Origin of the sequence: Halorussus salinus (genome assembly GCF_004765815.2) — an archaeon.
In the GTDB taxonomy this organism is placed as follows: domain Archaea; phylum Halobacteriota; class Halobacteria; order Halobacteriales; family Haladaptataceae; genus Halorussus; species Halorussus salinus.
Window position 1 is genome coordinate 593012 of sequence record NZ_ML974127.1, and the last position, 55169, is coordinate 648180.

Genomic DNA, 55169 nt, shown 5'->3' on the forward strand with positions numbered 1-55169 from the left:
CTCTAACACCTCGTTGACCGCCAGCACGTCCGCGGCGCTCCGGACGAAACTCGCAGCCACGAAGTCGGCCTGCTTCTCGGCGGCGAGTTCGAGGTCGCGGCGGTCCTTCTCGGTCACTACGTCGAGGTCCAAGTCCACGCCGGGCACGTTGACGCCCTTCCGACTGCTTAGGTCGCCGCCGCTCGCGACGCGCGCGACGACGACGCCCTCGCCGTCGTCGTCCTCGACTTCCTCCACGACGGTCTCGATGCGACCGTCGTCCAACAGCACCTTGTCGCCGGGTTCGACGTTCGTGATGGAGTAGCTCAGGCCGACCTCCTCGGGCGTGGCGGTGTCGCCCTTCACGAAGCGAACCGTCGAATCGGTTTCGAGGTGGACCGGTTCGTCGGTCTCGGCGGTTCGAATCTCGGGGCCTTGCAGGTCCACCATCACCGCGAGGGGGTCGGCGGTGGTCTCGTCCACGTGCCGGACGTGGTCCACGAGTTCGGCGCGGTCCTCGCGGGACCCGTGACTCGCGTTGAGTCGAGCGACGGTCATCCCCGCGTCGGCCAGTTCCCGGATTGTTCGCTGGGAGTCCGAGGCCGGACCCAGCGTACAGACGATTTTCGCGTTTCTCATGGGTCCGGGTAGGTCCGACCGCGCTAAAAACCCCCGGTGATTCGCCCGGATTCACTCGGCTCCGAGTTGTCCCTCTCGTCCCGGTGGCGTCGCGCAGTCGGCCGTCGTTTCGCGGGCCACAATCCCTTATTGTATCGCTCCCCAACGAGGAGATATGCCCGAGTACGCCTCCCTCGTGGACGTGCGGATGGACTTCCAGAACGCCCAAGAACTCACGTCGGTCTGGGGGAACATCCGGTCGGACCTCGAAGAACAGGACGCCGACCTCAAGCACACCTACGCCATCCTCGGGGAGTACGACTTCCTCGTCGTGATGGAGGCACCCGACCGCGACGCGGCGTATCAGGCCGGGGTCGCCTTGGAACGTCACGGTCTCGACGCCCAGACGATGGAGATAATTCCGACCGAGGAGCTAGCCAACGTCGTGGACGACCTCTGAGTCGGTTCTCGGACGTGCGTCGTAGCGTCGGAGGCAGAACGAACGCGGCGAACTCGAACAGGGGAAGGCCGAGATGGCGTGAGGAGATAACTTCACGCGATAGCTCCCATCTCGGGTCGCGGAGGGAACGGCTTCCCGCTACCGGTAGCTCTGTCTGGTGAGTACGACCGTAACCCACCGCAGTGGGTTCTTTATAGTTCGACGTAAAATACTTTTTGACTAACTAGTCCGGGAGTAATTTTTGCGGGGGAACGACGTTAGTTCCGGAGCGTCGTCACTTGACCTTCGTGCCCGGAACGCTGTCGCCGTGAGTCGTCAGCAGGTCGGCCTCCTCGCCCGCCGCCAGCACCATCCCGTTGCTCTCGACGCCGAACAGTTCGGCCTGTTCGAGGTTCGCCACGACGACCACCTTCGTCCCCGGCAGTTCGTCCAAGTCGTGGAGTTGCTTGATGCCCGCGACGATTTGGCGGGTCTCGACGCCGATGTCCACTTCGAGGCGCGCGAGGTCGTCGGCCCCCTCGATTGGCTCGGCGACTTCGATTTCGCCGACGCGAACGTCGAGGTCTTGGAACTCCTCGAAGCTGATGCGGTCCTCGGCGATGGGTTGGATGTCGGATTCGTCGGTCATGGATTCCTCGTCGGTTTCGTCGGCTTCGTCCTCGTCGTCCGTAGCCGCTTCGATTCGCTCTTCTAACTTCTCGTTCAGTTCCTCGACGCGCTCGTCCTCTATTTTCTCGAACAGCTCGTCGGGTTCGCCGAACTCGTCGGCCGGGGGTTCGAGGGCCGCGTCGAGGGCGGCGTCGTGGACCGACCCCTCCTCGCCGAGTTGGTTCCACAGCTCTTGGGCCTTGCCGGGCAGGATGGGAGCCGAGAGGACCGCGACGGCCTTGGCGACCTGCACGCAGTCGTAGATGACCTGCTCGGCGCGTTCGGGTTCTTCGCCCGTGAGGTTCCACGGCTCGTTGCGCTGGATGTACTCGTTGCCGAACCCGGCCAGCGACACCGCGGCCTCGCCCGCCTGCTTCAGCGAGTAGTCGTTGACCGCGGCCTCGAACTCCGCGATGGCCTCGTCGATTCGGTCGGCGACCTCCTCGGAGGTGGTCGCGTCCGGGGTGCCGTCGTAGTTCCGGGCCGCGAACAGCAGGCTCCGGTAGGCGAAGTTGCCGAGCGTCCCGACCAACTCGCCGTTGACGCGCTCTTGGAACTTCTCCCACGAGAAGTCCACGTCCTGCTGGAAGCCGCCCGTCGTGGTCAGGTAGTAGCGCACGAGGTCCGGGTCGAAGCCCTCGTCGAGGTAGTCGTCGGCCCAGACCGCGCGGTTGCGACTGGTCGAGAACGCCTGCCCGTCGAGGTTGACGAAGCCGCTGGCCATGACCGCGCGCGGTTCGTTGTAGCCCGCGCCGCGGAGCATCGACGGCCAGAAGACGGTGTGGTGCTGGATGATGTCCCGACCGATGACGTGGACGATTTCGCCCGTGTCGGCGTCTGCCCACGTCTCGTCGTCGGCCGCCGCGGGGTCGTCGGGCGCGGGTGCGCCGTCTTTCCAGACCGCTTCCCAGTCGTAGGTGTCGGCACCGACGCGCTCGGTGTACTGCTTGGTCGAGGAGACGTACTCGATGGGCGCGTCAACCCAGACGTAGAGGACGAGGTCTTCCTTGCCTTCACCCGGATAGTCGATGCCCCAATCCATGTCGCGGGTGATACAGAGGTCCTGTAGCTCGCCTTCTATCCACTCTTTGGGCTGATTGCGCGCGTTCGAGGTGCCTTCGAGGCGGTCGATGAAGCCCGCCAGATACTCCTGAAAGTCCGAGAGGCGCAGGAACTCGTGTTCGCGGGTGCGGTACTCGGCGGGGTTCCCGGTCAGCGTCGAGCGCGGGTCCTCGATTTCGCCGGGTTCGAGGTGGCGCTGACACCCCTCGTCGCACTCGTCGCCGCGGGCTTTGGCACCGCAGTACGGGCAGGTCCCCTCGACGTAGCGGTCGGGGAGGGGCTGGTCGGCCTCGGGGTCCCACGCGACCTGAATCTCCTTCTCGAAGACGTGGCCCTCGTCTATCCACGACCGGACGAACTCTTGGGTCAACTCGGTGTTCGTCTCGTCGTGGGTGTGGCCGTAGTTGTCGAACTCGACGTTGAACCGGGGGAACGTCTCCTCGTAGGTCTCGTGGTGACGGAGCGCGAACTCCTCGGGGGAGACGCCCTCCTTCTCGGCGTTGACCGCGACCGGGGTCCCGTGCATGTCCGACCCGGAGACGAACGCGGTCTCTTGGCCGAGTTTCTCCAGCGAGCGCGCGTAGGCGTCGCCGCTGACGTACGTCCGGAGGTGACCGATGTGCAGGTCGCCGTTGGCGTAGGGCAACCCGCAGGTCACCACCGCTGGCTCGTCTGTGGGGAAGTCGTCGTGGCTCATACTATCTTCTCCTCCGTGGCGGGTGTAAAACCCGCCGATTTCCGTGTTCGTGCATGACTGTGGTCGCGTGATTTCGCAGGAACGACTGGCTGGCGATTCGACCGAGGAGTCGGGTTTCGCCGCCAAAACCCGTCCGCGGGCCACGGTCCGGGCGACTCCTCCCGACGCTACGCATCGCTCCGCATGCGCATAGCGCGGGCGAGTGCCGAGGAGTACGAGGAGCTTCGACGGAGGCCCCGGACCGTGCGTGACACGATTCTGGATTTGGCGGCTCGATATTTAAGGGTTCGTCTGGGTTGCTACCTTCTCACACGCTGGATGCAGTCGGCGCGTGCTGGCGCGGCTTCATGCCGCGCCATCAGCACGCGAGGGATGAGGACCGCAGGCCGGAGTCCTCGTGAGCGAAGCGAACGAGGGCACGGAAGACGCGGGTTGTCTTCCGGCGGCCGAGGACCGCAGTCGGTTGGGGAGGGCGTGGCCCGCGGTTGCGGTGCTGTGCGGTGGCGGTTGACTCCTGTGCGTCGGCGAGAGTGCGGTTCGCGGTTACGGTGTCGTGCGGTTTGAGATGCTCAAGCTCGAAGCTAGCTTCTTGGGCCAACTCACGGACAACAAACTCCGAACGTTCCACCTGCCAACGCTCCACCGGGCGATTTCACACCCGACGCTATCTATCGCTGAAGAACTGAGAATTCAGAATCGCAGAACTACGAACCGACTACAGGAGTCCCGTCTTCTGGAGCTTCATGAGGTCCTCGGTGTCGAGGGTCTCGCCTTCCTTGAACTGCTGGTAGATCTCCTCGGCCTCTTCTTTGGCCTCTTCGCGCTCCTTCTCCTTCTCGGACTTGCGCTCTTCTTCTTCCTGCTTGTCGAGTTCGCGCAGGCGCTTCTGGACGCGCACGAAGTCCTCGTGGTGCTGGTCGGCCGACTCCTGAGCCTCGACGAAGCTCTCGTGCATCTCGTCGGCCTCGTCGCGGATTTCGTCGGCTTCGCGGTAGGCCTCGATCATCTGGTTGTGATGCTCTTGGGCCTTGTCCGCGAGTTCCGTGACCTTCTCGTGGTGACGGCTCGCTTCGGCGCGAACCTCCTCGGCCTCCTCGACGAGTCCTTCGAGGTCCTCGCTCTCCTCGAGCTTCTCCTTGCGGGCCGCCAGTTTCTCGCGCTTCTCTTCGATCTTCTCGATGAGTTCGCGCTCGTCCTCAGTCGAGAGGACCTCGGTCTGCTGCTTGAACTCGAGGTCTTCGATTTCGGATTCGAGCTCCTCGATGTCCTTGCCCTCGTCGAGTTCGAGGTCGGACTTCTTCTCCTCGACCTCGTCGAACAGCTCGTTGGCCTTGGCGTTGAGCTCGTTGCGCTGCTCTTTGTGTTCCTGAACCTGCTCGTTGAGCTCGTCGCGCTTCTCGCGGTGTTCCTGAGCCTCGTCGACCTTCTCGCGGGTCTCGGCGTTCAGGTCGTCACGCTTGGACGCGCGCTTGCTGGCCTTCTGGTTCAGCTCGTTTCGTCGGTCTCGGAGCTGGCCTGCGAGTTTGATTAGTTCGCCTTTCGACTTGTTCTGGAGTTCCTCTTCTGTTACACTTACCATGCTTAGTTAAACCTCGATTCCATGCCCGCCGTGGCGTTCGGCAGTCCAGAGCGACAGCAATCGCTGTATGCAACTGGCAATCGACCGGTGACAATAGTCCCATGTCATTTGTCGCACGATGCTTGCCGAACGCTCGTGGCGTTCTGGTATCAGCAAATATTCGCCGTGGCCATATAAATGTTCCGCCTAGTCGTGTAGTGGAAACGGTTCACACGCCCGCTAACGGCCGTGTAAGCCGTTCCCACACTTCTCAGGGGGATATAAAGAACCGCCGACGAAACGCCGGACGAACGGCCGAGGAGCCCCCGACCGAATCGCCCGCCGACGGTTCCTTGCGAGCGGTACGACCGACGGTGGACCGACCGACGACGCTCCGAGCGACAGCGCCTCGAAGCGAGCTACAGCGGATAGACGTTCCGGACGCCGCCGTCGGTCCCGCCGAACGACAGTTCGACGCGGTCGGCGTCTCCGGGGACGGTCAGCGTGCCCGCCTCCTCGTTGCCGAGGGCGTCGACCGCTACGTCGCTCCCGCCGGTCTGTCCGCCCGCGGTCCACGAGACGGTCCCGGAGACGGCTTCGGGCGTGTCGTTGACCACGACGAGCGTTCGGGTGTCGCCGGGCGCGGGGTAGGCGTCCAAGACGACCTGTACGGGTTCCAGCGACGAGGCCATCGCCTCGTAGCCAGCCTTCTCGGTCCCGTCGGCCGACAGCACGCCCATGCCCGCGCCGTCGTCGGTGTCTCGGAGCGCGTCGGCCGCGAGGAGACCGCTCCGCCGTCGCCGAAGCGTCTCGGTCACGCTCTTGAGGACGCGAGCCTGATAGGCTTGGGAGGCCTCGACCGGCGACTCGTCGTCGGACGCTCCGCCGGACGCGCCACCGGACCCGACGTACGACCCGTGTGCGTCGGCGTCGAACCCGGCCGCGTCGTGACCGTCGTCGGTGACGAGCGACCCCGCGCCGAACGCGCCGACCGCGCCGTCGCAGTCGTACTTGTCCAGTACCCAGTTGGTATCGCCGGGCGTACCGAACTGCCAGCCGGGGTACACGTGGGTCGCGTCGGCGTCGATCCCCGGTTCGCCGGAGACCGGGAAGACCGGCGTTCCGTCGGGGAACTTCTCGGCGATTTCGTGGTCCGCGGCGTCGTCGTAGCTCGCGCGCCACGCCCGCCAGCGGACTTTGTAGCGCGCGAGTCGCGAGGGGCCGACGCCAGCGAGGTGGTCGGTCGGGTCGGCCCGGACGCCGAACGCGGCCACGCAGGGGTGGCGCTCGACCGCCGAGGAGACCGCCCCGGCCAGCGCCGACGCCTCGTCGGGGTCGGCCGCGGCGGGTCCCACGAGCGGGAGGTCCTGCCAGACCAACACGCCCGCGTCGGCCGCGGCCTCGTAGAACTCCGCGGACGGGACGTGACCGTACGCGCGCACGAGGTTCGCGTTGGCGTTCGCGGCGCGCTCTACGTCCCACGTCGGGTCGCCCGTCGGGAGGAGAGAGAACCCGCGGGCCGGGACGCGCTGGCCGTTGACGACGAGACCGTCGTGGTCGTCTCCGTCGCTGACATCGCAGAGGCCGGTCTGGACGACACGCTCGGAGTTGCCGAGTTTCGCCCGGACCGCGTACTGATGCTGAGGACCGAACCCCGCGGGCCACCAGTAGGCCGGGTCGCGGAGTTCGAGGGTCTTCGTGACCGTGGTGCGCTCGGGACCGTCGGTCTCGACTTTCGCGCGCTCCATCACGCCGCCGCCCCGGAACCCCTGCGGGCGGACCGACAGCGAGATGCGGTCGTCCAGCGGTTCGCCCGCCTCGACCGCGATTTCGGCGTCCACGACCGCGCCCTCGTCGGTCCGCCGAGGAGTGAGCGAGAGGTCGTCAACGAACGTCTCGGGGTGGGTTTCGAGGTCCGCGCCCCACCAGATGCCGGGCACGGCGCGCTCGTCGGGCACGCGGTCGGTCGCGTAGACGCCGCCGAACTCGTCGGGAGCGCGACACTCCACGACCAGTTCGTTGTCGGCGTCGAGGTCCAGCTCGTATCTCGCAGGGCAAAAGTACGTCTCGTGTTCGCCAAGCAGGTCGCCGTTCAGCCAGATGCGGGCCTGCGCGAACAGACCGCGGAGTTCGAGGGTCGCGCGCTCGTCGCCGTCGCGGGGGTCGCCGAACTCGGTCCGGTAGGCCACGCAGTCGGCGTCGGCGAACCGCTCGGGGCGGCCCGGCACGTCCACGGGGTGCCACTCGTCGGGGGCGGGTGGCTCGTCGCCCGCGGACGGGGCGACTGCCGCGCCCGTCCAGTCGGTCAGGGACATACTCGGTGAACGAAACCCACACCAGATAGGTTTTGCGTCCCGCGGACGACCACTTTCACTTTCACCGCGGCCTTGGCACAATTTAAGTAGGATGGCGGGACGACCCTCCGTCATGCTCGAAGACCTACGGTGCGTCTGCGACGGTCGGAACTGCGAGCGAACCCTCGGCGAGAACGAGTTGATGCTCCGGATGACGACCGACGCGGGCGAGCGCCGCGCCTACGAGTGCGCCTGCGGCGCGGTCACGGTGACGGTGGTCCGGTAGCGGTTCGGCGGTCCGGTAACGCCGACGCCGGAGGTTCGGTAACGCCGACGCCGGTGGACCGGTAACGCCGAACCGGACCGCGGAGTCGCAGACTCTTTGTTCTCTCCTCGGCAAGCGACACGCATGGACGGAACCGAAGTCGCGGTCCGCTCGGTCGAGACGGTCGGCACCGACACCATCGCGCTCACGCTGGAGACGCCCCCGGAGTTCGACGCCCGTCCGGGCCAGTTCGTCCAGTTGGCCGCGACGATAGACGGCGAGGAGGTCACGCGCCACTACACGCTCTCGTCGCCCGACGTGGGCGAGACGTTCGAGACCACCGTGGAGGTGGACCCGGAAGGGTCGCTCAGTCCCTACCTCGCGGCCCTCGAACCCGGCGAGACGGTCCAAGTCGCGGGTCCCTTCGGCGACGCCTACTACGAGGACGAGGAGAGCGTCGTCGTCCTCGCGGGCGGGCCGGGCGTCGGTCCCGCGGTGGGTATCGGTGAGCGCGCACAGCAGGACGGCGCGACGGTGACGGTCGTCTACGAGGACGCCGACCCGGTCCACGACGAGCGCCTGACCGCGCTCGCCGACGCGGGCGCGGAAGTCGTCGTCACCGACGACGTGAGCGACGAGGAGGTACTGGAACTCCTCGCGGACGCGCGGGGCCAGACGTTCGTCTACGGCTTCGCCGACTTCTTGGACCGGGCGATGGCGGCCCTCGACGCGGCGAACGTCGATGCCGACGACGCCAAGACCGAGAACTTCGGTCCCGCGCCGGACGCGTAGCGACTCTCGGAGTCGAACCCGAAACCGTATCAACGCCCGACACATTCTCGCGAATCTATGCGGACCGAAATCAACGAGCGGACCGTCGAGCGACGGATGGACCGCCTGCTCGACGGGTACGGCGACGTGCCCGTCGAGGAGCGAACGTGGAACCGGTCGCCCGAGCGGTTCGAGCGCGAGGTCCAGCAGGCGAGAGACGGTTACGTCGGCGGGGCCTACGCGTGGGTCGTCCGGCGACCGGACGAGGCCGCCGACCTCACCGAGTCGATGCCGCCCGAGGCCGAGGACGACCGGAAGCGCGCGCTGATGATTCTCGGTCGAGGAGCCGACCGGTGGGGCCTCGCTGGCGGCGGACTAGAGGGCGACGAGACCCACGAGGAGGCCGTCCGCCGGGAAGTCCGCGAGGAGACCGGCGTCGAGTGCGAACCGACCGACTGCTTTCTGGTCCGGCACGTCACGGTCGTCTCGGAGGCCGAGGACGACCGTCGGATTCACTTCCTCTACGCCTTCTTCGACGCGACCTACGAGGGCGGGTCGATAACGGTCCAACCGGGCGAACTCGACGGCGCAGGCTGGTTCGCCGAACCGCCGGAGCGTCTGCTTCCCGCCAACGAGCGCCGGGCCGAGTCGTGGTCGCCGGAGACGACGACCCCGCCGCCCGAGTAACGATTCAGTGTTCTACGAACTCTATCAACACGCCGCCGGTCGATTTCGGATGGAGGAACGCGACATCGTGGCCCCACGCGCCGGGCCGGGGTTCGTCGTCTATCAGTTCGACGCCGTGGTCGCGGGCGGTGTCGAGCGCCGCCTCGATGTCGTCGGTTTCGAGGGCGACGTGGTGGATGCCCGGCCCGTTGCTGTCGAGGTATCGTGAGACGGTCCCGTCTTCGAGCGGTTCGAGCAACTCGAAGTAGCTGTCGCCGAATTCGAGGAAGACGACTCGGAGTCCGTCGAACTCCTCTTCGTGGGCGACCGGCGCGTCGAACAGGTCGGCGTACAGGTCCGCGAGGTCGGTGGCCTCCTCGGTCGCGATTCCAACGTGGTCGATGTACATGTGAGGAAATACCGCTCCGTCAGGGTTTAGTGTTACTCAAAAAGTATCGTCGTTCCGCGGCGCGTAGGACCGCCACCGCGGTATTTTAAACCCAACACTCCGCGAGTACGCTCCTGACTCAGAGGCGCCTGCAGTGGGGGCACCAGGTGTTGTCGAAGAGACTGATGTTAATCATGATTTTACCTCCACACGCCCATTCACAACATTCACTATTAAATCTAACTATAGAATGATTATTTTATTTATAAAAACATGTGAGTATTGTACTTATTATGTTTCGTATAGGTAGACCCGTTAGCTTCTTTATTCAAAAGCCCGGATTCACAACGACGTGCAAGCAGTCTTCTTCGACCTCGACGGCACGCTGGTCGCGCTCCCCGACGATTTCGGCGCGCTCTTCGAGGAGGCCCTGTCTTCCCACGGCGTCCGCGCCGACGCCGAGCGCCACGAGTACTTCACCGAGGCGTTCTTCGACCACTTGGGCGACTGCCGCGCCGACCCCTACCGCGCGGCGATGGCCGACCTCCGCGAGGAGTTCGCCCTCGGCCCGCCCGCCGAGCAGTTGGCCGAGAGCTACGCCGAGCGCGAGGCGGCCGCGACCGAACTCCGGCCGGGTGCCCGCGACGCTCTCGACGCGCTCGCGGGCGGCGAGCGTCCCGTCGCGCTCGGCGTGCTGACGAACGGCGGCGGGCGCGGACAGCGCCGGAAACTCGCGGTCCACGGACTCGCAGACTACTTCGAGGCAGTCGTCGTCTCGGCCGAGGTCGGCGCGGGCAAGCCCGACCCCGAAATCTTCGCGGCCGCGCGGGACGCGATTCCGGCCGACGAGTACGCCTTCGTCGCCGACGACCTCGACCGAGACGTGCGCCCCGCCCAACGCGCCGGGTTCACCGGCGTCTACGTCGGCGAGCGCGACGGAGACGGGAACGCGGACGGAGGGACTGCGAGCGCGGACGACCCGGTGCGCCCCGACCACCGCGTCGGGTCGCTCCGCGAGGTGCCCGCGCTGTTCGAGTAAGAGTCGGGGTCTCCTCGGCGGTTAGTTTCCGCCGCCGGTGCTGTTGCCGCCACCGGTACTGTTTCCGCCGTTACCGCCACCGTTGCCACTGCCACCGCTACCACCGTTGCCGCCGCCACCGCTACCACCGTTGCCGCCATCGCCCGTCTGGTGAATCTGCATCAGTTGGACCGAGAGGTTCGCGGCTCCCGGACCGGGAATCTCGGGGACGAAGCCGCCGAACTTCGCGCTGTTGACCGGCCACGTCAGCTTGTCGTAGCCGATGACCATGTACGGGAAGTCGAGGTAGATGCGCTCTATCGCCTTCCGCGCGATTCGGTTACGCTTCTCGGACTCCATGGTCGAGCGAGCGCGCGAGATGAGGTCGTCGGCCCCGGCGTCGCCGAGTCCGTAGCCCATCGCGTTGTTGAGTTGGGTCGTGGTGTTCTGCTGGTCGTACCCCTCCTTCTCGGAGTGGTCGTCGGCGTTGTCGCTGTGGAAAATGTTGTAGAGGGTCCCCGTCGCGAACGGCGAGAGGTCGCTCCACGCCATCGGGTAGATGTCGAAGTCCTCTTGGGCGTACACCCGGCCGAGCATCGTGTTGAACGTCATGACCTTCGTGACCGCCGGGATGCCGAGCTTCTGCATCATGTCCACCCACCGGGCCGCCATCTTGGACATCTTCGGCGTGTCCTTGGCGGGGTAGATGAGTACCTGCAGCGGGCCGCCCTTGATTTCGGGAATCGTCTTGCCGTTGACCCGAATCTCCTCTTGGACGCCCTGCTTCTGTCGGAGGACCTGCGACCGGACCGGCCCGAAGCTGTAGTCGTGTTTCCCCTTCGATTGGCCACCTGTGACGCCCGTCAGCGTGCCGGGGTACTGCTTGCCGACGTAGTTGCCCGAGTCACCGTCGATGACTCGCCCCTCGGTGAGGAACGACTTGATGGCGTCGTAGTCGGGCACGCCCGGTTCCTTCTGGCGGAACTCGAAGGCGTTGGTCGCGGGCGATTCGAGGAGTTCCGCGTTCTCGACCGCCTGCTCGGGCCTGACCGCCGAGAAGCCCGGCGGCATCACGAAGTCGCCCATGTACTCGTAGCCCTCCTGCAGGCGTTCGGTCCAGTAGTAGTCGTCGAACACCATCGAGGTCGCTTGCCGGAACGTCGCGTCGTCCAACGGCTGGCGACGCATGTTGTACGCGAAGTAGTTGTACCCGGTGTCGTAGCCGGGCACCAGCTTCTGGCCCTGATTGCTCTTGACCTTCGAAATCTTCGAGACGTTGATGGAACTGTAGACGCTGTCGATGCCTCCCCGAAGGAACGCCTGTTGGAGCGCCGAGTCGCTCCCGAATATCTTGAATCGAACCGCGTCGAGGAACGGTCCGCCGGACATGAGTTTGTCCACCTCGTCACGCCACCCGAGGTCGCCCAGCGGGTAGTCGTCGCGGAACTCGACCTCTATCGCGGTCGCTTCGGCGTACTTCGTGACCGTGCCCGGCCCAGTCCCGACCGGCCCGCCGTTCTGCGTCGGGGTGTACTGCTGATAGTTGTTCACGTCCGACCAGACGTGTTTCGGTAGGATGGGCACCGCGAGCTGACTGCTCGCGTAGGTCCCGATGGGCTTCTTGAGCTTCATGTGTACGTCCCAGTCGCCCTTCGAGGCCTTCTGGACCGATTTGATGGGCTGGATGGTCGCGGCGTAGCGCCCCGGCTCCTGCTCTTTCAGGTAGTTGTAGGTGAAAATCACGTCCTCGACGGTCAACTCCTCGCCGTCGGTCCACGTCACCCCCTCGCGAACGTCGAAGTACACGTCGGGCTGTGGGTTCGCCTTGCCGTCCGGGACTTCGACCGTCCAATCGGTGTAGAGGTTCGGCCGAACGCCGAACTCCACCGGGTCCACCACGGTCCCGGCGTCGTACACCATGTCCAGAATCGCCCACGAGTACGCCGACGACGTGGAGAGCGGATTCAGTCCCTTGGGCTGTTGGCCCATCCCCATCGTGAAGATGCCGCCGCTCTGTACGTCTTGGGCGGTCGCGTCGGTCGCTTGGACTACCGTCGCGGTCTCCTCGGTCGCTCCGTCCGCGGCGTCCGCCGCGCCGGGGAACGAGAGCGCCACCGCCCCTGCTCCGCTTGCTTGAAGAAACTTGCGCCGACCGGAATCGAACTCTGGGTTATCCTCACCCATGGATGGTGATAGCTATTCTCAGGAAAAAGGCCCACGGCCATCAAAGAACCCCATTTATATTAAATATCCGTTCGGTGGCCGCGGGACGTTTCGCCCGAGGAGCGCCCCCGACTGCGGTGCCGAAAGGTTGTTGTCGCGGGCCTTCGACCACCCGCTAATGAGCGACTGGGAGTGCGGCATCGACGGTTGCGACGAGGAGTTCGACGACGTAGAGGAGGCCATAGTGCATCAGACGACCGACCACAAGCGCCGCGAGTGCAAGGTCTGTGGCTCGGTGGTCCCCGACGGCTACTTCGCCATTCGCCACGCCTTCGACGAACACTCGCGTGCGGAGTACGTCCGGGCCTACGGCGCGAGCGCCGCGGAGGTCCGCCAGCGCGAGCGCGTCCGGGACGCCATCGAGGACGAGGCCGACCTCCAGCAGGTCGTGAACCGACTGGACGAAGTGACGGGTGGACTGTAACCTCGTTGCTACGACCGATGGACGAAGAGACCGCCGGATGGGTCGAAGCAAATAGCGCGTTCGCGGTGGTCGCCGTCTTCTTACTCGTCGGCGTCGCCGTAATCTCGGGATACAATTTCGTAACGGGGAGATACCAGAATCGACTACTGCAGGGAATACAACTTCTCGTAGCCGCTGTTTTGACTCTGCATATTCTATCTGAACTGGGCAACGTACACGAGTGAAAGCCGCTTTGCTCGTCGAGTGGAGTGCTTTCAACTCCTCGCGCCACAGCTTTTTACGCTCTGACGGCCAACTCACGCCCATGTACGTCCGGGACGCGAAAAACAGAGAGGAGGTCTGGCTGTTGGACCACATCGAGGAGATGGGTCTCGACGAAACTGCGTTCCGCTCCCGCGACTACGTAGTCGCCATCGACGAGACCTCCGGCGAGAAGGCGGGGTTCGGTCGCATCCGCATCCACAAGACCGACGACCGGGAACTCTGTGAACTCACCAGCATCGGCGTGCTGGAGTCGTGGCGCAGGCAGGGCGTCGGCGCGCACGTGGTCGAGCGACTGGTCGAGCAGGCCCGCGACCACGGCTTCGATGCCGTGTTCGCGCTAACTGGCGCGACCGACTACCTCTCGCAGTTCGGCTTCCGCGGCGTCGAGTCGAGCGACCTGCCCGAGAAGTTGCGCGAGCGCCTCGACGCCAAGCGCGACGGGACCGACCCCGACGCGGTGGGGATGGTGCTGGACGCGAGCGAGTTCGTCATGCCAGACCGCCTGCGCGAGCGGTTCAAGCGCGCCCAGCCACACGAGGAGGAACCCGAACCGGAAGAATCGGCCGAGGACTTCGGTATCGACCCCAACAGCGCGACCTACAAGTACGACACCGGGTAGCGCGACGGGCGACGCTCCCGAGTCCCGTCGGAGCGCGACGCGACTCCCGCGGGCTTTCGGCCGATGTATCCAAATTTATGTTCTCGCAGTGGGAGGTCGCCGGTATGGTCCTCAGCCTTGCGGCGTACGTCTACGCCTCGGTCACGACCGAGGGACACGAGTTCGACGAGGGATTCGCGTTCGTCCTCTTCTTGGCCGACGCAATCGTCGCGTCCGCGTTCGTCCCGGACGCACTCATCTCCTGAGTAAAATAGAACGGGCGACCGACTCGACCGTCGTCAGGTCAACTGGTCGTAGTCGTAGTTCTCGGTCAGGTCGACGAGGCGGTCCAAGAACGCCTCCTCCTCTTCGAGGTTCTCGTGCAGGAGGTCGCCCGCCTCGTCCAAGTCGAGTCTGTCTGCGAGTTTGGCGAGGTTGCCGTAGGTCGCTATCTCGTAGTGTTCGGTCTTCTGGCCCGCGGTCACGTCGAACACGTCGATTTCGCCCTGCTCGGGGTTCGAGGAGAGAAACTCGTCGTGTTCCTCTATCATGCCCCGCGTGGCCTCGCACTCCTCGTCGCCGGGCGAGGCGTCTATCATGTCGAAGACCTGTTCGAGGCGGTCGATTTGGCCCTCGGTCTCCTGCTGGTGGTCGCGGAACGCCTGCGCTATCTCGTCGTGTTCGACCTCGTCGGCCATCTCGCCGAGCGCCTCGTCGATGCGCTGCTCGGCGTCGTAGATGTCTTTCAGTTCGTTCTGGAACAGGTGACTGAGCGAGTTCGTACTCATGATACGTAGAGGAGAAGGCCAGCGACGCGGGTAAACTCGGTGGCTCTCGTGTGAGAGGGTCGTCTCAGAACGCAGTTTTCGGGTGGTTCGGACCGAACGGAAATCGACTGGTTCGAGAAATCGGGAACTCGCAAAAAGCGCCGTCGAGGTCAGTCCGCGCTGGTCACTCCGCCCAGTATGCCTCGCCGGGTTGCTCGCGGAAGACGGCGCGCTGGAGAAGGTCCACGGCCTTCTCCAGTCCCTCGCGGGAACTGGTCAGCGCGTCCTCGTGTTCGATGGAGAGCGCCCCGTCGTAGCCCACCATCCGGAGGGTGCTGACCACGTCTTTCCAGTGGTCCTCGTCGTGGCCGTAGCCCACCGAGCGGAAGAGCCACGAGCGGTCCTCGACTTCGTCGTAGGAGGTGGTGTCGAGGACGCCCTTCGTCCGGGCCTCGGCGTCGTAGACTCGGGTGTCCTTGGCGTGGACGTGATGGATGGCGTCGCGCTCGCCGAGGAACCGAATCGCCTCGGTCGCGTCGATACCCTGCCAGTAGAGGTGCGAGGGGTCGAAGTTCGCGCCGACGCGCTCGTTGGTCGCCTCGCGCAGGCGAGCCATCCCCGAGGGTTCGTAGACCAGCATGTTCGGGTGCATCTCGATAGCCACGTCTACGCCGGATTGGGCCGCGTGGTCCGCGAGGTCCCGCCAGTAGGGAATGGCGACCTCCTCCCACTGGTACTCGTGGGCCTCGGCGTGTTCGGTCGGCCACGGTGCCGTAATCCAGTTGGGCGTCTCGTCGTTCGGACCTCCCGCGGGAAGCCCCGAGAAACACGTGACCGTGTTCACGTCCAGTTGGGCGGCGAGTTCGATGGCTTCGCGCAACTCGGTGTCGGCCTCCTCGGCGGTCGCGTCGTCGGGGTGGAGCGGGTTGTTGTGCGTCGCCAGCGCCGAGATGCGCAAGCCGTACTCGTCCAGCAAGTTCAGCAGTTCCGACTGGGCCTCGTCGTCGTCCAGATACTCCCTTCGCGGCAGGTGGTCCTCGCCGGGGTGGCCGCCACAGCCGAGTTCGACGGCGTCCACGCCGATGCTGGCGAGGTACTCCGCGGTCTCTTCGAGCGAATCTCCTCCGAACGGAACGGTGAGTACTCCTACGTCCATGATTGGTGAAAGTCTGGGTGATTACTGCCGTACCTTCTCGGGCGTCTCGGCACCGCTCTCGTCCGCGACCGCGACCGCGCGACCGGTCTCGGCCGACCGGTAGATGGCGTCGATGACGCGCTGGACGGTCAGGGCCTCCTCGACCGTGTTGCGCTCGGGGGCCTCGCCCGCGCGGACAGCCTCGAAGAACGCCCGCTGTTCGCGCTTGTGGGTGTCGTTGCTCCGGGTATCGACCTCGGTGTCCACGAAGTGTGGCGCGCCGGTGTCGCTCACCTCATGGAGCGTCAAGTCGCCCGACTCGCGGTCGAAGGTGGCACCGCCGTCGGTCCCCTGCACCACGAACTCGTTGGTCGGCGGGCGGTTGGTCGCCCACGCGACTTCCAGCGAGACGGACTTGCCGTCGGCGGTCCGGATGTACGCCGAGGCGTGGTCGTCCACGTCGAACTCGGGGTCGTCCACGTCCTCGCCGTACATTTCGAGGTAGGTGTAGTCGTCGCGGTCACCGAACTCCGAACGGGTGTCGCCCGTGACCTCGACCACTTCGGGGAAGTCCAGAAAGTGGAGCGCGAGGTCGATGGCGTGGACCCCGATGTCCAGCAGGGCACCGCCGCCAGAGACCTCCTCGGCGGTGAACCACGACCCGCGACCGGGGATGCCGCGCCGCCGGACCCAGTTGGCCTCGACGTGGCTCAACTCGCCGAACCGACCCTCCCGCTGGTAGGACTTGAACACCTCGACGGCGGGGCTGAACCGATTGTTGAACCCGACCATGCAGAACGCCTCGGCGTCGCGGGCCGCCTCGGCGATGCGTTCCGCGCTTTCGAGCGTGTTGGCCAGCGGTTTCTCCAAGAGTACGTCCACGCCCGACTCCAAGGCTTGAACGGCGTACTCCTCGTGGAACTTGTTCGGCGTCGTGACGATGGCCGCGTCGATGCCCTCGTCGTAGAGGGCGTCGAAGGTCTCGAACGTGGGCACGTCGTAGGCCGACGCGAAGCGACTCCGGGCGTCGGGGCTGATGTCCACGCCGCCGACCAGTCGCCCCGCCGTGTCCGCGATGCGTTCTGCGTGATGGTGGCCGATGCCACCCAGTCCGACGATACCGACTCGAATCGTACGTTGTGAAGCGTCTCTCGTCATCTCTATCGTAACTCTCTCGAAATATTGGGGTGAAGCTGTCAGTAGAGCTGTTTCTCGCGCTGTTCTCGCTCGTCGTCGCTGGACCGCTCGCGCCGACGCGCCCGCCAGTTGGCGACCAACTGCGCGGCGGCCGGGAAGAACTTGTTCTTACAGTCGAGGACGAACGACACGATGCCGTACGCCCAGAAGACGAACAGGAGCGACCCCGCGCCGAAGTACACCAGCGCCGCCTCCGACATCAGTCGTCGCCCTCCGCGGGAGTCGCTTCGCCGTCGGTCGCCGCGTCGGCCTCGTCGGCGACCAGCGAGTGCGTGATGGCCTCGCCGGTCCGCGTGTCGAAGAGGTGGACGTTCTCGCGGTCGAAGACGACATCGACCGACTCGTCTTCGTCGAGGTCGCTGTCGGGGTCAACCGACATGAGCAACTGGTCCACGTCCGCGGCGTCGCCGCCCATCGCGGTGTCCTCGCCGCCCTCGCCCGTGAGGAGGTAGACGAATATCTCGTCGCCCATCGGTTCCAACACGTCGGTCGTCGCGTCGATGGGTTGGGTCCGGTTGGGGACGCCCGCCGCGGCGTCGGCGAGATGCACGTCCTCGGGCCGGATGCCCAGCGTCACGTCGTCGCCGGGTTCCACGCCGAACTCCTCGGGGTCGAAGGCCACGTCGAAGTCGGGCGTCGAGAGGCCCGTCGCGGTGACTTCGCCCTCGGCGAAGTTCATCGAGGGCGAGCCGATGAACCCGGCGACGAAGAGGTTCGCCGGTTCGTTGTAACAGACCAGCGGCGGGTCGATCTGTTGGAGTTCGCCGCCGTCGATGATGGCGATGCGGTCGGACATCGTCATCGCTTCGGCTTGGTCGTGGGTCACGTAGATGATGGTGGTGTCCAGTTCCTTGTGGAGGCGCTGGAGTTCCGTCCGCATGTGGACGCGCAGTTTCGCGTCCAGATTCGCCAGCGGTTCGTCCATCAGGAACACCTCGGGTTCCCGCACGATGGCTCGCGCGATGGCCACCCGCTGGCGCTGACCGCCCGACATCTCGTCGGGCATCCGGTCCAACATCCCTTCTAACTGCACGATGTCGGCCGCGCGGTCCACGCGTCGATCTATCTCGTCTTTCGGGTAGTCCCGAAGGCGGAGGCCGAAGCTGATGTTGTCGTACACGTCCATGTGCGGGAACAGCGCGATGTTCTGGAACACCATCGCTATCCCACGGTCCTTCGGCGGTAGATCGGTCACCTCGCGGTCGGCGATGGAGATGGTGCCGGAGGTCGGTTTCGTCAGTCCGGCGATAGTCTCCAGCGTCGTGGACTTGCCACACCCCGACGGGCCGACCAAGGTGACGAACTCGCCGTCCTCGATTTCGAGGTTCATCTCGTTCACTGCCACCACGTCGCCGTACGCTTTCGTCACGTCGTCTAAGTTTACGTCTCCCATCGTGGAATCACTCCTTGAGCGCTCCCGCGGTCAGTCCGCTCACGATCTTCTCCTGTGCGATGACGACCAGCACCGCGACCGGAAGCACGCCGACGATGCTCGCGGCCGCCATCAAGTTGTACATCTGTGAGTACTGGCCCTGATACGCCAGAATGCCCTGTACGAGCGGTGCCCAGTTGTTCTGCGAGGCGAAGAACTGGGTCAGCTTCGAGGCGACCTGCCCGTCGTTCATCAGGAACGAGAAGAAGAACTCGTTGTACACCGAGATGAACGTCAGCACGCCCGCCGTCGCCACGCCGGGTGCCGACAGAGGCATGATGACTCGGAACAGCGCGCCGAGTCGCGTCGTTCCCTCGATGCGCGCGGCGTCCTCCAGCCCGTCCGGAATCTGGCCGTAGAACGTCGTCAGGATGAAGATCGACAGCGGCATGAACAGCGCCGTGAACGGCATCACCATCGGTATCGGCGTGTTGTAGAGGTTCGGACTCGACACCGCGACGCCGAACAGACCGATATCGACGTTACCGGTGAACAGTTGGAACAGCGGCAGCAGGAACGCCGCCGGCGGGAAGTACGACACCGCCAGTATCAGCAACATCAGCGGCCGCCGTCCGGGGAAGTCGAGTCGGCCGAACACGTAGCCAGCGAGGCTGGCGATGACCAGCACGATGGCGGTCGTGGCGAGGCCGAGGACGAAGCTGTTCAGCACGTAGATGTGCAACGGCACCGTCTCGAAGATGGTGATGAACGCACCGGGGTTGAACCCGTGGGGCACCGGCGGGAAGCCGAAGCTCGTGATGGCCTCGTTGGGCGTCACCGCCAGCACCAACAGCCAGTAGAACGGGAACAGCGTCGTGAACAGGAAGAACGCGGTCACGACGTAGAACATCGCCCGGTAGACGCGCTTGGGATTCTGGATGGCCTTCGAGGCCCACCGACCGAACGGTCCCTGCGAGGAGTTCGCGTCGGCGTCCAGTCCGGCGGTGTCCGACTGTTGTGCCATCAGACGCCACCTCCCTGCGTATCGGCGAACTTGGCGATGTAGACCGACACCGCGACGGCGATGATGCCCGCGGTGATGAACGCGACTGCGGCCGCGGTCCCGTACTGGCGCGAACTGAACGCCGAGACGACCAGACACGACAGCGACGGCACCGTGCTACAGCTCGTCACAGTTTCGATGAGGCCGAATATCCGGAGCGCGCCGATGGTGCGGAACAGCATCGCGACCAGCACCGTCGGCAGGACCAGCGGCAGCGTAATCATCTTGAACTGCTGCCACTTGGATGCGCCCGTGACCCGAGCCACGTCGTAGAGGTTGCGGTCGATGCTCTGGAGGCCCGCGAGGATGAGCAAGGCCATGAACGCCGATGTCTTCCACACGTCTGCGACCACGAGGATGAGCAACGAGTCCACGCTGTTCGACAGCGGCGTCGCGCTGAACACGCCCAGATTCTGGAGCGGGTCCACGAGGAACCCGATGTTGGGCTGGAACAGCAGGAAGAAGATCATCCCCTGAATCACGATGGGGACCGCCCACGGGAGGATGATGGCGACCCGGACCCAGCGTCGGCCCCGGAAGTCCTGATCCAGCACCAGCGCCTGTCCGAACCCGATGACGGTCTCCACCAAGACGCTCACGATGGTGAAGATGAACGTCACCGTCAGCGCCGCCGTGAAGGGGTTCTGGATGCCGTGGAAGAACGGGAACTGGTCGCTCCACGTCACGGTCGGAATCAGCGGTCGCACCAGCAGGGCCGACCGCTGGCCGGTGAGCAACTCGACGTAGTTCGTCAGTCCGACGTACTCGCCGACCGTGCCGGTTCCGACGAGTTGGTCGGCGTGGAGCGACAGCTCGAACGTCCGGACCAACGGCCAGAACGCGATGACGCCGAGGATGAGCAGCGCCGGAGCTAGAAGCAGGTACGCGAAGGCCGCGTCGCCGAGATTCTCCATCCAGCGGACGGCGCGGACGTACGGGCCGCTCCGGCGGCTCTCGCGCTCGAAGTCGTCGCTCGATTGTTCGGTGGCCATTCTGAGGGGCTTAGACGCTGTCCTCGATTTGCTTGAGCGTCTTCTTGAGGTCGGTCATGGCCTTCTTCGGGGCCTTCTGGCCCGCGGCGGTGGCGTTGGCCTCTTGGGCGATCTTGCTCCGCTGTTGGGGCCAGACCGCCGTCACGGGCCGCGGAATCGCGTTCTGACCGGCCTTCTGGAACGTCTCCATGTAGCGACCCATGACGGGGATGTTCTTCGCCTTGTCCGATTCGAGCATCGGCGGGCGGGGCGGCATCCAGCCGATCTCCTCGAGGAGGTTGTACTGCATCTCCTTCTTGGTCAGGAGCTTGACGATCTCCAGCGCGATGTCCTTCTTCTCGGTGTTCGGGTTGACCGTGGTGTGCCAGCCACCGAGCGCGGCGACCGCGCCGCCGGTGCCCTCGTACTTGGCGTTCTCCGGGGAAACGCCGTGCGGGATGGGCATGACGCCGAGGTTCTCGCCGAGGTTCTCGTCGGCACCGCTGGTGTTGACCGAGTAGGGCCAGTTGCGGTGCATCACGGCGTTGCCGCTGGTGAAGGGTTTTCGCGAGGGCTCCTCGGACCACTGGAGGACGGCCTGCGGCGAGATGTCGCCGGTGATGCCGTCGAGGCTGTACTCGTCGTCTTGGCCGTTGACGAAGGTCCGGACCATCCGGAGCGAATCGACGACCGGTTTCTCGTCCACGGTGATTGGTCGGTCGCCGACCGGGCCGAACAGGTTGTCGAGGCCGCCGAAGTACGTCCCGCCGAAACTCGACAGGAACTCGTTGAAGGTACAGCACGAGAGGCCACCGTAGGACTTGAACTGGAACGTGAACCCGTAGTCCACGTCGCTCTGCTGTTTCACGTCGGCGGTAATCTCGGAGAAGCGCTTCCACGTCATCGAGTTGGTCGCCCAGTCGGACGTGTCGTAGCCCGCGTCCTGCACGAGGTCCTTGCGGTACTGCATCGTCGGCAGGTCCGGGAACAGCGGCACGGCGTACATGTCGCCGTTCGGTCCCTTCGTGGTGTTCACGCTCGCGCCGAAGTACTCGTCTTCGACCATCTTGGTCGTCTCCGGAATCTCCTCGCTCAGGTTGAGCAACTGGTTGCGGACGATGAACGGGAGCGTCCATCCGTTGTCCATCATCAGCAGCGAGGGCTTCTTGCGGCCCGACGAGAGCCACTGGGTGTACTTGTCCTGTCGTTTTCCGGTAATGTCTGACCCGGCGATAGTTTCGACCTTCACGTCCTTCGAGAGGCCAGCCTCGTGGAGCCACTTGTTGAACTTGGTCTCGATGCCAGCCAAGTCGGAGTCGGTCGCCATCTGGATGGTCGTCGTGCCGCCGCCGGTGCCCGACGAGGTGGTCGTCGCCGTCGAGTCGCCACCGCCGCCACCGGTACAACCGGCGAGGCTCGCGGCGGTCCCGGTCGCTCCGGCGGCTTGAACGAAGCGTCGTCGTGAAACTGAACTAACTGCTTTCTCGGATTGGTCGTCCGCCATAGGTAGAGTTAGACAAACATAGACTATAAATAATTTTGGTGTTTTTACTACAAGTGTTGTAGCCCAATGAGTCGCACCTTACACATATATGTTATCCGTACAACTTTTGTGACGAGTTAGGGCGGCCGACAGTATTTCGAGCCGAACCGATTCACCGCCGACTCCTCCGATTCGTTCGACCGCGAACGGTTCGACCCCGGATACGCTCTCGGCGACGCGCGACGGTCCGCGTGACCCGCAGGGCCCGCGTGATTTCCCACGGTCTGCGTGACCCGCGACCGTTCCGACAAGTGTTAAGACCGCCCCGGCCGTCGATTCACACAATGTTCGACGCCGACGACCTCGAGGAGATACGCGAGGCACGCGAGGAGTGGGACGAGGAGACGGTCGGTCCCACGGTCGAGCGGTTCGGCGAACGCAAAGACGAGTTCACGACCGACACGGGCGGCCAAGAGGTAGAGCGCATCTACACCCCCAACGACGTGGCGGGCTTGGACTACGACGAGGATTTGGGGTTCCCCGGCGAGGAGCCCTACACCCGTGGTCCGTACTCCACCATGCACCGCGGGCGGCTCTGGACGATGCGCCAGTACGCCGGGTTCGGCACGCCCGAAGAGACCAACGAGCGGTTCCACTATCTCATCGAGAACGGCTCCTCGGGCCTCTCGATGGCGTTCGACCTGCCGACCCAGATGGGCTACGACTCCGACGCCGACATGGCCGCGGGCGAGGTCGGCAAGTCGGGCGTCGCCATCGACTCGCTGCACGACATGGAGACCGTCTTCGACGGCATCCCGCTGGACGAGGTGTCCACGTCGATGACCATCAACGCGCCCGCCTCGGTCCTGCTGGCGATGTACGTCGCGGTCGGCGACAAGCAGGGCGTCGATAGGGAGGAGCTTCGGGGAACCATCCAGAACGACCTGCTGAAGGAGTACATCGCGCGCAACACCTACATCTACCCGCCCGAACCGTCGATGCGCATCATCACCGATATCTTCGAGTTCTGCGCCGACGAGACGCCGAAATTCAACACCATCTCCATCTCGGGCTATCACGTCCGCGAGGCGGGCGCGACCGCGGCACAGGAACTGGCGTTCACGCTCGGTAACGGCATCGAGTACGTCGAGGCCGCGATGGACGCCGGACTCGACGTGGACGACTTCGCGCCCCAACTTTCCTTTTTCTTCAACGCTCACAACAACATTCTGGAGGAGGTCGCCAAGTTCCGCGCCGCGCGCCGGATGTGGGCCCAAATCATGGACGAGCGATTCGGTGCCGAGAACCCCAAATCGAAGCAGTTGAAGTTCCACACCCAGACCGCCGGTTCGACCCTGACCGCCCAGCAGGTGGACAACAACATCGTCCGCGTGGCGTATCAGGCGCTCGCGGCCGTCCTCGGGGGAACTCAGAGCCTCCACACCAACGGGAAGGACGAGGCGCTCGCGCTCCCGACCGAGGAGAGCGTCCGGACCGCCCTCCGGACTCAGCAGATTCTGGCCCACGAGTCGGGTGCCGCGGACACCATCGACCCGCTGGCGGGAAGCTACTACGTCGAGAGTCTGACCGACGGCGTCGAGGAGGACGCCTTCGACATTCTCGACACGGTAGACGAGAAGGGCGGGATGTTGCAGGCCATCGAGGACCAGTGGGTCCAACGCCAGATTCAGGACGTGGCCTACGAGCGCCAGCGCGAAATCGAGGAGAAAGAGCGCGTCATCGTCGGCGTCAACGAGTTCGAGGTGGACGAGGAGCCCGAGGTGGACATCCAAGAAGTCACCGAGGAGGACGAACAGCGCCAGATAGACCACCTGAACGCCGTCAAGGACGACCGCGACGACGAGGCGGTCGAGGCGAAACTCGACGCGCTCCGCGAGGCCGCCGAGGGCGACGACAACCTGATGCCCTATATCGTGGACGCGGTGAAAGCCTACGCGACGGTCGGCGAAATCTGCGGCGTGATGCGCGACGTGTTCGGCGAGTACCGGCCCGGCGCGGCGGTGTAGTCCCGCTTCCCCGACGGCTCCGCTCGCTTGAGCGCTACTAAATGCGACAAGCTAGCCATTGATATTATATTTATCCGCCTCGAAATTTCCTGCGGAGGTGAGACCATGTTTGGATTCAATCCGCTCCACGTCTGTGATCCGTACATCGACAACGGTTGTTAGCGCTAGCAGTCCGCCGCTGGCCAGCAGTCTGGTATCGCTCGCAAACGACCGGTTTTTGTAGGGGTTCGGCTCGACTCAGAGTCACGCGACCAGTTCGTCCCCGTCCTCGGCGGTGGTAAAGACGTGGATTGACGCCGGAACCGCGTTCTCCGAGGAGAGCGACCGATTGCCGACCGAAGGTCCGCGTCTCGAACGCGGACTCGACCTGTCCCCAGAGGCACCGAGTGAACTCGGGGTTGTTGGCCATTACCGTCCGGAAAATCTAACTGACTATCGACGCGCGGACGGTCGCCCGAATATCTCCGTAGACGCCTCGCTGTCGCCCGGCCGCCTCGCTCTCGTACCGCTGTTTATCGGTGTTCACGAGAAGCCAGCGACGAGCAAGCCCATCGGGTTCCCGGCTTTGGCCTTCTGGGAAACGTGAGAACTGAATAGCGGATTCTACCCCAATGTAAAATACTCTAGAAAAATTATTAATTCAAAGACTCTGTAGTCTAGCAAGGAGGTGACAAAGATGTTCTTCCTGTTCCCGACCGAGGTCAAGTGTCCGCCGTCCTACGTCACTTGTTGAAACGACCCGACTCAGTCGTATCGCCCGCCAATCGCCTTTTGCGGTCGCCGGAACCTGCGCGAACGTCCGTAGCGACTCGTCCTCAGAGCCACCCGACCAGTTCGTCCACGTCCTCGGCGGTGTTGAAGACGTGGACCGACGCCCGGACCGCGTTCTCGGGGAACGGGAGCGACCGAATCCGGACGTTATCGTCGGCTAACTCCTCGACGAACGCCTCGGGGTCGGGGTCCGCGACTGCGAAGGTGACGAGACCCGACTCGTACTCGCGGGGACTCAGCAGTCGCGCGGTCTCGGAGTCTTCGATGCCCTCCTTGAGTCGGTCGGTCAGTTCCTCGATTCGCCCCTGAATCGTCTCGTAGCCCACGCTCTCGATGGTCTCGATGGCCTCCGCGAGTCCGGCGTACGGCGCGGGCGAGACCGTGCCGACTTCGAGGCGGTGGGCACCGGGTTCGTAGGCGTACTCCTCGGCGTTGGGGTCCTCGACGCTCCGATAGCCGACGTGGGCCGGTTCGAGGGCCTCCTCCGCGCCGGGGCTGACGTGGACGAACCCCGCGCCGAACGGTCCCAGCAACCACTTGTGGCCCGCGCCAGCCACGAAGTCCGCACCCCACTCGCGGAGGTCCACCGGCATCTGGCCGGGGCACTGCACGGCGTCCACGAGGAGGCGCGCGTCGGCGTCGCGGGCCAGTTCGGCGACCGTCGAGACCGGTAGGTGCGTGCCGTGGCTCCACGTCAGCGAACTCAGGCAGACGAGTTTCGCGTCCCGCACCGCCGACTTCATGGCGTCCATATCGAGGCGGCCCTCCTCGGTCTCGACTACCTCGACCTCGACGCCGTGACGCTTCAGGCGCTTCCACGGCAGGATGCCCGACGAGTGTTCGAGGTCGGTCCGGACCACGGTGTCGCCCGGTTCCCAGTCGAAGGAGGCCGCGATGCGGTTGATGCCGTCGGTCGTACTCTGTGTCAGCGCGATTTCGTCACTGTCCACGCCGAAGTGGTCCGCGACGGTCTCGCGCGTCTCGTCGAACACGTCGAACGCGCAGGGGTACATGCCCTCCTCGCCCGGCGCGTCGTACTCGTGGCGCTCGACGCAGGACTCGACGGCCTCCACGACGTTCGTCGGACTCGGCCCCGCCGCGCCGGTGTTCATGTACGTCGTCCCGTCCAACGCTGGCATCGCAGCCCTGAGTTCGGTGGGAGTCACGGCTTCCCTCACGGCCGACAGCCGCATAAATGCTATCAGAAGACAGCCGTATACTCGTGAAAGAAACCTATATGTGGTTTTAGGGTTTGTAAATGTGGCTCAAGACTGCCGATAGACGAGATTCCGCTGAATCTCGTTCGCGCCCTCGTAGACCACCGGGATGCGAACGTCGCGGTAGACCCGCGCGATGCGCCGGTCGGTCAGGATGGAGCGCCCGCCGTGGAACTGCATCCCCTGCTCGGCGCAGTCGGTTGCGGTCTCGGTCGCCTTCGTCTTGGCCATCGCGGCCCACAGACCCTCGTTCTCGCCGTCCCGGACCTTCTCGGCCGCGCGGTAGGTCAGCGCGCGCGCCGACTCGAACTCGGTGCGCATGTCCGCGAGGCCGTGCTGGACCGCCTGAAAGTCCGCGATTGTGCGCCCGAACTCCTCGCGGCCGTGGACGAACTCCCACGCCTCCTCGAAGGCGGCGGCCGCGAGACCGAGACCGTGACCCGCGACGACGACCCGGCCGAAGTTGAAGAACTCGGCGAGGAGCATGAATCCCGCGCCCTCGTAGCCCACGATGTTCTCCTCGGGAATCCGGCAGTCGTCGAAGACGATGTGAGCCTGCTTGCTCGCGCGCATCCCCATCTTCTCGGGGATGTGTTCGGCGTCGTACCCCTCGGCGTCGGTCGGCACGATGAACAGCGAGTGGTTGCCGTAGCGGTTGTCCTCGTCGTCGCCGGTCCGGGCGTACACCGTGAGCCAGTCGCCCTCGACGCCGTTTCCGATCCAGTACTTCTCGCCGTTCAGCACCCACTCGCCGGTCTCGTCGTCCTTCTCGGCGGTGGTCTGCATCCCCGAGAGGTCGCTCCCCGTGTCGGGTTCCGACACCGCGAGGCCGGTTATCTGGTCGCCCTCGGCGACGGGCCGCAGGTACTCCTCTTTCTGCTCGTCGGTGCCGTGTTTCTCCACAATTTCCGCGCCGAAGCTGGCGAGTTGGAGCGAGAGCGCGATTCCGGCGTCCGCCCGGAACCACTCCTCGGCGACGGCGAGCATCTGCACCACGTCGAGGCCGCGGCCGCCCAACTCCTCGCCGAGGTCTTGGGCGACGAGTCCGGCGTCTTGGCCTGCTTCGAGGATGTCCTCGGGATACTTCGCTTCGCGGAAGTACTCCTCGGCGTTGGGCGCGATGTACTCCTCGGCGAACTCGCGGGCCTCGTGCTTGACTTCGCGGGCGTACTCCGGAACGATGTCGTCTGCCAGCAGTTCCATGAGAGGAGGTAGGGCTGTACTGGGTTATATTTCGGGGCTGTCGAGGAGATTCGGTTTCGGCTTCGAGTTCGGGAGCCACCGGGGACCGGGAACCACACTCCGACCGCCGATCACGATAACTCACGCCGCGAACCACACTGTGGCCGCCGACAGCACCTTGAACCGCGCTATCGCCGACAAAACGGAGTCTCCCGCACAGCACCGCGACCGCGCCCACCGCGCCTCGTCCTCCCCAACCGCCTGCGGTCCTCGGCCACGGGCCTGTGGTCCTCGGCCCTCGCGCGTGTCGGCGCGGCGCGCTCGTTAGCGCGCCGCGCCAGCACGCACCGGGTGGTCGGTGGGGTCCCGAAACGGAACGCGTAGAAATTCGCCTGCGTCGTTCTGTTCACTCCTCGTCCGGCGCGGCCTCCTCGGGCACCCGGCCCTCGACCAGCGACTCGTCGCTGTACTCCTCGCGCAGGACCTTCTTGTCGAACTTCCCGGTCGCGGTCTTGGGCACCTCGTCGATGAAGACGAGTTCGTCGGGTGCCCACCAGCGCGGGTACTCCGCTCGGATGTCGGCCATGATTTGCTCGCGCATGGCCTCCTCGTCGGCCCCCTCGACCGGGACCACGAAGGCCACGGGGCGCTCCTGCCAGCGTTCGTGGGGGACGCCGATGACCGTCGCCTCGGCCACGTCGTCGTGGGCCATCAGCGCGTTTTCGAGTTCGAGCGACGAAATCCACTCACCGCCGCTCTTGATAACGTCCTTCGCGCGGTCCACGATTTTGACGTAGCCCTCGGTATCGACCGTCACCACGTCGCCGGTCTTGAGCCACCCGTCCTCGAACTCCTCTTCGTTCGCTTCGGGGCGCTCGAAGTACTCCTGTGTCACCCACGGCCCGCGGATGTAGAGTTCGCCGAAATCCTCGCCGTTCCACGGTACCTGCTCGCCGTCGTCGTCCACGACCTTGAACTCCAGTCCGGGGACGATGAGACCCTGCTTGCCGCGCTTCTCGTAGCGTTCGTCGGCGTCCCAGTCGTCCATCCCGTCCTTGAGGTGCGAAACGGTCCCGATGGGCGAAGTCTCGGTCATGCCCCACGCGTGGAGCACGTCCACGTTGTACTCCTCGTCGAAGCGCCGGATGATGGCCTCGGGCGCGGCGCTCCCGCCGATGACGATAGTTTCGAGCGACGAGAGGTCCGCGTCGTTCTCCTCTAAGTATTCGAGGAGGCCGAGCCAGACAGTCGGGACGCCCGCGGTGAACGTGACCCCTTCCTTCTCGATGAGTTTCGCCAAGTCGGCAGGCTCCGGTGCCGGGCCGGGGTAGACGTGCTTGGCTCCCGCCGCGGTCGCGGAGTAGGGCATCCCCCACGCGTTGACGTGGAACATCGGCACGACCGGCATGATAACGTCGGACTCGTCGAAGTCGAGTCCTTGGGGCGTCAGCGACGCCATCGTGTGCGACCAGAGCATCTGCTGGGTGTACTCGACGCCCTTCGGCTTGCCCGTCGTGCCGGAGGTGTAGCACATCCCAGCCTTCGTGTCGCCCGAGAGGTCCGGCCAGTCGTACTCTGCGGACTCGTCGCCGACGAACGACTCGTAGTCCGTGACCGGTTCGAGCGACGTGTCGGGCACCTCCTCGCCCATCACGACGAACTGCTCGACGCTCTCGAACGCGTCAGACTCGGCGGGTCCCTCCAACTTCTCCACCAAGGAGGGGTCCACGAACAGCAGTCGGTCGTCCGCGTTCTCCACGATGTACTCGATGTGGTGGTCCGGGAGCAGGGGATTGATGGTGTGCAACTGCGCGCCCGAGTTGGGCACGCCGAAGTACGTCTCGAAGTGGCGGTGGTGGTTCCAGCAGAACGTCGCCACCCGGTCGCCCGACGTGACGCCCGCCGAATCGAGCGCGTTCGCCAACCGGCCGGTCCGCTCTTCGAACTCGGCGTAGTCGTACCGCTCGATGCCCTGCCCCGTCCGCGAGACGATTTCGGTGTCCGGGTACAGGTTGGCCGCGCGCCAGAGAAACGGTCGAAGCGTGGGGTCAGTTCCACCCATACACGTCGTCCGTACCTCGACGCCTTAGGGTTTGTTACATTTTCCCAACCAAAGTACTAGAAATCAGAATCGTTAACCGGTGGGTGTAGCTACCAACAGTTAGTCGTGACAGCAGGCGAGTCGTTCCGCGTCGATATGCACGTCAAGGTGCTGGACCGGCAAGTAGTCGAGCGAGCGAAGGCTCGCGGACTGGACGCGCTGGTCTACGCGCCCCACTTCGAGCGCCTGCCGACCGTCCGCGAGGAGGCCGCCGAATTCTCCGACGACGAGTTGCTGGTGGTCCCCGGCCGCGAGGTGTTCACCGGGACGTGGCAGAACCGCACGCACCTGTTGGCGCTCGGGTTGGACGACCCGGTGCCGGACTTCATCCCGCTCGACGAGGCGGTCGCGGAGTTCGCCCGGCAGGACGCCGCCCTCCTCGCTCCGCACCCGACCTTCCTCAACGTCAGCGTCTCGCGCGACGATTTGGCGACCTACGCCGACCGCATCGACGCCGTCGAGACGTACAACCCGAAACACTGGCCCCACCACAACCAGCGCGCCCGGAAACTCGCCGCGGAGTTGGACCTCCCGTCGTTCACCTCGTCGTACGCCCACCTCCGGAGTTCCGTCGGCGAGGCGTGGACCGAGTTCGACCGCGCGCTCGACTCGGCGGCCGAACTGGTCGCCGCGCTCAAAGACGAGACCCCCCGCAGAATCGTCCGCCGGTCGGGGTGGCGTCACGAACTCCGGTGCGCCGCGGAGTTCGCCCACCTCGGCTGGGAGAACTCCTACGAGAAGATAGACCGCCTCTTTCTCTCGGGGACCGAACCGACCCACCCCGACCACATCGCCTACGACGACCGCTTCGAGGGCGTCTACTAAATCAACCCGGACACGCTCGTCGTGAGGTCCTGAATCGGCAGTTGCAGGTGGACGACCGCCGCGACGAGCGCGACCTCCAGAATCGAGATGGCGACCGTGACGGTGCCAGCGCGCTCGCTGGCGACCGCGACGCCGACCGGGAGGTTGTACTCCTTGGTGTAGGGGTAGAACAGCGCGATGCCGCGCTTGCTCCCCACCACGTCCAGTACGTAGTGAGTCGCCACGCCCATCCAGACGAAGTGGAGATTGTTGAAGAAGACCGTGTAGCCGTAGAATATCGCCAGCACGGGCAGATTGTGGAGCGTCTTGCGGTGCTTGCCGAACGCGGTGTCCACGTCCGGGAACAGCGCGCCGAGGACTATCGGCACGGACATCTCCGCGATGGCTCGGAACGTCGGCACGTCGCCCGCGGGATAGAAGACGTACCCCAACCCGATACTCAACAGCACGGCGTTCAGAACGTGTCCCTCCTTGTTCATGGGTTCTCCTCGGTCACGTCCGAGTCGTTACCCGGTGGTGACTCAAACGTTTCCGTCGAGTGTCTGACGCGCGTCTTGCGCTCGCCTCGACCACCGACGGCGACGCTCGATGCCACGGGCTACCAGCAGAGGCCCGACGACACCGACCACCGACGAACACCTGACGACACCGACCACCGACAGATGGTCAGCGAAACCAGACATAGTTTGGGTGGACTGAAAGGGGCCGCGCGCTCGCGTCCACTTCAGTCGTCTCTGCGGGCAACTATCCCTGCGCCGGGCGGTGCGGAGAGGCGGAGGAATATCCCGCAGAGCGACCGCGAGCGCGCGGGGGCTTTCGAAGACGAAACTACTCTGTCGCCGTCTTCGTGTTCAGTAACTCCGACTCCGAACTCCTCGAACCCTCGACTGCTCCTCGGACTCTCACTCCTTCCCGGACTTCGACTCCACTTCGGCCAGAACGTCCAGAAGCGCCCGCCGAGCGATTTGGGCCTTGATCTCCGCCCTGTCGCCGTCGAACTCGTAGCGCGAGACCGTGCTGTACGACTCCTGCGTGCCCCACTCGCCAGCGTACGCCACGCCGACGAACACCGTGCCGACCGGTTTCTCGTCGCTCCCGCCGGTCGGTCCCGCGATGCCGGTGGTCGCCACGCCCCACGTCGTCCCGGCGGCGTCCCGGACCCCGCGGGCCATCTGGCGCGCGACCGGTTCGCTGACCGCGCCGAGTTCGTCTAACTCCTCGCGGGCGACCCCGAGGTCCTGCAACTTGGCGTCGTAGGAGTAGGTCACGAACCCGCGGTCGAAGTAGTCGCTGGACCCCGGCACGTCGGTCAGCATCGACCCGACGAGTCCGCCCGTGCAGGACTCCGCGACCGCGACGGTCTGGTCGCGCTCGCGCAGGGCGTCCCCGACGCGCTCCTCGACTGGTGGCTGGTCGGTCTCCTCGCTCATACGGAAACCGAGAGCGCCCACTCGAAAGAAGGTAGCGGGAAGCGCGAGCGGACCCCGAAAGCCGATTTCCGAAGGCTTCTCTACGCCGAGCGCCGACGGGACGCACATGCAGTACCACGTGGACGGCGAGTTGGTGCCAGCCGAGGAGGCCACCGTCAGCGTCCGGGACCGCGGGTTCATGTACGGCGACGCCGCCTTCGAGACGCTTCGGGCCTACGGCGGCGAGGTCTTCGAGTGGCAAGCCCACGCCGACCGCCTCGGGCGGACCTGCGACGCGCTGTCGCTCGACCACGGCCTCTCGGACGCCGACCTCCGCGACCGCATCCGCGAGACGCTGGCGGCCAACGACCTCGACGACGCGTACGTCAAACTCTCCATCTCGCGGGGCGTCCAACCGGGGAAGCTCTCGCCCGGTCCCGTCGAAGACCCCACCGTGGTCGTCTACGTCGCCGACCTCCCGCGCGGCGGGCGACCCGAGCGCGGCAAAGAACCGGTCTGGGACGGCCCGGCGACCGCCGCGGTGGTCGAGACCCGCCGGATTCCCGACGCGGCGCTCCCGGCCCGCGCCAAGACCCACAACTACCTGAACGGGATTCTCGCGCGCCTCGAACTCGGCGACGACCACGACGAAGCCCTCGTTCTGGACGCCGACGGAAACCTGACCGAGGGCGCGACGAGCAACCTCTTTTTCGTCCGCGACGGCGTCCTGCACACGCCGAGTCTCGACGGGCCGATTCTGCCGGGCGTGACGCGCCGGGTCCTCCTCGAACTCGCCGCGTCGGACGGGATTCCGGTCGAAGAAGGAACCTACGACCCGGCCGACCTCCGGGCGGCCGACGAGGCGTTCCTGACGAACTCGACGTGGGAGCTTCGGCCGCTCGCGGTCGTAGAGACGGAGAATGGGACGATTGACCTCGGCGCGGGACCGATTACCGACCGACTCGCCGATGCCTTCGACGCGCGAATCGAGCGGGAACACTACGAGTGAGGACTACCGGGACGAGACGAGAGAGGACGAGACGAGAGAGGACGAGACGAGAGAGGACGAGACAAGACGAAAGAGGACGAGACGGGCGGGATTATAGGTAGTCGAATTCGCGGTCGGCGTCGGTCCCGTAGCCCTCGCGCTCGTGTGCCCACTCGAAGGGGTGTTCGTCGCGGCGCTCGGCGAGGAAGTCCACGATGCGGTCGGCAACGTCGCTCCCGTAGAGGTTGGCTCCCGCGGCCATCCGCTCGCGGGTCTCGTCGTCCTCGTAGACGTGTTCGACCATCTCGCGCACGAAGCGCCCCGAAATCGGCGGGACGAGGAGATTCGTGTTCGCGTCGAAGACGGTCTCCGGGCGGTCGGTGTTGAACCGTAGGGTGAAACACAGCGCCTCGTCGATGTGGTTCAACTCCTCCTGCATGCTCCCGGAGTCAGTGACTTCGGCGAAACACTGCCCGGATTCGAGGAACTCGTAGACGTGGGCGTGCTTCTTCCAGAGGCCGGTGAACAGGAAGTTGTCGTTCTCGTCGGCGAGGTCGGCGAGTTTCTCGCGGAGACCGTACTCCCGGAGCGCGACCTCGGTCGCGTTCAGTTCCACGAAGTTGACGTTGTGGCCGTCCTCCACGAGGCCGACCACCGCGTCCACGACGCTCTCGAAGCGTTCGGGCAGGAGGTTCGCCCGCCTGTGAACGTCCACCCGAATCCAGTCGTCGCGCTCTTCCAAGACGGGGTACACGTCGAAGACGCTCTCGTCGAGGTCGGCGTCCTTCTTCATCTCGATGGCGTCCACCACGGAGTTGCCGACGACCGGGATTCGCTCGCGGCCCCCGACCGACTCGGGGTAGCCCTCGTCTGCGAGGTGGTCGCGGTTGAGTTCGGTCGGCGCGAAGTGGTAGAGCGAGGCCGCCGACCCGACGAACGTGTCGTACTGCTCGGGGAACGGTTCGGCGCGGTTGCGTTCCCACTCGCCGTCCCACTGCTGGGCGACGACTGTCGCGGGGTCGGCGTCCGCGTCGAGCGAGACGGGTGCCATCCCGCGGAGTCCCGCCTCGTTGTGGGCGACGCGCTGGTTCGTGGCGAACAGCCACGCCTGCGGGACGACCCCCGCCGCCAGCGTGTCGCCGTGGACTATCGGCAGGACGGTCGTGTCGGGATAGCGGTCGTCCAGCACCTCCGCGAACCGCTTTATCCGAGCCATCACCTGCGCGGTCTTCTCCGAGAGGTCGCCCCGAATCCCGAGGTCCACGGCGACGCGCTCCTCGATGCCGTACTCCGCGAGACCGTGCCCCAACAGGTCGTCGTAGTGCTGACCCGTGTGCAGGACGAAACACGGCAGGTCGCGCTCGTCGGCCGCGGGGACCAGCGGGGCCTGTTTGTAGAAATCCGGTTTGGTTGCGGTCACGACCGCCAGAACGTAGTCGCCCCGCTCCATCTGGGCGGCGAGGCGGTCGTCGTGTATCTCCATCTCCGTCGATTCGCTCATCGTGTCCGACGTTCAGGCGACCCCGGTTTGTAGCTTCCCATCTCCGAACGGAAGCGTTCTTGAGTACCGACCGACTACCGCGAGTCGATGGACGAGGAGAACGCGATTTCGGACGTGACCGAGGTCCCCGCCGACTCGACGCTCCTGTTCACGGTCCGGGACGGACTGGACGAGCGCGAGGCCATCCTGACCAGAGACGGCGACGGCGAGGTGACCGCGTTCGAAAATTACTGCCAGCACTGGACCGACGTGAGACTCGACAAGGGGAGCGGCGCGACCAAGCGCGACGGCGAGTTGGTCTGTGGCAAGCACGGCGCTCTCTTCGAGGCCGACTCCGGCTGTTGCACCTACGGTCCCTGCGAGGGCGCGGTCCTCGAAGCGGTCGAGGTGGCCGTCGAGGACGGGACGGTCTATCTCACCGACGACGATTACGAGTTCGTAGAAGTCGGCTCTACGAAGGAGTACGACCTCTCCTCGAATCGGTCACTCGGGTTCGACTGAAACTTTTGCTGCGGTCGAAATCGCGGCTCTGCCGCGATTTCTCGCTGGCAAAACTTTCATGAAAAACACTGCGGTCGTCCTGCCGTTCGCTTCGTCGTCGCGCCTTCGGCGCGACTGCTCGGAAGAGCTTCGCTCTTCCGGCGCTCACTTTAGTCCTCCCTTGGTCCGCTCGCTCGGTCACTTCGCTCTTTCGCTCGCGGTCGGCACGTTGGTACTCACAGCACAACAAGCCGCGAGAACACTGCAAACCGCGACAGCACCGCAACTGCAATCCCCGTTATCCGATTCTGAACGCCGGTTCCTTGACCGCTTCGCTCTTGCAGTCGGGACACCGCGAGGGGCGGTTGGCCGGGTCGTCGAAGTCGCTGAAACCGCACTCGCGACACTCCGGAGGAGCGACCAACAACTGCTCGTCGTCGCTGGCCGACAGCGACTGGGCGACGTGGCGCACGTGGTCGATGGCGGCGTTCGCGGTCACGTCGAACTCGACGGCGAGCGCGCTCGGTGAGGCGGCCGTCTCGCGGAGGTGGGCGGCGATTCGCTCGCGGGTGGTCTCGTCTGCCTCGCGCATGCAGTTTCGTCGCCACTGGTCGGACATAACCCTTTCCCGCGGGGATGGATTTATGTGGCGTGGGTGACTAATTCTCTGCGAACTGCCGAATGAGTAACCCTGACACACGAGCGTCGCTTCCGGAGTACACCCGCCAACTAGAGGCCATCGTCGAGAGCAGTACCGACGCCATCCTCGTCAAGGACACCGAGGGCCGGTATCAGTTCGCCAACGAGGCCGCGGCGGAGTTTCTCGACTGCGAAGTCGCGGACCTCCTCGGCGAAACCGACCTCGAACTCTTCGGCGAGGAGGCCGCCCGAGAACTCCGCGAACAGGAGCGTCGCGTCCTCGACGCCGAGGAGACCGCGACCTTCGAGGAAACGCTCCCGATAGACGGGGACGAGCGCGTCTTCGAGACGACGTGTTCGCCGTACTACGACCGCGAGGGCGACCTCGCGGGGACCGTCTCGGTCTGTCGGGACGTGACCGAGCGCAGGGTCCGCGAGCGCACGCTCGAAGACCAGCGCGACGAGTTGGCCACGCTCGACCGCATCAGCGAGGTAGCCCAAGAGATAATCCGGGCGCTCATCGGCGAACCGACCCGCGAGGAGATAGAGCAGGCCGTCTGCGACCGACTCGTGGAGACCGAACTCTACCGGACCGCGTGGATCGGCGAACCCGACCCCGCCAACGAGAAGGTGACCGACTTCGTCGGCGCGGGGTTGAGCGACGCGGTCCGCTCGCTCATCGAAATCATCGACGTGAGCGAGGAGAGTCCCGAACCCGCGGCCAGCGCCTACCACGAGGGAGAACCGCAGGTCATCAACGACGTGGAGGACGACGAGACGCTCCCGGCGGAGATGCAGGCGGGACTGCTGGACCTCGGCTATCACTCGGGCATCATCGTCCCGGTTCGGTACGGCGACACGACGTACGGCCTGCTGGGCGTCGGGACCGAGCGACGGTCGGCGTTCAGCCAGCGCGAGGTGGACGCCTTCGAAGTGTTGGGTGAGGTCATCGGCTTCGCCATCGGCGCGGTCAAACACCGACGGCTCGCGCTCTCGGACACCGTGGTCGAACTCACCTTCCGACTCACCGACCGCGACTCCTTCTACGTCGCCGCCTCCGAGGAGTTGGGCTGTACCCTCCGACTCGAAGGCATGGCGGCGGGTCCCGACGGGAGCCTCCTGTTCTACGACGCGGTCTCGGGCGCGGACCCCGACGCGATGTTCGAGTTCGCCGACGAGTGGGACGCCATCGAGAACGTCCGACTCGTCAGCGACCACGGCGACGAGGCGCTGTTCGAGTTCACCGTCACGGGGTCGTCGGTCGTGCTGACCCTCTCGGAGTTCGGCGCGAAGACCAAGGAAGCGACCAGCGAGGGCGGCGAAGCGACCGTCGTCGCGGAACTCCCCTCGGACACCGACGTGCGGAGCGTGGTCGAGCGCGTCCGAGCGAAGTACCCCGGCGTCGAATTCGTCGCCAAGCGCGAGACCGAACGGGACTTCCAGTCGGCCCGCGAGTTCCGACGGGACTTGGACGAGCGACTCACCGACGCACAGCGGACCGCGCTCCGGGCCTCCTACTTCGCTGGCTACTACGAGTGGCCCCGCGACAGCACCGCCGAGGAGGTAGCCGAAGCTCTCGGCGTCTCCTCGCCGACGTTCCATCAGCACATCCGTAAAGCACAGCACGAACTCCTCGGCGCGTTCTTCGACCGAAACGGCGACCGACCCTAGCTGTTTAGGTCCACTGTTCTTTGTGGTCCGGTAGAAACTAGAGGTCGGCACGCCGCAACATGAGCAACGAACACGCACCGACGGGAGGAGAGGGGGCAACGATGGACGGTAACCCGTTCATTACCGACCAACAGACAGCGGCCGTGGACTTAGACGAACTCTTCGAGGTCCTCGCGGACGGCCATCGGCGTCGTCTCCTCGGATACTTCGACGACACCGACGACGACGTTGCGGCGTTTTCGGACCTCGTCGAACACGTCGCCGCCGAGTCAGACGCGGTAGCGAACGACGACCGCCAGCGAGTCGCCGTGAACCTCCACCACAATCACGTGCCGAAGTTGGAGGACGCGAACCTCGTGGAGTACGACCCGCGGAGCGAGACGGTCCGGTATCGAGGCAGTTCGGTCGTCAGCGATTGGATCGAACTGGCCCGTGCCTACGAATCCGGCTCGCACCGGGCGTAATTTCGTTTTACCACTCACCGCCACTCGCCGTCGTACTGCCGACGCCGCCGCACTACCGACGCTGCCGCACTACCGACGCCGCGCTCTCGACGGCCGAGACCGACCGCGCTCGCCGCCAGCGGCCACTGACCGGAGAAATGAAAAAGGACTTACCGCGCGGGGCCGACGCTCGTCGTATGAAAGCCGTCGTTCTTGCGGGTGGGTACGCGACGCGACTCTGGCCGATTACGAAGCACCGCCCCAAGATGTTCCTGCCGGTCGGTGACTCGACGGTCATCGACCAGATTTTCGCGGAACTGGAAGCGGACGACCGAATCGACGAGGTGTACGTCTCGACCAACGAGCGGTTCGCCGAGGACTTCCGGGACCACCTCGCCGACAGCGAGTTCGACAAGCCGCGCCTCACTGTCGAAGACACTACCGAGGAGGACGAGAAGTTCGGCGTCGTCGGCGCGCTCGCCCAACTGTTCGACCGCGAGAACATCACCGAAGACACCCTCGTCATCGCGGGCGACAACCTCATCAGCTTCGGCGTGAGCGACTTCGTGGACTTCTTCCAAGACAAGGGTTCGCCGACGCTCGCGGCCTACGACGTGGGGTCGCGCGAGCGGGCCAAGTCCTACGGGCTGGTCGAACTCGACGGCGACGAAGTCGTGGACTTCCAAGAGAAGCCCGACGACCCGGCGAGTACGCTGGTCTCCATCGCGTGCTACGCGTTCACCGCCGAGACCATCCCGCTACTGGACGAGTATCTGGAGAACGGCAACAACCCCGACGAACCCGGCTGGTTCGTCCAGTGGCTCCAGCAACGCGACTCGGTGTACGCCTACACCTTCGACGAGGCGTGGTTCGACATCGGCACGCCCGAGAGCTACCTCGAAGCGGTCGGCTGGAAACTCGACGGCGAGAACCAGATCGCCGACTCCGCCACCGTCGAGAACACCACGCTCGGCGACAACGTCCACGTCATGCCCCGCGCGGAGGTCGTCAACTCCAGCGTCAACAACTCCATCGTCTTCCCCAACGCGACGATTCGGGACTGCGACATCCGCGACTCCATCATCGACGAGAAGACTCGCGTCGAGAACATGGACCTCGCCGGGGCGCTCATCGGTGCCCACACCCAGATTCTGAACGGGGAGTAGCGCGTCCGCCGCGGCGCAGTTTCTCTATTCTCTGAGGCCGAGGTACGCCTCTTGCCCCTCGAACTCGCCGCCCCGAAGGAGATAGAGGAGGTAGGCCGCCGCGCGGTGGTTCCCGTCCGCGACGTACGCCGGGTCCTCGCCCTCGCGGACCACGACGAGGAGGCCCTGCGGTCCCTCGTCTTCGATGTCGTCGGCGATGCCGCGGACTTTTTCGAGGTCTTTCCCGGACTGCTCTTCCAGCGCGCTCAGGTCGTCGGTCTCGCGGATGCGCCGGGCGACGCTCTCGATGCGGTCGTCGTTAGCGAGTTCCCGCCACCCCTGCTCGGGTTCGCCCACGACGACCCGGAGGTCCCGAAGGACCTCCTCCGAGAGGTTCACCCGGTACCAGTCGGCCGGGTCGGGCGCGAACGCGCGCTCGGCGATGGGGATGCGCTCGAAGAGTTCTTCGCGGAGTGCTGGCTCGGTACCGAGGGCGTCGGGGTCCGGGCCGCCCTCCTCGTCCTCGACTTCTTGGCCGAGCCAGTAGCGCAAGACTCGCTCTGGCGGGACCGGTTCGGGGTCGTCGCGGAGGTAGTCGTCGGGAATCACGGGAGTCGGTTCGAAGGCGAGCCACGGTGAGAAGGATTGTGGCTACTCCTCCAGCGGGTCCTCCGGAGTGAACCAGCTCGCGAGTCCGCCGGGGTCCGGTTCGCGGTGCGCCCAGAACCGGGACCACTCGACGGCGAGCATGGCGACCATCACGACGAGCGCGTAGCAGACGGCGAGTACCCGCCCGGTCAGCACCGTGTCGAACACCGACGGACCGAACGTCTCGTGTATCCCGAGGAGCAACAGGATGCCGAAAAAGTGCAAAATCAACAGCACGGTGCCCATGAACACGATGCTCCGAATCGGAATCTCCAGCACCATGTGGACCGACATCTCCTCGTAGCGGCGCTTCCCGAAGAACTCGCGGCGTATCTCGGCGAGTTGCGAGACGACGATGCCGAAAGCGGCCAACAGCACCGTCGGGGAGACCGCCGACGCGAGGTCGATGTACGGGAAGTCGCCGAAGACCGGAAACCCGACCCAGAAAGCGCCGAAGACGAGCGACATGAACACCATGAACGCGTTTCGTCGGTACACCGGCGGGAGCGGACCGGGCAGGTGAGTCGGGCGAGGTTCGCCCTCCCACTTTTGACCGAGGTCGGTCTCGTCGCTGACGCCGGGAAGGAGCATGCTCCGGCCATCGAGGACGATGCGTCGCTCGGCGAACAGCGCCGCCGCACTGTAGACGACGAGCATGGCGGCCATCTCTATCCAGTAGGTCGCCAGCACCTCCACGACCTCCCAGCCGAGGAGGATGACGCCGCCCAGCGGCAGGAGGTTCGAGCAGACGACGGGGAGAAACTCGCGCAAGTCCTCTCTCGCGCCCGGTCGTTCGTCGGAGACCATCGAACTGACGTGTCAGTCACAGGTCGATAAGCGTGCCGTTCTCCCGACGCACGGTGGTCACTCGCCGAGTCGTGCGCCCGTAACTACTCGCCGAGTCGAGCGTCGGTAATCCGGAGAGTGCCCCGCGTTCCGTCCCACTCCGTCTCGTAGTCGAGTTCGATAGGTCGGTCCATGTGCGGGCCGTCCGTGACCAGCGTCTCGAACTCGCCGCCCTCGCCGAGGAGGTGGACGCCGTGGCTCTCGTTGAGTGCTTCCAGTTCTTCGATGGTCTCCTCATCCAGCGTCCGACCGAGCCACGACTCGTCCAGTCCGTACGCCGCGACGCGGATGATGGTAATCTCGAAGCCAGCGTCGAGCATCGCGTCGGCGAGTTCGCGGGGATTCTCCTGCCAGAGCGGCGCGAACACCTCGGCGTCGAGGCGGTCGGCCATCTCCTCGATGCGCGAGGTCTGGTACTCGCTCTCGACAGCGCCCGCGGTCACGCCCGCGAGGCCACCCGGCAGGTCGTCGCGGAGGTCCCGCAGGGCGGCCTCCAGCGGCCGGAGTTCGGCGTCGCCCTGCGCGCCGGATTCCTCGGCCTCCTCGGCCTCGAAGTCGTCGGGTTCGACCTCCACGAGGGGGATACCGATGCTCTCGGCGGCGAGCGAGGCGAGGCGCGTCGCCGGGACGTGGTACATGTAGGAGTCGCCCTCGGGGTGAACCGTGACGAGGCGCGACACGTCGAGTCCCGACTGGAGGGCTTGGTACAGCGCCCACGACGAGTCCTTGCCGCCCGAGAAGAGGCTGACCCACGAACCGTCGGTTGCGGCGGCGGGGGTCGGCGAGTCGTCGGCCGCGGTCTCGGCGGGCGCGTCGTCGGTGCCCGCACTCGAACCGGCCGCACTGTCTTCGGTCATGGCGGTCCATCGGGCGCGAGCGGATTTAGTTGCGACGAATCGAACGGAGCGGTACCGAGACGGACCTCTCGTTCTCGAACCGGTGTAGCTGTTACTCGAAGCAGTCTACACCAGTCAGTCCACCAACTCTTCGTCCTCGAACTCGTCACCGAGCGAGGAGCCCGTGACGTACGTCGAAACTCGCACGCCCAGCAGACTCACGACTACGCCCGCGACGACGAACAGCGCCAGTCGCGTGCCCGGCAGGAGGACGATACGCTCGACGGTGAGACTCCCCAACTCGGCGTGAGGCACGACCAGCGGCGGCACGTACTCCTCGCGCTGGAGGAAGTACGCCGAGAACCCGCGGACGACCAGCCCGACCGCCAGCACGCCGAACGGGAGGTTCAGGTAGGAGTGGCGGAGGCGGTCGTTGCGGATGACCTCGTCCAGCAGGCGGCCGGTCGAGGCGGTCACGGCCGCGGCCGCCAGCCACGGCACGCTGGCGAACGCGAACGCCATCGCGGGCATCAGGACGCCCCCCGTGGGCGCGGAGGGGTCAGAGACCCGGAGCGCCCCGGCGAAGACGCCGATGAGCGACAGGCCCGCCGCGACGACGTAGGTGACGATGGAGACCCGCCCGGAGTACAGCGCGTCCTTGGCCTCGCCGGGCACGTCGGCCACGTAGTCGTCCACGCCGAGTCCCTTGTAGAGGACGAACAGGCCGATGACCGCCGTGATTGACGCGACCGCCAGCGCCGGGCCGAACGCCATCAACAGGATAGGGAAGGCGAGCATGGCGATGCCGACCGGGACGAGGACGGTCTGGCGCAACTCCTCGTCGGCGAGGAACTGCTTGAGGAGGTAGTAGGTCGATTCGATGTCGCGGGCCTGCCGGACGACCACCCTATCGACCGCATCGACCGTGACGCGGCTCTCGATGATGGGGACCAGTCGCTCGTCTTGGGCGCTGTCGATGACGACCACCGCGGAGTCGGGGTCGTACTCGGCGATGAGCGAGTCCATCTGGTCGGCGACCGCGCGGTCCCGGCCGACCATCGTCTCGGCCGCGCCGGAGATGACCGCCACCGTGACCTCCTCGTCGCCGTCCCGCAGGTCGCGGGCCACCCGCAGGGATTCGAGCAGACAGTTGACGCTGGCGTCCTCGGGGTCTGCGAGACCGACCTCGGTCACGAGCGACCGAACCGCCTCCCACCCCGCGACGGGCGTGTCGAGACCGGTCTTGGTTCCGATGTCGTCGTCCCGATCGACGCACACTACCAGCGTACTCATGTCGCGTATCTGAATCCAGACGGTCGGGCGTTAAAAACCCTCGTGCTTGCTCGACTCGGACGAGGAGTTCCGATTTCGCGAGAAGCCTCGCCGCGGCGTCGGTTCACAGCCGAGTCAGACTCGCCAAACTCGCCGCGACGCCGTGGCCGACTTTCCGCCCGGCACCGCGGGCGTAGTGCTGGACGCTCCGGTGGAGTGGTTGTCGTCGCCCGTACACGTCGGCGTCGCCGTCGGCCAGCGCCGCCACGATGGTCTCGCTGTCGAGGTCCCGCTTCGAGGAGGCCTCGATAGTGAGTTCGGTGTACGCGCGACCGATGTACTTCGCGGAGTGGGCGTCGCTGGCGGCGACGCCGGGGTAGTCGTTGCGGGCGGCGAACTGGCGAGCGCGCCGGTTCCGGTAGCCCGTGAAAATCCACGCGTTGTACACCTCGATGGCGTCGCAGTCGGTGATGCGACCCCGACGGACGCCGTGGCGGGTGCGCTGGAACGGGTGTGGAACGACCGCGACGCCGCCCTCCTCGCGGATCTCCGCGACCGTCTCGTCGAGCGGTCGGTGCGGCTCGGGGCGCTCGGTGACGCCGATGGCGAGCAGATGGCCCGCGGCGGTCGAGACCTCGACGCCCGGGATGCCGACGAGGCCGTACTCGGAGGCGAGTTCGGCCGCGCGAAGCGACTCCCGGATGGTGTCGTGGTCGGTGACGACGATGCCGTCGAGGCCGATGTCGCTGGCCTGTGCGAGCAGTAGCTCGACCGGCTCGTGGCCGTCGTAGGAGCCCTCCGAGTGAACGTGAGGGTCTATCGTCACCGAGAGTTGGGAGGACATTTGCATCCCCTTACGCCCGAAACCTCAAAAGTGCGGCCCTCGAAAAACTGACAGTACGAGGATGAGCGACGGGAAGATAGACGAGGAGGCGGGTGGAGACGAGTCGAGTCAGCGAGTGGCCGACGATGGAGCGAGCGACGAGGAGACGAGCGGGGAAGCGACGGTGGCGGTGACGCTCGAATCCGAGGAGTGGTACGTCCTGACGAACTGGCTCCGCGAGCGCGAGAACAGCCTCCAGTACGCGCTCCGATCGAAGTCCGACGAGTGGGCGTTCGTCCACGATCTCCGGCGAGGAGTCGAGCGCCAGCGCGGCGGCGATTCGGAGACGGCGGACGACCCGGAGACGACGGACGACCCGGAGACGACGGGCGACGCCGAGATTGCGGACGCCGCCGAGACCGCGGGCGTCACCGAGACCGTCTCGCTCACCGACCGACAGATGCGCTATCTCTCGTCGTTCCTCCGCAAACGAGCGCGGAAACTACTCCTCCTGCCGTGGCGCGACCGCGAGCGCCGGGACGTAATTCACCTCAGAGACCACTTGCTCTCGTCGGCCGAGCGCGGCCAGCGGACCGAGGACCGTTAGTCGGCGTCGGCCGGGTCCACGACCTCGCCGGACTCGACGTTCACGCCCACCCTGTCGCAGATGTCCGAGAGCGGGCACTCGTCCAGTCCGTCCAGACAGGCGGGTTTCCGGGCCGAACAGTACTCGCGGCCGAACTGGATGCTCGCCGTATGGCCGAACCCGCACTTCTCGCCGGGGACTTCCCGCTCCAGCACCGCCCGGACCTCCTCGTGGTCGGCGTCGGCGGGCGCGATGCCGAGTCGCCGGTAGATGCGGTGGACGTGGGTATCGACGGGGAAGACGCCCGCCTGCCCGCCAGCGAACAGCAACACGCAGTCGGCGGTCTTGGGACCGACACCGCCCATGTCGAGGAGGGCCGCCCGAACTTCCGCCGGGTCCTCCTCGCGGACGAAGGCGTCGAAGTCGGCGGCGCTCCCGTACTCGTCTAGCACGCGGTCGGCGACCGCAGTCAGTACCTCCGCCTTCCGGTTGTAGAGGCCCGCGGACCGAATCGTGTCCGCGAGTTCGTCGTGTCGCGCGGCGGCCAGTGCCGCGGCGAGGTCTCTCTCTGTTGCATCGTATCGCTCCATCAGCGCGTCGTGAGCCGGTTGGCTCGCCACGTCGCTGGTGTTCTGGCTCAGGACGGTCCGAACCAGACACTCGAAGGCGTCGCGCCCGCCGTAGGTCTTCTGCCAGTACATGCCGCCGAGTCGGTCTACGACCTCCTCGGCGCGCGTGGCGGCCTCGCCGGGGGCGAACTCGGCGGCCGCGCTCGCCTCGGCGTCGCCGCCGCTGATGTTCTCCGCGGGTTCGGCGCGCGCCGCGGCGTCGGCGCTCTCGGCGGCCCCGTCGCCGGATTCGACGCTCTCCGCCGGGTCGGCGTCGGACTCGTCGGTCATGGACGGGAGTGGGGACCGAATCGGATTAAAACGGTCGGCTGTCGGCTACTCGCGCTCGACAGTCAGGGTCACGGTCAGGTCGGCCCCGTCGGCCAGCGCCGCCACGAGGTCCCGGTCGAAGCCCTCGGCCGCGAACTCCGCGCCGACCAGAATCGTCCGGTCGTCCACGTAGTCGCTGGTCCGACCCACCGCGCTCCGGTCGCTCTCGAAGGTCAGGTCCGGGTGGCCGCGCCCGACCACGGTCTCGACGTACTCCTCGGTCTCGAAGTGTGCGGTGATGGTCGCGTCGGCGTGCTGGCAGGCCGCGACGAACTCCTCGGCGAAGTCGGCGGGCGCGCGGTCGGCCTCGATACCGAGGATGCAGTCGCCCGCGGGCGTCAGATAGTCGTCGGTCGTCACCTCGAAGGTACTCGCGTGGGCGGCCGAGACGTTCTCGTGACCCTGCGCGTGGACGACTTCCGTCGTATTGGTCGATTCGTTCATGCAGGTCGGTTTCGGGACCAAGTACTTCAGGGCCGTCTTTCGGACCGACGCCGAGGAGGTCGCTCGGTCGGTCGCCGTTTCGGGGACGACTTCGGCAAGACTCTCCGGAGGTTACTGTCCGAGACAGGGTCGCTTCAGAAGGCTTTTGATTTGGCATGGGTTACCGGCTAGTTAGGAATGCCAGACGACCTGAACTGGGCCATCGGCGGAGAGGCCGGCGATGGGATCGACTCTACCGGGAAAATCTTCGCGCAAGCGCTTTCCCGCGCAGGACGGCACGTTTTCACTTCAAAGGACTTCGCGTCCCGAATCCGCGGCGGCTACACCGCCTACAAGATTCGGAGTTCGACCGACCGCGTCGAGAGCGTCGTGGACCGCCTCGACATCCTCGTCGCGCTGACCGAGCGCACCATCGACGAGAATCTGGACGAACTCCACGACGATTCGGTCATCATCTACGACGGTGAGCGCACCGAGATGGAGGACGTGGAGATTCCGGGCGACATGACCGGGCTGTCTGTGCCCCTCCAGCGCCTCGCCGAGGAGGCGGGCGGTGCCATCATGCAGAATATCGTCGCACTCGGTGCGGCCTGCGAGGTCACGAACTTCCCCATCGAGAACCTCGACTCCGCGCTGGAGAAGAAGTTCGGCAACAAAGGCGAGTCCATCGTCTCGAACAACAAGGAGGCCGCCCGCAAGGGCCAAGAGTTCGTCGCCGACGAGTACGATTACGAGTTCGACTACGACCTCGACACGACCGACAACGACTACGTTCTGCTGAACGGCGACGAGGCCATCGGCATGGGCGCAATCGCGGCCGGATGCCGCTTCTACGCCGGATACCCCATCACGCCCGCGACCGACGTGATGGAGTATCTGACCGGCCGCATCGAGCAGTTCGGCGGCGAAGTCGTCCAAGCCGAGGACGAACTCTCTGCCATCAACATGGCGCTGGGCGCGGCCCGCGCCGGTGCGCGCTCGATGACCGCCACGTCCGGGCCGGGCATCGACCTGATGACCGAGACGTTCGGACTCGTCGCGACCAGCGAGACGCCGCTGGTCATCGCCGACGTGATGCGTTCGGGTCCCTCGACCGGGATGCCGACCAAGCAGGAGCAGGGCGACCTCAACATGACGCTGTACGGCGGCCACGGCGAGATTCCGCGGTTCGTCGTCGCGCCGACCAACGTCGGCGAGTGCTTCCAGAAGACCATCGAGGCGTTCAACCTCGCCGAGAAGTACCAGACGCCGGTCTTCCTGCTGGCGGACCTCTCGATGGCCGTCACCGAGCAGACCTTCGAACCGGAGGTCTTCGACATGGACGCGGTCGAAATCGACCGCGGGAAAATCGTGGACGACGACGAGGTCGAGGCGTGGACCGACGAGCGCGACCGCTTCCAGCCTCACTTCTCGACGGCCGACGGCGTCAGTCCGCGCGCGCTCCCCGGCACGGAGAACGCCGCCCACATGTCCACCGGTCTCGAACACAACGCGTTGGGTCGCCGGACCGAGGACACCGACGTTCGCATCGAGCAGGTGGACAAGCGCAATCGGAAGGTCGAGACCGCCAAGGAAGAGGAGGACTGGAGTCCGCGGGAGTTCGGCAACCCCGACTCGGACAATCTGGTCATCTCGTGGGGGTCGAACGAGGGCGCGATGCGCGAAGCCCTCGACTACCTCGACGACGAAGAGATCGACGTTCGGTTCCTCTCGGTGCCCTACATCTTCCCGCGGCCCGACCTCAGCGACGACATCGAGGCCGCCGACGAGGTAATCGTCGTCGAGTGTAACGAGAGCGGACAGTTCGCCGACCTGCTGGAACACGACGCACTTACCCGCGTCAAGCGCGTGAACAAGTACAACGGCGTCAGGTTCAAGGCCGACGAACTGGCAGACGAAATCGAGGCGGCACTCCAGAGCGAGGAGGTTACAGCATGAGTTCAGAGGTTAGATTCACGGACTTCAAATCCGACAAGCAGCCGACGTGGTGTCCGGGTTGCGGGGACTTCGGCACGATGAACGGCATGATGAAGGCGCTGGCGAACACGGGCAACGACCCCGACAACACCTTCGTCGTGGCGGGCATCGGTTGTTCCGGCAAAATCGGCACCTACATGCACAGCTACGCGCTCCACGGCGTCCACGGCCGCGCGCTCCCCGTCGGGACGGGCGTCAAGTTGGCCAACCCCGACCTCGAAGTGATGGTCGCGGGCGGCGACGGCGACGGCTACTCCATCGGCGCGGGCCACTTCATTCACGCGGTCCGCCGGAACGTGGACATGACCTACGTGGTCATGGACAACCGCATCTACGGGCTGACCAAGGGCCAAGCCTCGCCGACTTCGCGCGAGGACTTCGAGACGAGTACGACCCCCGAGGGACCGAAACAGCCGCCGGTCAACCCCCTCGCCTTGGCGCTCTCGGCGGGCGGGAGCTTCATCGCCCAGTCGTTCTCCACGGACGCCCAACGGCACACCGAAATCGTCCAGAAGGCCATCGAACACGACGGCTTCGGCTTCGTGAACGTCTTCAGCCCGTGCGTGACGTTCAACGACGTGGACACCTACGACTACTTCCGGGACTCCATCGTGGACTTGGACGAGACCGACCACGACCCGACCGACCGCGACGCGGCGAAGACGAAGATTCTCGACGCCGACAAGGAGTATCAGGGCGTCCTCTACCAGAACGAGGAGTCCGTCCCCTACTCGGACCTCCACGGCCTCGACTCCAACATGGCCGAGATTCCGGACGGCGCGCCCGAGGGCGCGATGGACCTCGTCCGCGAGTTCTACTGACGGAGCGGTTTTCGGTTGCTGGACTCTCTTCTCGTCTTCTTCGTCCGGGCAGTCGCGCCTCGATTTCCAGCGGCAGTGCCGACCGTCGGCGGTCGCGAGTGCGAGATGGTCGGATAAATTCTTCCCCGCTATATCTTTTCGAGGTGAGTCACGGCGCACCTCTCTGCACCCCGTGTCGCCGTGACGTTCCGGTCGCTGGCGTCGTTGAGCCAAATCCGAGACCGGCCCCACAAAGCGTAACTTCGGTTGCGTCGTGGCGTCGTCCATGCATCGACGGGAGCTACTGGGGGCCGTGGGGACGGGAGCCGTCGGAGTGGCAGGCCTCCTCGGGACGGGAGCGCGGGGCGCGGGACAGGAAACCGAGACGGCCGCGACGACGACAGCGGAGACGACGAGCGAGGATGGAGGATTCGACGGTATCGAGTCGTCGGCCGACCGACCCTTCGCGACGATTTCGGTCGGGACGCGGGCGAACGTAGTGAGGTCGGAGAACAACCGACCGCACGCGATTCGGGTCTGGAACGACAGCGACCGGGCGCGAGCGATTCGTCTTCGACTGGCGCGAGGTGGCGGTTCGGGCGGTTCGGACGAGTCGAGCGAGTCGGATAAGTCGAGCGCGGCGCTCGACCGGCGCGTCGAGTTCCCCGCAGACGGGTATCTGACGGTTCGGCTCCTCGAACCCGGCGACTACGCGCTGACTGTGCGGCCCGGCGACGGCACGGGAGAGGGCGGGATGGGAGGAGTCGCGACGACGGCGACCGCAACAGCGACTGCGGTGGGTTCGACCATCGAGGTTCCGCGCTCGCGGTTCGACTGCAACGACTCGCGGACCGACGTGCGCGTCGCGTCCGACGGCGCGGTCCGGTCGGTCACGACCGCGACCGAAATCGGTTGTCCGCCAGAGGAGGTCGGCCGAACGTTCACCGCCTTCCGGGGGTCCTGCGGGTCCGCCGACGATGCTGGCGTCTCGTTCACGGACGGACTGGTCGAGGTCTCGGGGTCGATTCGAGTGCCGAACCCTTGCTATGGCGCACGATTGGCCGACGTGTCGATTCCGGACGCCGACACCCTCCGGGTTACGGTCGCCGCGACCGACCCGAGCGGCGGAGTTTGCGTCCAGTGCGTCGGGAGCGTCGAGTACGCCGCCGACCTTCGATTCCGCGACAGCGTGCCGCGGACCGTCGAAGTGGTCCACCGGCGCGGCGGGGAGTCTGCGGTGGTCGCGACGGCGACCCGTGGCGGTTCGTCTGGCGACGTGACGACGAGTGAATGAGATTTAGAAGACATATATTCAACCTCCGTATTATTAATTTTCTAGTATAAAATTAAGAAAAATACAAGTAGGGCCGATGTAAACACAGGAGCGTATGTCGGAGAAAGCGCAAGCAGATACGGAAGAGAGTGGTACCGGTCGCCGAAACCTCCTCCAGCTGGCCGCGCTTGCGGGACTTCCGCTCGCGGCGTCGGGAACCGCCTCGGCGGCTACCGACCACGACCATCTCGGCGAGTTCTGGCAGGACACGAACCTCGGCGAGACCGGTCTCACAATCGAGGTCGGAAGCTCGAACACGATGATTCTGCGGAACGACTATTACGGAAACAACATGCAGGTCATCAACAACGATGGGGACGCTATCTTCGCGTACTCGGCCAACGAGAAGGCCATCGACGCGAGCGGGAAGGTGTACGTAGACGGTAACCTCGAAGTGACCGGGCAGAAGAACTTCGTCCAGACGGTCGATACGGCCGACGGCCGGAAGGAGGTCGCCTACACCGCCGTCGAAGCCGACCAAGCTCAGACCGAGACCACCGGCGTCGCCGAACTCGACGGCGGTCGCGCAGAAATCGACCTCCCCGAACACTTCGGCATGGTCACGTCGGACGACGAAGACCTCGTCGTGCAACTGACGCCCTACGAAATCGACGTTCCCGGTCTCGCGGTCACCGAGCGAACGACCGACCGAATCGTGGTCGAGTCCCGCGACGGGACCGGTGACTTCGAGTTCTCTTACACGGTTCGCGGCGTCCGCGAGGGCTACGAGGAGACCGAAGTCGTTAGCGACTCGGAGTGAACCGAACGGCAGTCACGTATAAGCAAATAGCCGACGTATCCCATCTTTTGCCCGCGTCGGGTCAACAGAATTCCCGTGCGAGTACGTTTGCGTCCGTTTTTTAAGGGAGAGGTGAATACACGCAGTAGAGATGACTGCGGACGAATACGACACCGGCGAGCGGACTTCGCCGAACGACCGGCCGCTGGCCGGTCGTGACCGCGCCGTCGGGGGCGAGGCGGGGAGCGAGGCCGCCCTCCCGGCCGGTTCGCGCGACTGCTTCGACCCCGACCGACTCCTCGGGCCGACCGACGACGCGTCGGTCCGGGAGTTCGGGACAACAACGCCGTCGCCGAATAGCTCCGAGGAGCGACTCTATGTCTGACCACTTCGACGTAGTGATTGCGGGTGCCGGACCGGCGGGCGCACAGTGCGCGCGGGACTTGGCCGAACGGGGCTACGACGTGGTCGTCCTCGAAACCGAGGCCGAAGACGAGTTCCCCGCCCAGAGCAACAAGTCCACGGCCGGGACGTTCCCCTCGATGATGGGGTCGTTCGGCATCCCGGACGACGTGGTGATGAACTACACCGACGACGTGGTGCTAGAATCGCCCAACAACCACTACGTGCGCCACCAGCCCGGTGCGGTCCTCGAATTTGCGGACTTCAAGAACTTCCTCGTGGAGGACGCCCGCGAGGACGGTGCCGAGTACTGGTTCGACGCCCGCGTCTCCAAGCCCATCATGGACGACGGCGACATCGTCGGCGTCCGGTTCAACGGCGACCGAGAGGTTTACGCCGATGTCGTCATCGACGCGACCGGTCCGGCCGCCCCGCTGGCCAAGGACCTCGGCGTGACCGGTCTCGAACGCGAGCATCAGGCCATCGGCGTGGAGTACGAGCTAGAGGGCATCGACATCGACGCCGACGGCTACGCCGACCTCACCGACGCGATGATGCTCCGACTCGACCACGAACTCGCGCCGGGCGGCTACTCGTGGATATTCCACACGGGCGAGGACACCGCGAAGGTCGGACTCTGCTACATCCAGAACGAGGCCCACCGCGACTACGCCAAGGACGGCATGAGCATCGACGGCTACCTCCAGTACTGGCTGGACAACGACCCGCGATTCGCGGACGCCGAGCGCATCGAAGGGAAGCAACACCGCGGGTCGGCCCACATCCAGATGCCCGACGGCTTCAGTACGGACAACTTCATGGCCGTCGGCGACACGGTGCCGACCATCGACCCCCTGTGGGGCGAGGGCATCCACACTTGCATGAAGTCGGGCCGGATGGCGGCGGTCACCGCCGACCGGTGTTTCATGTCGAGCGACCGGGACACCTCCGCGGAGAAGCTGTCTATCTACGACGACCTCTGGCACGAACGCGTCGCCCCGAAGATGCGGCGGCGACTCCTGATGACCCAACTGCTCTATCTCGTGCCCAACCACCGCTACGACACGCTCATCCGGGACCTCAATCGCGTGGACGCCGACGCGCTCCGGAAGGCCAACACCGGGAGCATCCGGGGCATCCTGAAGCTGATTCACACCGACGACATCCCCATCTTGGCGCAGTTCGCCAAGGAACGACTTCTCTGAGGTCTCGGGCGGAGAAGCGTCGTTGGTCACGGCCGACTGGAAGCGGGGTCCGCCCGGTCTCAGAGCGTCAGCCAGTAGAGGCCGTGGATGAGTATCGGCACGACGAGATTCCGGGTCCGTTCGTAGGGGATAGTAAAGGAGAGTCCGCCGACCGCCGTCAGGAGAAGCGAACTCACGCCGCCCGACAGCAGGAAGTGCATCCCTCCGAACAGCAGCGCGCTGATCGAGACCGTTCCGACGAACCCGAAGGCGTCCCGGAGTTTGGCCTGTAGCACCCCGCGATACAACAGTTCCTCCGCGGGAGCCATCACCCCGAACAACAGGACCGTTCCGGGGAGTATCAGAACCGGGTTCCCGGCCAGAAGTTCCCACGTGGCGAGGCCAGCGGCGTGGTGTCCCGTCGATAGACCGGCGGCCGACACCGCGACCCTGCCCAGCGAGGTCAGCGCCTCGTACGCGAACGGGCCGACGAGTATCCAGCCGACCCCTTCGCGGGTCGGGACCCCGACCCGAATGCTCGCGCGGAGGTCGCTCCGCCACCCGAGGTAGACGCCCGCGAGCGCGAGCATTCCGGGTTGGACGAGATACCCCGAGAGGAGGGCGTCGAGCGCGGAGTTCGGCGACGCGACCGCACCATACACGTTCGACATGAGGAGGGCGGAGACGAGTCCCGCGATTGCGCCGCCGAGGGCGACACCAGTGGCGCTGCATACCGCCCCGAACCGAGGAGGGGTCCGGGTGACGAACCGCTCGCGGAGGGTCGAAGAATCGGCGTCGGATTCCATACTCCGTCTCGAGTGTTGTGTGTCAAACTTTTTGGGATATCCTGCGGGGGACCGCCCGCTCCGGGAGGCGGCCGGGCGGTCGGCGCTACTCTCTACCGAACTCCCGCTTGACGGCCTGTCGGTCTATCTTCGAGGGGCCGGAGGTCGGCATCTCGGCGACGAACGCCAGATGGCGCGGGCGCTTGAACCGCGCGAGTTTTCCGTCCAAGAAGTCGGTCAGTTCCTCGAGGGTCAGCGACTCGTCGCCCTGCACGACCGCCTTGCCGACCTGCCCCCACTGGTCGTCGGCGACCGGCACGACGACGACCTCCTCGACCTTCGGGTGGTCGGCGATGCGGTCCTCGACGGCGGCGGGATAGACGTTCTCGCCGCCCGAGACGTACATGTTCTTCTTCCGGCCCTCGATGTAGAAGTAGCCCTCGTCGTCGCGGCGCGCGAGGTCGCCGGTCGAGACCCACCCGGCGGAAGCCGGGTCTTCCGAGCCTTCGCCCGCTTCGCTCGCGGAGACGCCGCCGAACGTCTCGGCGGTCTCGGCCTCGTTGCGCCAGTAGCGGTCGGCGGCGTGGGGACTCGCCAGTTCGAGTTCGCCGATTTCGCCCGCCGGGAGTTCTCGGCCCTCGTCGTCGGCGACTCGGGCGTCGGCGTGCATCACGGGGACGCCCACGCTGTCGGCCTTCTCGCGGGGCCAGCCGTCGGGCATCGTGAAGTTGTTCGGGCCGCACTCGGTCAGCCCGTAGCCCTGCGAGAGGTCCACGTCTCTCTCCCACCACTCCTCCATGACGGACTCGCGGCAGGGACCGCCGCCCGACTTGGCGAACCGGAGCGTCGAGAGGTCGGTATCCGCCCAGTCGTCGTGTCGAGTCATCATCCGGAGGACCGCGGGGACGGCCACGAGAACCGTCGCGCCCTCCGATTCCACGAGGTGTAGGACCTCGCTCGGTTCGAATTCGCGGGCAATGACGACCGTCGCGCCGAGGTGGAACAGCGGGAGCGTCAGGACGTTCCAGCCGCCGGTGTGGAACATGGGGAACACCATCGGCGTCACGTCCTCGGGGCGCAGGCCCCACGCCGTGATGGTGTTGAACGAGTTCCAGAGGAGCGACCCGTGGGTCAGGACGGTCTCCTTGGGAACCCCGGTCGAACCGCCGGTGTGGAGAAAGAGATGCGGGTCGTCCATCGACACGTCGGCGGTCTCGACGGGCGAGGAGTCCTCGGGGAGCGCGTCGGTCCACGGGTCGAACGTCGCCCGCGACCCGGACGCCGACGCCTCGGCGTCCGAGTCCGAATCGTCCGCGGACAGCGACAGTATCGAGCAGTCGAACGCGCGGGCCTCGTGGTCCAGCACGTCGGCCGCGAGGTCGGTAAACGGTTCCTCCACGACGAGGAGCGCCGGGTCCACGTCGTTCAGCATCTCGACCAGTTCGCCCGCGGCGAGGCGATGGGAGAGGGGCGCGAGAACCCCGCCGGTCTTCGCCGTGGCGAAAAACAGGTCCACGAGTTCCGGACGGTTGCGCGAGAGGACCGCCACGCGCTCGCCGGTCTCCTCGTCGGCTGTCACGCTTTCGCCGTCCGTCACGCCTTGGTCGTCGGTCACGCCCTCGTCTCGCAGGAGTCGCGCGGTCCGGTTGGCTCGCCGGTCCAACTCGGCGTAGGTGTAGCGTTCGCCGGTCGTCGCGTCCACCAGTCCGACCGCGTCGGGCGAGAGTTGCGCGCGCTTCTCGCTCCACGCGCCCACCCAGTCGTAGGGGCGCTCGCGGTGGCTAAACATCGTGCAGGAACTCCGCGAGGCGGTCGTTCACGTCCTCGGCCTGCTCGATGAAGAAGAGATGCGACCCCTCCTCGAAGATAGCGAGTCGAGCGTTCGGCAGGCCCCCGTCCAGTAGGTCGGCGTTCCCGACCGGAAGCACTCGGTCTGCGGTCCCGTGCGCGACGAGCGTTGGCGCGTCGATTTGGTCCAGTCGGTCGCTCGCGTCGAACTGCGCGACGGCGGCGGCCTGCGCTTCGCGGCCCGCGTCGCTCGCGTCGCCCGCCAATCGCCAGTCCACGATATCCGCGACGAGGTCGTCGTTCGCCTCCCAGAACTCGTCGGTCATCGCGGGTTCCATCTTGTACCGGATGGTCTCGCGCTCGTCGGCCTCCTCGGGCACGCCGAACATCCGGGCTTGGGTCTCCTCGGGGGTCGGTATCGCGTCGTCGCCGCCGGGACTGGTGCAGAGCAGGACGAGGGATTCGGCTCGGTCGTAGTCGAGTGCGTACTGCTGGGCTATCATCCCGCCCATGCTCGCGCCGACGACGTGGGCGCGCTCGGCGTCGGCCGCGTCGAGGACCGCTTCGAGGTCGCTTGCCATCTGTGCGACGGTGTACGGGCCGTCCGGTTCGTCGGAGTCGCCGGTCCCGCGGTTGTCCCAGACGACGACCCGGTAGCCCTCCTCGGCGAGTCGGTCTCGCTGCCAGCGCCACATCCACCGGCCGTAGCCCAGTCCCTCCACGAGGACGACCGTCTCGGCGTCGCCTTCCCGGTCCTCCGAGTCGGCGTCGTCCTCCTGATTCCCGTCCGGGTCGGTAGTCTCGTAGTAGAGTGAAACCCCGTCGTTGTCCGCGTAAGGCATGATGGAAGCCACGAAGGAGTCCGCCTTGAAATCCCTGTTTCACATGTTAACCTCCGGATTGATTCACCAGCGGGCGCGAGTTCCACCATGCCCGTCGCAACTCTCGACGACACCGCGGAGGCGAGTCTGACAGTCACAGAGGAGACCATCGACGCCTACGCCGACCTGACCGGCGACGACAACCCCATCCACCGCGACGACGAGTACGCCGCCGAGACGTTCTTCGGCGGCCGGGTCGCCCACGGGATGCTCTCGGCGGGCGTCGTCAGCGCCGCGCTCGCGGACCTCCCCGGCGACATCGTCTACCTCTCGCAGGACCTCGACTTCGAGAATCCGGTCCGGCCCGGCCAGACCGTGACCGCGACGGTGACTGTCGAGGAGGACTTGGGCGACGACAGGCTTCGAGTCGAGACGATTGCCGAAACCGAAGACCAGCAGGCTCTCTCTGGCGAAGCTATCGTCATGTCAGTACCACACGAGAGCGAGTGACCGACCTTCTTCGCTCGACTCCACTTGCCACGTCGGCGCACGCTGGCGCGGCCTCACGGTTCGAGGCCGCGCCAACCGCGCGAGGGACGAGGACCGCAACGAAGTGAGGACCGCAGT

Annotated in this window: 56 protein-coding genes (1 of these 56 cut by a window edge); 24 read left to right on the top strand and 32 right to left on the bottom strand. The window is 65.7% G+C overall.

Annotated features, from left to right (window positions below; genetic code table 11):
• A protein-coding gene (pyk, locus tag EPL00_RS02970; RefSeq protein ID WP_135851905.1) for a pyruvate kinase crosses the window boundary here: on the bottom strand, window positions 1–618 show its 5' end (the start). 1149 nt of this gene lie to the left of the window's left edge; 618 of the gene's 1767 nt are visible here — the first part of the coding sequence; its start codon is at window positions 616–618; its stop codon lies off the left edge, out of view.
• 154 nt (window positions 619–772) lie between these two features.
• On the opposite strand from pyk, the gene EPL00_RS02975 reads away from it, so the two are divergent.
• Window positions 773–1057, top strand: a complete 285-nt coding sequence (locus tag EPL00_RS02975; RefSeq protein ID WP_135851904.1) for a GYD domain-containing protein — start codon at window positions 773–775, stop codon at window positions 1055–1057.
• Window positions 1058–1331: 274 nt separating this feature from the next.
• Here the strand turns inward: EPL00_RS02975 and metG are convergent, their stop codons facing one another.
• The 3 genes from metG to EPL00_RS02990 form a co-directional block, all read right to left on the bottom strand.
• Window positions 1332–3464, bottom strand: a complete 2133-nt coding sequence (gene metG / locus EPL00_RS02980) for a methionine--tRNA ligase (RefSeq protein ID WP_135851903.1) — start codon at window positions 3462–3464, stop codon at window positions 1332–1334.
• Window positions 3465–4179: 715 nt separating this feature from the next.
• On the bottom strand, window positions 4180–5043 hold the full coding sequence (locus EPL00_RS02985; protein WP_135851902.1) for a coiled-coil protein: 864 nt from the start codon (window positions 5041–5043) through the stop codon (window positions 4180–4182).
• Window positions 5044–5441: 398 nt separating this feature from the next.
• Complete coding sequence (locus tag EPL00_RS02990) at window positions 5442–7337, bottom strand: glycoside hydrolase family 2 protein (RefSeq protein ID WP_162224135.1); 1896 nt, start codon at window positions 7335–7337, stop codon at window positions 5442–5444.
• A gap of 112 nt (window positions 7338–7449) precedes the next feature.
• On the opposite strand from EPL00_RS02990, the gene EPL00_RS23430 reads away from it, so the two are divergent.
• From EPL00_RS23430 to EPL00_RS03000, 3 genes are all read left to right on the top strand, one after another.
• On the top strand, window positions 7450–7602 hold the full coding sequence (locus EPL00_RS23430; RefSeq protein ID WP_202932533.1) for a hypothetical protein: 153 nt from the start codon (window positions 7450–7452) through the stop codon (window positions 7600–7602).
• Window positions 7603–7725: 123 nt separating this feature from the next.
• Window positions 7726–8373, top strand: a complete 648-nt coding sequence (locus EPL00_RS02995; RefSeq protein ID WP_135851900.1) for an FAD-dependent oxidoreductase — start codon at window positions 7726–7728, stop codon at window positions 8371–8373.
• Between the two features lie 57 nt (window positions 8374–8430).
• Window positions 8431–9039: an NUDIX domain-containing protein gene (locus tag EPL00_RS03000; RefSeq protein WP_135851899.1), complete on the top strand. Its 609-nt coding sequence runs from the start codon at window positions 8431–8433 to the stop codon at window positions 9037–9039.
• Between the two features lie 4 nt (window positions 9040–9043).
• On the opposite strand, the gene mce is transcribed toward EPL00_RS03000, so the two are convergent.
• Window positions 9044–9427 (bottom strand): methylmalonyl-CoA epimerase, encoded by a 384-nt coding sequence (mce, locus tag EPL00_RS03005; protein ID WP_135851898.1) that lies wholly within the window; start codon window positions 9425–9427, stop codon window positions 9044–9046.
• A 331-nt stretch (window positions 9428–9758) separates the two neighbouring features.
• Here mce and EPL00_RS03010 point away from each other — a divergent pair, with 331 nt between their 5' ends.
• Complete coding sequence (locus EPL00_RS03010; protein ID WP_162224136.1) at window positions 9759–10445, top strand: HAD family hydrolase; 687 nt, start codon at window positions 9759–9761, stop codon at window positions 10443–10445.
• Between the two features lie 21 nt (window positions 10446–10466).
• Here the strand turns inward: EPL00_RS03010 and EPL00_RS03015 are convergent, their stop codons facing one another.
• On the bottom strand, window positions 10467–12608 hold the full coding sequence (locus EPL00_RS03015) for an ABC transporter substrate-binding protein (protein ID WP_135851896.1): 2142 nt from the start codon (window positions 12606–12608) through the stop codon (window positions 10467–10469).
• A 157-nt stretch (window positions 12609–12765) separates the two neighbouring features.
• Between EPL00_RS03015 and EPL00_RS03020 the strand changes: the two genes are divergently transcribed.
• The 4 genes from EPL00_RS03020 to EPL00_RS03035 all read left to right on the top strand — a co-directional run bounded on the left by EPL00_RS03020 (window position 12766) and on the right by EPL00_RS03035 (window position 14199).
• Window positions 12766–13071: a DUF7565 family protein gene (locus EPL00_RS03020; protein WP_135851895.1), complete on the top strand. Its 306-nt coding sequence runs from the start codon at window positions 12766–12768 to the stop codon at window positions 13069–13071.
• Between the two features lie 17 nt (window positions 13072–13088).
• Window positions 13089–13295 (top strand): hypothetical protein, encoded by a 207-nt coding sequence (locus EPL00_RS03025; protein ID WP_135851894.1) that lies wholly within the window; start codon window positions 13089–13091, stop codon window positions 13293–13295.
• An 80-nt stretch (window positions 13296–13375) separates the two neighbouring features.
• Window positions 13376–13954, top strand: a complete 579-nt coding sequence (locus EPL00_RS03030; RefSeq protein ID WP_135851893.1) for a GNAT family N-acetyltransferase — start codon at window positions 13376–13378, stop codon at window positions 13952–13954.
• Between the two features lie 104 nt (window positions 13955–14058).
• On the top strand, window positions 14059–14199 hold the full coding sequence (locus EPL00_RS03035; protein WP_162224137.1) for a hypothetical protein: 141 nt from the start codon (window positions 14059–14061) through the stop codon (window positions 14197–14199).
• Window positions 14200–14232: 33 nt separating this feature from the next.
• Here EPL00_RS03035 and EPL00_RS03040 read toward each other — a convergent pair whose 3' ends face one another.
• The 8 genes from EPL00_RS03040 to EPL00_RS03075 form a co-directional block, all read right to left on the bottom strand.
• Window positions 14233–14721: a DUF892 family protein gene (locus tag EPL00_RS03040; RefSeq protein ID WP_135851892.1), complete on the bottom strand. Its 489-nt coding sequence runs from the start codon at window positions 14719–14721 to the stop codon at window positions 14233–14235.
• A gap of 163 nt (window positions 14722–14884) precedes the next feature.
• On the bottom strand, window positions 14885–15856 hold the full coding sequence (locus tag EPL00_RS03045) for a sugar phosphate isomerase/epimerase family protein (RefSeq protein WP_135851891.1): 972 nt from the start codon (window positions 15854–15856) through the stop codon (window positions 14885–14887).
• Between the two features lie 21 nt (window positions 15857–15877).
• Window positions 15878–16993 (bottom strand): Gfo/Idh/MocA family protein, encoded by a 1116-nt coding sequence (locus EPL00_RS03050; RefSeq protein ID WP_135851890.1) that lies wholly within the window; start codon window positions 16991–16993, stop codon window positions 15878–15880.
• Window positions 16994–17031: 38 nt separating this feature from the next.
• Complete coding sequence (locus tag EPL00_RS03055; RefSeq protein WP_135851889.1) at window positions 17032–17232, bottom strand: hypothetical protein; 201 nt, start codon at window positions 17230–17232, stop codon at window positions 17032–17034.
• Window positions 17232–18425 carry an ABC transporter ATP-binding protein gene (locus EPL00_RS03060; RefSeq protein WP_135851888.1) on the bottom strand — a complete coding sequence of 398 codons (1194 nt, stop codon included), beginning with the start codon at window positions 18423–18425 and terminating at the stop codon, window positions 17232–17234. The genes EPL00_RS03055 and EPL00_RS03060 overlap by 1 nt, the downstream gene beginning before the upstream one ends.
• Window positions 18426–18432: 7 nt before the next feature.
• The gene (locus tag EPL00_RS03065) at window positions 18433–19428 is read right to left on the bottom strand and encodes a carbohydrate ABC transporter permease (RefSeq protein WP_135851887.1); all 996 of its coding nucleotides are present in this window, start codon (window positions 19426–19428) and stop codon (window positions 18433–18435) included.
• The gene (locus EPL00_RS03070) at window positions 19428–20459 is read right to left on the bottom strand and encodes a carbohydrate ABC transporter permease (RefSeq protein WP_135851886.1); all 1032 of its coding nucleotides are present in this window, start codon (window positions 20457–20459) and stop codon (window positions 19428–19430) included. Before EPL00_RS03070 ends, EPL00_RS03065 begins: the two co-directional genes overlap by 1 nt.
• Window positions 20460–20469: 10 nt before the next feature.
• On the bottom strand, window positions 20470–21942 hold the full coding sequence (locus EPL00_RS03075) for an extracellular solute-binding protein (RefSeq protein WP_135851885.1): 1473 nt from the start codon (window positions 21940–21942) through the stop codon (window positions 20470–20472).
• Window positions 21943–22265: 323 nt separating this feature from the next.
• Here EPL00_RS03075 and EPL00_RS03080 point away from each other — a divergent pair, with 323 nt between their 5' ends.
• The gene (locus EPL00_RS03080) at window positions 22266–23948 is read left to right on the top strand and encodes an acyl-CoA mutase large subunit family protein (RefSeq protein ID WP_135851884.1); all 1683 of its coding nucleotides are present in this window, start codon (window positions 22266–22268) and stop codon (window positions 23946–23948) included.
• Between the two features lie 115 nt (window positions 23949–24063).
• Here EPL00_RS03080 and EPL00_RS24140 read toward each other — a convergent pair whose 3' ends face one another.
• The 4 genes from EPL00_RS24140 to EPL00_RS03100 form a co-directional block, all read right to left on the bottom strand.
• Window positions 24064–24372 (bottom strand): halocarboxylic acid dehydrogenase DehI family protein, encoded by a 309-nt coding sequence (locus EPL00_RS24140; protein ID WP_368407933.1) that lies wholly within the window; start codon window positions 24370–24372, stop codon window positions 24064–24066.
• Between the two features lie 391 nt (window positions 24373–24763).
• Window positions 24764–25885, bottom strand: a complete 1122-nt coding sequence (locus EPL00_RS03090; protein ID WP_135851883.1) for an aminotransferase class V-fold PLP-dependent enzyme — start codon at window positions 25883–25885, stop codon at window positions 24764–24766.
• Window positions 25886–25984: 99 nt separating this feature from the next.
• On the bottom strand, window positions 25985–27139 hold the full coding sequence (locus EPL00_RS03095) for an acyl-CoA dehydrogenase family protein (protein ID WP_135851882.1): 1155 nt from the start codon (window positions 27137–27139) through the stop codon (window positions 25985–25987).
• Between the two features lie 385 nt (window positions 27140–27524).
• Window positions 27525–29180, bottom strand: a complete 1656-nt coding sequence (locus EPL00_RS03100; RefSeq protein ID WP_135851881.1) for a long-chain fatty acid--CoA ligase — start codon at window positions 29178–29180, stop codon at window positions 27525–27527.
• Between the two features lie 105 nt (window positions 29181–29285).
• On the opposite strand from EPL00_RS03100, the gene EPL00_RS03105 reads away from it, so the two are divergent.
• Window positions 29286–30044, top strand: coding sequence for a PHP-associated domain-containing protein (locus EPL00_RS03105; RefSeq protein WP_368407929.1), 759 nt, complete (start codon window positions 29286–29288; stop codon window positions 30042–30044).
• Here EPL00_RS03105 and EPL00_RS03110 read toward each other — a convergent pair.
• Together EPL00_RS03110 and EPL00_RS03115 are read right to left on the bottom strand one after the other, a co-directional pair.
• Window positions 30041–30523: a metal-dependent hydrolase gene (locus EPL00_RS03110; protein ID WP_135851880.1), complete on the bottom strand. Its 483-nt coding sequence runs from the start codon at window positions 30521–30523 to the stop codon at window positions 30041–30043. The two genes, EPL00_RS03105 and EPL00_RS03110, sit on opposite strands and share 4 nt — an antisense overlap.
• 423 nt (window positions 30524–30946) lie before the next feature.
• The gene (locus tag EPL00_RS03115) at window positions 30947–31474 is read right to left on the bottom strand and encodes a CinA family protein (protein ID WP_135851879.1); all 528 of its coding nucleotides are present in this window, start codon (window positions 31472–31474) and stop codon (window positions 30947–30949) included.
• A 106-nt stretch (window positions 31475–31580) separates the two neighbouring features.
• On the opposite strand from EPL00_RS03115, the gene EPL00_RS03120 reads away from it, so the two are divergent.
• A complete protein-coding gene (locus tag EPL00_RS03120) occupies window positions 31581–32462 on the top strand; it encodes an aminotransferase class IV (RefSeq protein WP_135851878.1) in 882 nt (293 codons plus the stop codon).
• 91 nt (window positions 32463–32553) lie between these two features.
• On the opposite strand, the gene EPL00_RS03125 is transcribed toward EPL00_RS03120, so the two are convergent.
• Entirely contained in the window at window positions 32554–33942 is a 1389-nt protein-coding gene (locus EPL00_RS03125) for a UDP-N-acetyl glucosamine 2-epimerase (protein WP_135851877.1), read from the bottom strand.
• Between the two features lie 87 nt (window positions 33943–34029).
• On the opposite strand from EPL00_RS03125, the gene EPL00_RS03130 reads away from it, so the two are divergent.
• Window positions 34030–34443 (top strand): Rieske (2Fe-2S) protein, encoded by a 414-nt coding sequence (locus EPL00_RS03130; protein ID WP_135851876.1) that lies wholly within the window; start codon window positions 34030–34032, stop codon window positions 34441–34443.
• A 277-nt stretch (window positions 34444–34720) separates the two neighbouring features.
• On the opposite strand, the gene EPL00_RS03135 is transcribed toward EPL00_RS03130, so the two are convergent.
• Window positions 34721–35014 carry a transcriptional regulator gene (locus EPL00_RS03135; protein ID WP_135851875.1) on the bottom strand — a complete coding sequence of 98 codons (294 nt, stop codon included), beginning with the start codon at window positions 35012–35014 and terminating at the stop codon, window positions 34721–34723.
• Window positions 35015–35103: 89 nt separating this feature from the next.
• Between EPL00_RS03135 and EPL00_RS03140 the strand changes: the two genes are divergently transcribed.
• From EPL00_RS03140 to EPL00_RS03150, 3 genes are all read left to right on the top strand, one after another.
• On the top strand, window positions 35104–36732 hold the full coding sequence (locus EPL00_RS03140; protein WP_135851874.1) for a bacterio-opsin activator domain-containing protein: 1629 nt from the start codon (window positions 35104–35106) through the stop codon (window positions 36730–36732).
• Window positions 36733–36833: 101 nt separating this feature from the next.
• Window positions 36834–37196, top strand: coding sequence for a DUF7344 domain-containing protein (locus EPL00_RS03145; RefSeq protein ID WP_135851873.1), 363 nt, complete (start codon window positions 36834–36836; stop codon window positions 37194–37196).
• A 176-nt stretch (window positions 37197–37372) separates the two neighbouring features.
• A complete protein-coding gene (locus EPL00_RS03150; protein ID WP_135851872.1) occupies window positions 37373–38341 on the top strand; it encodes a sugar phosphate nucleotidyltransferase in 969 nt (322 codons plus the stop codon).
• A gap of 24 nt (window positions 38342–38365) precedes the next feature.
• Here EPL00_RS03150 and EPL00_RS03155 read toward each other — a convergent pair whose 3' ends face one another.
• The 5 genes from EPL00_RS03155 to EPL00_RS03175 all read right to left on the bottom strand — a co-directional run bounded on the left by EPL00_RS03155 (window position 38366) and on the right by EPL00_RS03175 (window position 42766).
• Window positions 38366–38929, bottom strand: coding sequence for a hypothetical protein (locus EPL00_RS03155; RefSeq protein ID WP_135851871.1), 564 nt, complete (start codon window positions 38927–38929; stop codon window positions 38366–38368).
• Between the two features lie 42 nt (window positions 38930–38971).
• Complete coding sequence (locus EPL00_RS03160; RefSeq protein ID WP_135851870.1) at window positions 38972–39775, bottom strand: DUF6498-containing protein; 804 nt, start codon at window positions 39773–39775, stop codon at window positions 38972–38974.
• Between the two features lie 83 nt (window positions 39776–39858).
• Window positions 39859–40671 carry a diphthine--ammonia ligase gene (locus tag EPL00_RS03165; RefSeq protein WP_135851869.1) on the bottom strand — a complete coding sequence of 271 codons (813 nt, stop codon included), beginning with the start codon at window positions 40669–40671 and terminating at the stop codon, window positions 39859–39861.
• 114 nt (window positions 40672–40785) lie between these two features.
• Entirely contained in the window at window positions 40786–41943 is a 1158-nt protein-coding gene (locus EPL00_RS03170) for a DUF373 family protein (RefSeq protein WP_135851868.1), read from the bottom strand.
• Window positions 41944–42046: 103 nt separating this feature from the next.
• Window positions 42047–42766 (bottom strand): CehA/McbA family metallohydrolase, encoded by a 720-nt coding sequence (locus tag EPL00_RS03175; RefSeq protein ID WP_135851867.1) that lies wholly within the window; start codon window positions 42764–42766, stop codon window positions 42047–42049.
• Between the two features lie 61 nt (window positions 42767–42827).
• On the opposite strand from EPL00_RS03175, the gene EPL00_RS03180 reads away from it, so the two are divergent.
• A complete protein-coding gene (locus tag EPL00_RS03180; RefSeq protein ID WP_135851866.1) occupies window positions 42828–43352 on the top strand; it encodes a hypothetical protein in 525 nt (174 codons plus the stop codon).
• Here the strand turns inward: EPL00_RS03180 and EPL00_RS03185 are convergent.
• Together EPL00_RS03185 and EPL00_RS03190 are read right to left on the bottom strand one after the other, a co-directional pair.
• Window positions 43349–44230, bottom strand: coding sequence for an endonuclease III domain-containing protein (locus tag EPL00_RS03185; protein WP_135851865.1), 882 nt, complete (start codon window positions 44228–44230; stop codon window positions 43349–43351). The two genes, EPL00_RS03180 and EPL00_RS03185, sit on opposite strands and share 4 nt — an antisense overlap.
• A 45-nt stretch (window positions 44231–44275) precedes the next feature.
• On the bottom strand, window positions 44276–44713 hold the full coding sequence (locus EPL00_RS03190; protein WP_135851864.1) for a DUF371 domain-containing protein: 438 nt from the start codon (window positions 44711–44713) through the stop codon (window positions 44276–44278).
• A gap of 177 nt (window positions 44714–44890) precedes the next feature.
• Here EPL00_RS03190 and EPL00_RS03195 point away from each other — a divergent pair, with 177 nt between their 5' ends.
• The 6 genes from EPL00_RS03195 to EPL00_RS03220 all read left to right on the top strand — a co-directional run bounded on the left by EPL00_RS03195 (window position 44891) and on the right by EPL00_RS03220 (window position 51169).
• On the top strand, window positions 44891–46651 hold the full coding sequence (locus EPL00_RS03195) for a 2-oxoacid:acceptor oxidoreductase subunit alpha (RefSeq protein ID WP_135851863.1): 1761 nt from the start codon (window positions 44891–44893) through the stop codon (window positions 46649–46651).
• Entirely contained in the window at window positions 46648–47511 is an 864-nt protein-coding gene (locus tag EPL00_RS03200) for a 2-oxoacid:ferredoxin oxidoreductase subunit beta (RefSeq protein WP_135851862.1), read from the top strand. Before EPL00_RS03195 ends, EPL00_RS03200 begins: the two co-directional genes overlap by 4 nt.
• 265 nt (window positions 47512–47776) lie before the next feature.
• Window positions 47777–48784, top strand: a complete 1008-nt coding sequence (locus tag EPL00_RS03205; RefSeq protein ID WP_135851861.1) for a hypothetical protein — start codon at window positions 47777–47779, stop codon at window positions 48782–48784.
• A 94-nt stretch (window positions 48785–48878) separates the two neighbouring features.
• Window positions 48879–49583, top strand: a complete 705-nt coding sequence (locus tag EPL00_RS03210) for a hypothetical protein (RefSeq protein ID WP_135851860.1) — start codon at window positions 48879–48881, stop codon at window positions 49581–49583.
• A gap of 130 nt (window positions 49584–49713) precedes the next feature.
• Entirely contained in the window at window positions 49714–49947 is a 234-nt protein-coding gene (locus EPL00_RS03215; protein WP_135851859.1) for a hypothetical protein, read from the top strand.
• On the top strand, window positions 49940–51169 hold the full coding sequence (locus EPL00_RS03220; RefSeq protein WP_135851858.1) for a digeranylgeranylglycerophospholipid reductase: 1230 nt from the start codon (window positions 49940–49942) through the stop codon (window positions 51167–51169). Before EPL00_RS03215 ends, EPL00_RS03220 begins: the two co-directional genes overlap by 8 nt.
• Window positions 51170–51228: 59 nt before the next feature.
• Here the strand turns inward: EPL00_RS03220 and EPL00_RS03225 are convergent, their stop codons facing one another.
• The 3 genes from EPL00_RS03225 to EPL00_RS03235 form a co-directional block, all read right to left on the bottom strand.
• Window positions 51229–51954, bottom strand: coding sequence for a CPBP family intramembrane glutamic endopeptidase (locus EPL00_RS03225; RefSeq protein WP_135851857.1), 726 nt, complete (start codon window positions 51952–51954; stop codon window positions 51229–51231).
• Between the two features lie 85 nt (window positions 51955–52039).
• Window positions 52040–53722: an AMP-binding protein gene (locus EPL00_RS03230; RefSeq protein ID WP_135851856.1), complete on the bottom strand. Its 1683-nt coding sequence runs from the start codon at window positions 53720–53722 to the stop codon at window positions 52040–52042.
• Window positions 53715–54563: an alpha/beta fold hydrolase gene (locus EPL00_RS03235; RefSeq protein WP_135851855.1), complete on the bottom strand. Its 849-nt coding sequence runs from the start codon at window positions 54561–54563 to the stop codon at window positions 53715–53717. The genes EPL00_RS03230 and EPL00_RS03235 overlap by 8 nt, the downstream gene beginning before the upstream one ends.
• 87 nt (window positions 54564–54650) lie before the next feature.
• Here EPL00_RS03235 and EPL00_RS03240 point away from each other — a divergent pair, with 87 nt between their 5' ends.
• Complete coding sequence (locus tag EPL00_RS03240; protein ID WP_135851854.1) at window positions 54651–55052, top strand: MaoC family dehydratase; 402 nt, start codon at window positions 54651–54653, stop codon at window positions 55050–55052.
• Window positions 55053–55169: the final 117 nt, after the last annotated feature.

What these genes read in the sequence shown, in the direction of transcription:
- EPL00_RS02975 (WP_135851904.1), top strand. Translation starts at nt 773, where the DNA reads ATGCCCGAGTACGCCTCCCTCGTGGACGTGCGGATGGACTTCCAGAAC.
- metG (WP_135851903.1), bottom strand. Translation starts at nt 3,464, where the DNA reads ATGAGCCACGACGACTTCCCCACAGACGAGCCAGCGGTGGTGACCTGC.
- EPL00_RS02985 (WP_135851902.1), bottom strand. Translation starts at nt 5,043, where the DNA reads ATGGTAAGTGTAACAGAAGAGGAACTCCAGAACAAGTCGAAAGGCGAA.
- EPL00_RS02990 (WP_162224135.1), bottom strand. Translation starts at nt 7,337, where the DNA reads ATGTCCCTGACCGACTGGACGGGCGCGGCAGTCGCCCCGTCCGCGGGC.
- EPL00_RS23430 (WP_202932533.1), top strand. Translation starts at nt 7,450, where the DNA reads ATGCTCGAAGACCTACGGTGCGTCTGCGACGGTCGGAACTGCGAGCGA.
- EPL00_RS02995 (WP_135851900.1), top strand. Translation starts at nt 7,726, where the DNA reads ATGGACGGAACCGAAGTCGCGGTCCGCTCGGTCGAGACGGTCGGCACC.
- EPL00_RS03000 (WP_135851899.1), top strand. Translation starts at nt 8,431, where the DNA reads ATGCGGACCGAAATCAACGAGCGGACCGTCGAGCGACGGATGGACCGC.
- mce (WP_135851898.1), bottom strand. Translation starts at nt 9,427, where the DNA reads ATGTACATCGACCACGTTGGAATCGCGACCGAGGAGGCCACCGACCTC.
- EPL00_RS03015 (WP_135851896.1), bottom strand. Translation starts at nt 12,608, where the DNA reads ATGGGTGAGGATAACCCAGAGTTCGATTCCGGTCGGCGCAAGTTTCTT.
- EPL00_RS03020 (WP_135851895.1), top strand. Translation starts at nt 12,766, where the DNA reads ATGAGCGACTGGGAGTGCGGCATCGACGGTTGCGACGAGGAGTTCGAC.
- EPL00_RS03025 (WP_135851894.1), top strand. Translation starts at nt 13,089, where the DNA reads ATGGACGAAGAGACCGCCGGATGGGTCGAAGCAAATAGCGCGTTCGCG.
- EPL00_RS03030 (WP_135851893.1), top strand. Translation starts at nt 13,376, where the DNA reads ATGTACGTCCGGGACGCGAAAAACAGAGAGGAGGTCTGGCTGTTGGAC.
- EPL00_RS03035 (WP_162224137.1), top strand. Translation starts at nt 14,059, where the DNA reads ATGGTCCTCAGCCTTGCGGCGTACGTCTACGCCTCGGTCACGACCGAG.
- EPL00_RS03040 (WP_135851892.1), bottom strand. Translation starts at nt 14,721, where the DNA reads ATGAGTACGAACTCGCTCAGTCACCTGTTCCAGAACGAACTGAAAGAC.
- EPL00_RS03045 (WP_135851891.1), bottom strand. Translation starts at nt 15,856, where the DNA reads ATGGACGTAGGAGTACTCACCGTTCCGTTCGGAGGAGATTCGCTCGAA.
- EPL00_RS03050 (WP_135851890.1), bottom strand. Translation starts at nt 16,993, where the DNA reads ATGACGAGAGACGCTTCACAACGTACGATTCGAGTCGGTATCGTCGGA.
- EPL00_RS03055 (WP_135851889.1), bottom strand. Translation starts at nt 17,232, where the DNA reads ATGTCGGAGGCGGCGCTGGTGTACTTCGGCGCGGGGTCGCTCCTGTTC.
- EPL00_RS03060 (WP_135851888.1), bottom strand. Translation starts at nt 18,425, where the DNA reads ATGGGAGACGTAAACTTAGACGACGTGACGAAAGCGTACGGCGACGTG.
- EPL00_RS03065 (WP_135851887.1), bottom strand. Translation starts at nt 19,428, where the DNA reads ATGGCACAACAGTCGGACACCGCCGGACTGGACGCCGACGCGAACTCC.
- EPL00_RS03070 (WP_135851886.1), bottom strand. Translation starts at nt 20,459, where the DNA reads ATGGCCACCGAACAATCGAGCGACGACTTCGAGCGCGAGAGCCGCCGG.
- EPL00_RS03075 (WP_135851885.1), bottom strand. Translation starts at nt 21,942, where the DNA reads ATGGCGGACGACCAATCCGAGAAAGCAGTTAGTTCAGTTTCACGACGA.
- EPL00_RS03080 (WP_135851884.1), top strand. Translation starts at nt 22,266, where the DNA reads ATGTTCGACGCCGACGACCTCGAGGAGATACGCGAGGCACGCGAGGAG.
- EPL00_RS03095 (WP_135851882.1), bottom strand. Translation starts at nt 27,139, where the DNA reads ATGGAACTGCTGGCAGACGACATCGTTCCGGAGTACGCCCGCGAAGTC.
- EPL00_RS03100 (WP_135851881.1), bottom strand. Translation starts at nt 29,180, where the DNA reads ATGGGTGGAACTGACCCCACGCTTCGACCGTTTCTCTGGCGCGCGGCC.
- EPL00_RS03110 (WP_135851880.1), bottom strand. Translation starts at nt 30,523, where the DNA reads ATGAACAAGGAGGGACACGTTCTGAACGCCGTGCTGTTGAGTATCGGG.
- EPL00_RS03115 (WP_135851879.1), bottom strand. Translation starts at nt 31,474, where the DNA reads ATGAGCGAGGAGACCGACCAGCCACCAGTCGAGGAGCGCGTCGGGGAC.
- EPL00_RS03120 (WP_135851878.1), top strand. Translation starts at nt 31,581, where the DNA reads ATGCAGTACCACGTGGACGGCGAGTTGGTGCCAGCCGAGGAGGCCACC.
- EPL00_RS03125 (WP_135851877.1), bottom strand. Translation starts at nt 33,942, where the DNA reads ATGAGCGAATCGACGGAGATGGAGATACACGACGACCGCCTCGCCGCC.
- EPL00_RS03130 (WP_135851876.1), top strand. Translation starts at nt 34,030, where the DNA reads ATGGACGAGGAGAACGCGATTTCGGACGTGACCGAGGTCCCCGCCGAC.
- EPL00_RS03135 (WP_135851875.1), bottom strand. Translation starts at nt 35,014, where the DNA reads ATGCGCGAGGCAGACGAGACCACCCGCGAGCGAATCGCCGCCCACCTC.
- EPL00_RS03140 (WP_135851874.1), top strand. Translation starts at nt 35,104, where the DNA reads ATGAGTAACCCTGACACACGAGCGTCGCTTCCGGAGTACACCCGCCAA.
- EPL00_RS03145 (WP_135851873.1), top strand. Translation starts at nt 36,834, where the DNA reads ATGGACGGTAACCCGTTCATTACCGACCAACAGACAGCGGCCGTGGAC.
- EPL00_RS03150 (WP_135851872.1), top strand. Translation starts at nt 37,373, where the DNA reads ATGAAAGCCGTCGTTCTTGCGGGTGGGTACGCGACGCGACTCTGGCCG.
- EPL00_RS03160 (WP_135851870.1), bottom strand. Translation starts at nt 39,775, where the DNA reads ATGGTCTCCGACGAACGACCGGGCGCGAGAGAGGACTTGCGCGAGTTT.
- EPL00_RS03165 (WP_135851869.1), bottom strand. Translation starts at nt 40,671, where the DNA reads ATGACCGAAGACAGTGCGGCCGGTTCGAGTGCGGGCACCGACGACGCG.
- EPL00_RS03170 (WP_135851868.1), bottom strand. Translation starts at nt 41,943, where the DNA reads ATGAGTACGCTGGTAGTGTGCGTCGATCGGGACGACGACATCGGAACC.
- EPL00_RS03175 (WP_135851867.1), bottom strand. Translation starts at nt 42,766, where the DNA reads ATGTCCTCCCAACTCTCGGTGACGATAGACCCTCACGTTCACTCGGAG.
- EPL00_RS03180 (WP_135851866.1), top strand. Translation starts at nt 42,828, where the DNA reads ATGAGCGACGGGAAGATAGACGAGGAGGCGGGTGGAGACGAGTCGAGT.
- EPL00_RS03185 (WP_135851865.1), bottom strand. Translation starts at nt 44,230, where the DNA reads ATGACCGACGAGTCCGACGCCGACCCGGCGGAGAGCGTCGAATCCGGC.
- EPL00_RS03190 (WP_135851864.1), bottom strand. Translation starts at nt 44,713, where the DNA reads ATGAACGAATCGACCAATACGACGGAAGTCGTCCACGCGCAGGGTCAC.
- EPL00_RS03195 (WP_135851863.1), top strand. Translation starts at nt 44,891, where the DNA reads ATGCCAGACGACCTGAACTGGGCCATCGGCGGAGAGGCCGGCGATGGG.
- EPL00_RS03200 (WP_135851862.1), top strand. Translation starts at nt 46,648, where the DNA reads ATGAGTTCAGAGGTTAGATTCACGGACTTCAAATCCGACAAGCAGCCG.
- EPL00_RS03205 (WP_135851861.1), top strand. Translation starts at nt 47,777, where the DNA reads ATGCATCGACGGGAGCTACTGGGGGCCGTGGGGACGGGAGCCGTCGGA.
- EPL00_RS03210 (WP_135851860.1), top strand. Translation starts at nt 48,879, where the DNA reads ATGTCGGAGAAAGCGCAAGCAGATACGGAAGAGAGTGGTACCGGTCGC.
- EPL00_RS03215 (WP_135851859.1), top strand. Translation starts at nt 49,714, where the DNA reads ATGACTGCGGACGAATACGACACCGGCGAGCGGACTTCGCCGAACGAC.
- EPL00_RS03220 (WP_135851858.1), top strand. Translation starts at nt 49,940, where the DNA reads ATGTCTGACCACTTCGACGTAGTGATTGCGGGTGCCGGACCGGCGGGC.
- EPL00_RS03225 (WP_135851857.1), bottom strand. Translation starts at nt 51,954, where the DNA reads ATGGAATCCGACGCCGATTCTTCGACCCTCCGCGAGCGGTTCGTCACC.
- EPL00_RS03230 (WP_135851856.1), bottom strand. Translation starts at nt 53,722, where the DNA reads ATGTTTAGCCACCGCGAGCGCCCCTACGACTGGGTGGGCGCGTGGAGC.
- EPL00_RS03235 (WP_135851855.1), bottom strand. Translation starts at nt 54,563, where the DNA reads ATGCCTTACGCGGACAACGACGGGGTTTCACTCTACTACGAGACTACC.
- EPL00_RS03240 (WP_135851854.1), top strand. Translation starts at nt 54,651, where the DNA reads ATGCCCGTCGCAACTCTCGACGACACCGCGGAGGCGAGTCTGACAGTC.